The organism is Gordonia otitidis NBRC 100426, assembly GCF_000248075.1.
GTDB classification, from domain to species: Bacteria; Actinomycetota; Actinomycetes; order Mycobacteriales; family Mycobacteriaceae; genus Gordonia; species Gordonia otitidis.
Genome location: NZ_BAFB01000242.1, coordinates 1 through 57,671, shown reverse-complemented (window position 1 = coordinate 57,671; position 57,671 = coordinate 1). Strand labels below are relative to the sequence as shown.

The 57,671-nt window shown below is 66.3% G+C and carries 52 protein-coding genes; 34 read left to right on the top strand and 18 right to left on the bottom strand.

From position 1 onward, the window contains the following. Positions 1–105: 105 nt before the first annotated feature. Both GOOTI_RS23465 and GOOTI_RS23460 read left to right on the top strand, forming a co-directional pair. The gene (locus GOOTI_RS23465; RefSeq protein ID WP_007241094.1) at positions 106–2,010 is read left to right on the top strand and encodes an oleate hydratase; all 1,905 of its coding nucleotides are present in this window, start codon (positions 106–108) and stop codon (positions 2,008–2,010) included. Between the two features lie 57 nt (positions 2,011–2,067). Then, entirely contained in the window at positions 2,068–2,550 is a 483-nt protein-coding gene (locus GOOTI_RS23460; protein WP_007241093.1) for a PPOX class F420-dependent oxidoreductase, read from the top strand. A 7-nt stretch (positions 2,551–2,557) separates the two neighbouring features. Here GOOTI_RS23460 and GOOTI_RS23455 read toward each other — a convergent pair whose 3' ends face one another. Then, entirely contained in the window at positions 2,558–3,127 is a 570-nt protein-coding gene (locus tag GOOTI_RS23455) for a type 1 glutamine amidotransferase domain-containing protein (RefSeq protein ID WP_007241092.1), read from the bottom strand. 90 nt (positions 3,128–3,217) lie between these two features. Here GOOTI_RS23455 and GOOTI_RS23450 point away from each other — a divergent pair, with 90 nt between their 5' ends. Continuing rightward, positions 3,218–4,318, top strand: coding sequence for an NAD(P)/FAD-dependent oxidoreductase (locus GOOTI_RS23450; RefSeq protein ID WP_007241091.1), 1,101 nt, complete (start codon positions 3,218–3,220; stop codon positions 4,316–4,318). Between the two features lie 12 nt (positions 4,319–4,330). Here the strand turns inward: GOOTI_RS23450 and GOOTI_RS23445 are convergent, their stop codons facing one another. Beyond that, entirely contained in the window at positions 4,331–5,953 is a 1,623-nt protein-coding gene (locus GOOTI_RS23445) for an HNH endonuclease signature motif containing protein (protein WP_007241090.1), read from the bottom strand. Positions 5,954–6,140: 187 nt separating this feature from the next. Next, positions 6,141–6,974 carry a ribokinase gene (locus GOOTI_RS23440; RefSeq protein WP_007241089.1) on the bottom strand — a complete coding sequence of 278 codons (834 nt, stop codon included), beginning with the start codon at positions 6,972–6,974 and terminating at the stop codon, positions 6,141–6,143. A gap of 91 nt (positions 6,975–7,065) precedes the next feature. Here GOOTI_RS23440 and GOOTI_RS23435 point away from each other — a divergent pair, with 91 nt between their 5' ends. Further along, positions 7,066–8,145 carry a polyhydroxyalkanoate synthase family protein gene (locus tag GOOTI_RS23435; RefSeq protein WP_007241088.1) on the top strand — a complete coding sequence of 360 codons (1,080 nt, stop codon included), beginning with the start codon at positions 7,066–7,068 and terminating at the stop codon, positions 8,143–8,145. On the opposite strand, the gene GOOTI_RS23430 is transcribed toward GOOTI_RS23435, so the two are convergent. Continuing rightward, positions 8,142–9,848 (bottom strand): NAD(P)/FAD-dependent oxidoreductase, encoded by a 1,707-nt coding sequence (locus tag GOOTI_RS23430; protein WP_007241087.1) that lies wholly within the window; start codon positions 9,846–9,848, stop codon positions 8,142–8,144. The two genes, GOOTI_RS23435 and GOOTI_RS23430, sit on opposite strands and share 4 nt — an antisense overlap. An 82-nt stretch (positions 9,849–9,930) precedes the next feature. Here GOOTI_RS23430 and GOOTI_RS23425 point away from each other — a divergent pair, with 82 nt between their 5' ends. From GOOTI_RS23425 to GOOTI_RS23390, 8 genes are all read left to right on the top strand, one after another. Continuing rightward, positions 9,931–10,236, top strand: a complete 306-nt coding sequence (locus GOOTI_RS23425) for a hypothetical protein (RefSeq protein WP_007241086.1) — start codon at positions 9,931–9,933, stop codon at positions 10,234–10,236. A 1-nt stretch (position 10,237) separates the two neighbouring features. Further along, complete coding sequence (locus GOOTI_RS23420; protein ID WP_007241085.1) at positions 10,238–11,548, top strand: NAD(P)/FAD-dependent oxidoreductase; 1,311 nt, start codon at positions 10,238–10,240, stop codon at positions 11,546–11,548. 1 nt (position 11,549) lies between these two features. After that, entirely contained in the window at positions 11,550–12,452 is a 903-nt protein-coding gene (locus tag GOOTI_RS23415) for a DMT family transporter (RefSeq protein WP_007241084.1), read from the top strand. Beyond that, positions 12,449–12,865 (top strand): CoA-binding protein, encoded by a 417-nt coding sequence (locus tag GOOTI_RS23410; protein ID WP_039994622.1) that lies wholly within the window; start codon positions 12,449–12,451, stop codon positions 12,863–12,865. Before GOOTI_RS23415 ends, GOOTI_RS23410 begins: the two co-directional genes overlap by 4 nt. Continuing rightward, on the top strand, positions 12,862–13,602 hold the full coding sequence (locus GOOTI_RS23405; protein WP_007241082.1) for a hypothetical protein: 741 nt from the start codon (positions 12,862–12,864) through the stop codon (positions 13,600–13,602). The genes GOOTI_RS23410 and GOOTI_RS23405 overlap by 4 nt, the downstream gene beginning before the upstream one ends. A gap of 53 nt (positions 13,603–13,655) precedes the next feature. Then, positions 13,656–14,129 (top strand): MarR family winged helix-turn-helix transcriptional regulator, encoded by a 474-nt coding sequence (locus GOOTI_RS23400; protein ID WP_007241081.1) that lies wholly within the window; start codon positions 13,656–13,658, stop codon positions 14,127–14,129. A gap of 38 nt (positions 14,130–14,167) precedes the next feature. Further along, positions 14,168–15,169, top strand: a complete 1,002-nt coding sequence (locus GOOTI_RS23395) for an isopenicillin N synthase family dioxygenase (RefSeq protein WP_007241080.1) — start codon at positions 14,168–14,170, stop codon at positions 15,167–15,169. 122 nt (positions 15,170–15,291) lie between these two features. After that, the gene (locus GOOTI_RS23390; RefSeq protein ID WP_007241079.1) at positions 15,292–15,774 is read left to right on the top strand and encodes a hypothetical protein; all 483 of its coding nucleotides are present in this window, start codon (positions 15,292–15,294) and stop codon (positions 15,772–15,774) included. Positions 15,775–15,789: 15 nt separating this feature from the next. Here the strand turns inward: GOOTI_RS23390 and GOOTI_RS23385 are convergent, their stop codons facing one another. The 3 genes from GOOTI_RS23385 to GOOTI_RS23380 all read right to left on the bottom strand — a co-directional run bounded on the left by GOOTI_RS23385 (position 15,790) and on the right by GOOTI_RS23380 (position 17,881). Further along, positions 15,790–16,314: a DUF1697 domain-containing protein gene (locus tag GOOTI_RS23385; RefSeq protein WP_007241078.1), complete on the bottom strand. Its 525-nt coding sequence runs from the start codon at positions 16,312–16,314 to the stop codon at positions 15,790–15,792. A gap of 72 nt (positions 16,315–16,386) precedes the next feature. Further along, positions 16,387–16,647, bottom strand: coding sequence for a hypothetical protein (locus tag GOOTI_RS25890; protein ID WP_138985371.1), 261 nt, complete (start codon positions 16,645–16,647; stop codon positions 16,387–16,389). A gap of 100 nt (positions 16,648–16,747) precedes the next feature. Further along, on the bottom strand, positions 16,748–17,881 hold the full coding sequence (locus tag GOOTI_RS23380) for a citrate/2-methylcitrate synthase (protein ID WP_039994628.1): 1,134 nt from the start codon (positions 17,879–17,881) through the stop codon (positions 16,748–16,750). A gap of 54 nt (positions 17,882–17,935) precedes the next feature. On the opposite strand from GOOTI_RS23380, the gene GOOTI_RS23375 reads away from it, so the two are divergent. Beyond that, the gene (locus GOOTI_RS23375; protein ID WP_007241076.1) at positions 17,936–19,177 is read left to right on the top strand and encodes a citrate synthase; all 1,242 of its coding nucleotides are present in this window, start codon (positions 17,936–17,938) and stop codon (positions 19,175–19,177) included. A 15-nt stretch (positions 19,178–19,192) separates the two neighbouring features. On the opposite strand, the gene GOOTI_RS23370 is transcribed toward GOOTI_RS23375, so the two are convergent. Continuing rightward, a complete protein-coding gene (locus GOOTI_RS23370; RefSeq protein WP_007241075.1) occupies positions 19,193–19,969 on the bottom strand; it encodes a methyltransferase domain-containing protein in 777 nt (258 codons plus the stop codon). Positions 19,970–20,037: 68 nt separating this feature from the next. On the opposite strand from GOOTI_RS23370, the gene rnhA reads away from it, so the two are divergent. The 8 genes from rnhA to GOOTI_RS23330 all read left to right on the top strand — a co-directional run bounded on the left by rnhA (position 20,038) and on the right by GOOTI_RS23330 (position 26,130). Then, positions 20,038–20,526: a ribonuclease HI gene (gene rnhA / locus GOOTI_RS23365; RefSeq protein ID WP_007241074.1), complete on the top strand. Its 489-nt coding sequence runs from the start codon at positions 20,038–20,040 to the stop codon at positions 20,524–20,526. Continuing rightward, positions 20,526–21,461, top strand: a complete 936-nt coding sequence (locus GOOTI_RS23360; RefSeq protein ID WP_007241073.1) for a D-isomer specific 2-hydroxyacid dehydrogenase family protein — start codon at positions 20,526–20,528, stop codon at positions 21,459–21,461. The genes rnhA and GOOTI_RS23360 overlap by 1 nt, the downstream gene beginning before the upstream one ends. A 40-nt stretch (positions 21,462–21,501) precedes the next feature. Continuing rightward, entirely contained in the window at positions 21,502–21,972 is a 471-nt protein-coding gene (locus GOOTI_RS23355) for a gluconokinase (RefSeq protein WP_007241072.1), read from the top strand. Positions 21,973–22,001: 29 nt separating this feature from the next. Further along, a complete protein-coding gene (locus tag GOOTI_RS23350; RefSeq protein ID WP_007241071.1) occupies positions 22,002–22,469 on the top strand; it encodes a MerR family transcriptional regulator in 468 nt (155 codons plus the stop codon). Beyond that, positions 22,466–23,476 (top strand): aldo/keto reductase, encoded by a 1,011-nt coding sequence (locus GOOTI_RS23345; RefSeq protein ID WP_007241070.1) that lies wholly within the window; start codon positions 22,466–22,468, stop codon positions 23,474–23,476. The genes GOOTI_RS23350 and GOOTI_RS23345 overlap by 4 nt, the downstream gene beginning before the upstream one ends. A gap of 60 nt (positions 23,477–23,536) precedes the next feature. Beyond that, positions 23,537–24,328, top strand: a complete 792-nt coding sequence (locus tag GOOTI_RS23340) for an SDR family oxidoreductase (RefSeq protein WP_039994621.1) — start codon at positions 23,537–23,539, stop codon at positions 24,326–24,328. A 52-nt stretch (positions 24,329–24,380) separates the two neighbouring features. Continuing rightward, positions 24,381–25,049: a hypothetical protein gene (locus GOOTI_RS23335; protein WP_007241068.1), complete on the top strand. Its 669-nt coding sequence runs from the start codon at positions 24,381–24,383 to the stop codon at positions 25,047–25,049. Positions 25,050–25,191: 142 nt separating this feature from the next. Continuing rightward, the gene (locus GOOTI_RS23330) at positions 25,192–26,130 is read left to right on the top strand and encodes a type IV toxin-antitoxin system AbiEi family antitoxin domain-containing protein (RefSeq protein WP_007241067.1); all 939 of its coding nucleotides are present in this window, start codon (positions 25,192–25,194) and stop codon (positions 26,128–26,130) included. 84 nt (positions 26,131–26,214) lie between these two features. Here the strand turns inward: GOOTI_RS23330 and GOOTI_RS23325 are convergent, their stop codons facing one another. The 5 genes from GOOTI_RS23325 to GOOTI_RS23305 all read right to left on the bottom strand — a co-directional run bounded on the left by GOOTI_RS23325 (position 26,215) and on the right by GOOTI_RS23305 (position 33,681). Further along, positions 26,215–28,173 carry an ABC transporter ATP-binding protein gene (locus tag GOOTI_RS23325; RefSeq protein WP_007241066.1) on the bottom strand — a complete coding sequence of 653 codons (1,959 nt, stop codon included), beginning with the start codon at positions 28,171–28,173 and terminating at the stop codon, positions 26,215–26,217. Next, a complete protein-coding gene (locus GOOTI_RS23320; protein ID WP_007241065.1) occupies positions 28,170–29,903 on the bottom strand; it encodes an ABC transporter ATP-binding protein in 1,734 nt (577 codons plus the stop codon). The genes GOOTI_RS23325 and GOOTI_RS23320 overlap by 4 nt, the downstream gene beginning before the upstream one ends. An 89-nt stretch (positions 29,904–29,992) precedes the next feature. Beyond that, positions 29,993–30,793: a family 1 encapsulin nanocompartment shell protein gene (locus tag GOOTI_RS23315; RefSeq protein ID WP_007241064.1), complete on the bottom strand. Its 801-nt coding sequence runs from the start codon at positions 30,791–30,793 to the stop codon at positions 29,993–29,995. A 57-nt stretch (positions 30,794–30,850) separates the two neighbouring features. Next, positions 30,851–31,927, bottom strand: coding sequence for a Dyp-type peroxidase (locus tag GOOTI_RS23310; protein ID WP_007241063.1), 1,077 nt, complete (start codon positions 31,925–31,927; stop codon positions 30,851–30,853). A 92-nt stretch (positions 31,928–32,019) separates the two neighbouring features. Further along, positions 32,020–33,681, bottom strand: coding sequence for an FAD-binding dehydrogenase (locus tag GOOTI_RS23305; RefSeq protein ID WP_007241062.1), 1,662 nt, complete (start codon positions 33,679–33,681; stop codon positions 32,020–32,022). A 313-nt stretch (positions 33,682–33,994) separates the two neighbouring features. Here GOOTI_RS23305 and GOOTI_RS23300 point away from each other — a divergent pair, with 313 nt between their 5' ends. Next, a complete protein-coding gene (locus GOOTI_RS23300) occupies positions 33,995–34,954 on the top strand; it encodes an alpha/beta hydrolase (RefSeq protein WP_007241061.1) in 960 nt (319 codons plus the stop codon). A gap of 167 nt (positions 34,955–35,121) precedes the next feature. Here the strand turns inward: GOOTI_RS23300 and pgfA are convergent, their stop codons facing one another. The 4 genes from pgfA to GOOTI_RS23280 all read right to left on the bottom strand — a co-directional run bounded on the left by pgfA (position 35,122) and on the right by GOOTI_RS23280 (position 40,031). Next, the gene (pgfA, locus tag GOOTI_RS23295; RefSeq protein ID WP_007241060.1) at positions 35,122–36,708 is read right to left on the bottom strand and encodes a cell envelope lipid trafficking protein PgfA; all 1,587 of its coding nucleotides are present in this window, start codon (positions 36,706–36,708) and stop codon (positions 35,122–35,124) included. A 91-nt stretch (positions 36,709–36,799) separates the two neighbouring features. Beyond that, positions 36,800–38,170, bottom strand: a complete 1,371-nt coding sequence (locus GOOTI_RS23290; RefSeq protein ID WP_007241059.1) for an ABC1 kinase family protein — start codon at positions 38,168–38,170, stop codon at positions 36,800–36,802. A gap of 127 nt (positions 38,171–38,297) precedes the next feature. Then, on the bottom strand, positions 38,298–38,696 hold the full coding sequence (locus tag GOOTI_RS23285) for an ArsR/SmtB family transcription factor (RefSeq protein WP_007241058.1): 399 nt from the start codon (positions 38,694–38,696) through the stop codon (positions 38,298–38,300). Positions 38,697–38,705: 9 nt separating this feature from the next. Continuing rightward, complete coding sequence (locus GOOTI_RS23280) at positions 38,706–40,031, bottom strand: MFS transporter (protein ID WP_007241057.1); 1,326 nt, start codon at positions 40,029–40,031, stop codon at positions 38,706–38,708. Positions 40,032–40,120: 89 nt separating this feature from the next. On the opposite strand from GOOTI_RS23280, the gene GOOTI_RS23275 reads away from it, so the two are divergent. From GOOTI_RS23275 to GOOTI_RS23250, 6 genes are all read left to right on the top strand, one after another. Then, entirely contained in the window at positions 40,121–42,154 is a 2,034-nt protein-coding gene (locus GOOTI_RS23275) for a heavy metal translocating P-type ATPase (protein WP_373279051.1), read from the top strand. A 117-nt stretch (positions 42,155–42,271) separates the two neighbouring features. Continuing rightward, a complete protein-coding gene (gene nadB / locus GOOTI_RS23270; protein WP_007241055.1) occupies positions 42,272–43,978 on the top strand; it encodes an L-aspartate oxidase in 1,707 nt (568 codons plus the stop codon). A gap of 133 nt (positions 43,979–44,111) precedes the next feature. Continuing rightward, entirely contained in the window at positions 44,112–44,933 is an 822-nt protein-coding gene (locus tag GOOTI_RS23265; RefSeq protein ID WP_007241054.1) for a hypothetical protein, read from the top strand. Between the two features lie 112 nt (positions 44,934–45,045). Further along, positions 45,046–45,393: a metal-sensitive transcriptional regulator gene (locus GOOTI_RS23260; RefSeq protein ID WP_007241053.1), complete on the top strand. Its 348-nt coding sequence runs from the start codon at positions 45,046–45,048 to the stop codon at positions 45,391–45,393. A 63-nt stretch (positions 45,394–45,456) separates the two neighbouring features. Next, positions 45,457–45,660 carry a heavy-metal-associated domain-containing protein gene (locus GOOTI_RS23255; RefSeq protein WP_007241052.1) on the top strand — a complete coding sequence of 68 codons (204 nt, stop codon included), beginning with the start codon at positions 45,457–45,459 and terminating at the stop codon, positions 45,658–45,660. Between the two features lies 1 nt (position 45,661). After that, entirely contained in the window at positions 45,662–47,923 is a 2,262-nt protein-coding gene (locus GOOTI_RS23250) for a heavy metal translocating P-type ATPase (RefSeq protein ID WP_007241051.1), read from the top strand. 25 nt (positions 47,924–47,948) lie between these two features. On the opposite strand, the gene GOOTI_RS23245 is transcribed toward GOOTI_RS23250, so the two are convergent. Next, positions 47,949–49,421 (bottom strand): FAD-binding protein, encoded by a 1,473-nt coding sequence (locus GOOTI_RS23245; RefSeq protein ID WP_007241050.1) that lies wholly within the window; start codon positions 49,419–49,421, stop codon positions 47,949–47,951. A 72-nt stretch (positions 49,422–49,493) separates the two neighbouring features. On the opposite strand from GOOTI_RS23245, the gene GOOTI_RS23240 reads away from it, so the two are divergent. The 6 genes from GOOTI_RS23240 to GOOTI_RS23210 all read left to right on the top strand — a co-directional run. Beyond that, positions 49,494–51,068: a molybdopterin-dependent oxidoreductase gene (locus GOOTI_RS23240; RefSeq protein ID WP_007241049.1), complete on the top strand. Its 1,575-nt coding sequence runs from the start codon at positions 49,494–49,496 to the stop codon at positions 51,066–51,068. A gap of 80 nt (positions 51,069–51,148) precedes the next feature. Next, on the top strand, positions 51,149–52,690 hold the full coding sequence (locus GOOTI_RS23235) for an alpha/beta hydrolase family protein (RefSeq protein ID WP_007241048.1): 1,542 nt from the start codon (positions 51,149–51,151) through the stop codon (positions 52,688–52,690). Between the two features lie 281 nt (positions 52,691–52,971). Next, on the top strand, positions 52,972–54,069 hold the full coding sequence (locus GOOTI_RS23225; RefSeq protein WP_007241047.1) for a Re/Si-specific NAD(P)(+) transhydrogenase subunit alpha: 1,098 nt from the start codon (positions 52,972–52,974) through the stop codon (positions 54,067–54,069). Beyond that, positions 54,069–54,374, top strand: a complete 306-nt coding sequence (locus tag GOOTI_RS23220) for an NAD(P) transhydrogenase subunit alpha part 2 (protein WP_005177965.1) — start codon at positions 54,069–54,071, stop codon at positions 54,372–54,374. The genes GOOTI_RS23225 and GOOTI_RS23220 overlap by 1 nt, the downstream gene beginning before the upstream one ends. Continuing rightward, positions 54,371–55,888: an NAD(P)(+) transhydrogenase (Re/Si-specific) subunit beta gene (locus tag GOOTI_RS23215; RefSeq protein WP_007241046.1), complete on the top strand. Its 1,518-nt coding sequence runs from the start codon at positions 54,371–54,373 to the stop codon at positions 55,886–55,888. Before GOOTI_RS23220 ends, GOOTI_RS23215 begins: the two co-directional genes overlap by 4 nt. A 71-nt stretch (positions 55,889–55,959) precedes the next feature. Further along, positions 55,960–57,671: PI-PLC domain-containing protein (locus GOOTI_RS23210; protein WP_039994616.1), on the top strand; the 1,712-nt coding region annotated here is incomplete at its 3' end.

Here is a 57,671-nt window from a genome sequence, read left to right as displayed (position 1 = left end):
CCCGCGGCGAGGCGTACGGATTTCACTCAGGCATCACCGTGAGGTGGTAGGGCTGATGGTGGGAGATATCAACGGCGGGGGTCGATCGACCGAAAGGCAGTGTGCATGTACTACAGCAGCGGCAACTACGAGGCGTTCGCCCGGCCACGGAAACCCAAGGGAGTCGACGACAAGACGGCGTGGTTTGTCGGTGCGGGACTTGCCTCGCTGTCCGGGGCGGCATTCCTCATCCGCGACGGGCAGATGAAGGGTGACAAGATCACGGTGTTCGAGCGCCTGAAGTTGCCCGGTGGCGCGCTCGACGGCATCAAGGAACCCAAGAAGGGCTTCGTGATTCGCGGTGGCCGCGAGATGGAGAACCACTTCGAGTGTTTGTGGGACCTCTTCCACTCCATCCCGTCGATCGAGATCGAGGGAGCCAGCGTCCTCGACGAGTTCTACTGGCTCAACAAGGACGACCCCAACTATTCGTTGTGCCGCGCCACCATCAACCGCGGGCAGGACGCGCACACGGAGAACAAGTTCACTCTCAGTGACAAGGCGCAGAAGGACATCGCGCGTGTCTTCCTCGCGACGCGTGAGGAGATGGAAAACAAGCGCATCGACGAAGTCTTCAGCGACGAGTTCTTCGAGAGCAACTTCTGGCTCTACTGGACGACGATGTTCGCGTTCGAGCGCTGGCATTCGGCGCTGGAGATGAAGCTCTACATTCACCGCTTCATCCACCACATCGGTGGTCTGCCCGATTTCAGTGCGTTGAAGTTCACCAAGTACAACCAGTACGAGTCGCTCGTGCTGCCGCTCTACACCTGGCTGCTCGACCAGGGCGTGACATTCCACTTCGACACCGAGGTCACCGACGTCGATTTCGAGATCAGCGGAGATCGTAAGCAGGCCACGAAGATTCACTGGACCGCTGGCAAGGACAGCACGGTGCCGGACAGTGCGGGCAAGGACGGTGTCACCGAGCTGGGTGAGAACGACCTGCTGTTCATGACCATCGGGTCGCTGACCGAGAACTCCGACAACGGCGATCACGAGACGCCTGCGAAGCTCAACACCGGACCGGCGCCTGCCTGGGATCTGTGGCGGCGCATCGCGGTGAAGGACCCGTCGTTCGGACATCCCGACGTCTTCGGCGGCAACATCGACAAGACCAAGTGGGAGTCATGCACGGTGACCACGCTCGACCCGCGCATCCCGTCGTACATCCAGAAGATCACCAAGCGTGATCCGTTCTCGGGGCGCGTGGTGACCGGTGGCATCGTCACGGCCAAGGACTCCAACTGGCTGATGAGTTGGACGGTCAACCGGCAGCCGCACTTCAAGCAGCAGCCGTCCGACCAGATCGTGGTGTGGGTGTATGCACTGCTCGTCGACACCCCCGGCAACTACGTGAAGAAGGGCATGTCGGAGTGCACGGGTGAGGAGATCACGCAGGAGTGGCTGTACCACCTCGGAGTGCCGGAGGAACAGATCCCCGAGATGGCTGCGACCGGCGCGAAGGCGGTTCCGGTGATGATGCCGTACGTCACGTCGTTCTTCATGCCGCGGCAGGCGGGTGATCGTCCCGACGTCGTACCGAAGGGATCGGTGAACTTCGCGTTCATCGGACAGTTCGCGGAATCCAGCCGCGATTGCATCTTCACCACCGAGTACTCGGTGCGTACGCCGATGGAGGCCGCCTACACCTTGCTCGGCATCGAGCGCGCGGTGCCCGAGGTGTTCAACTCGACCTACGACGTTCGCAGCATGGTGGCGGCGACGAGTCGTCTCCGCGACGGCAAGATCGCCGACCTTCCCGGCCCCAGCAAGATCCGCGAAGCCATTCTCGGCAAGCTCGAGGGCAACGAGATCGGCCAGCTCCTCGCCGAGTACGAGTTGATTCCCGCGGCCGGCTCGAAGCGGACCATCCGCAACGATGCGATCGACCTGAACGGATCCATCGGTGATCACGCGCCTGCCGAGGCGCCCACGGGCAAGCATCCGGGGAGCAAGGAACTCGACTGAGCAGGTCGTCTGCCTCTGTGTGAGCGGCGGACGTGTCGGCGGTCGTAGTGTCGGGTCATGGCCCGAAACATTGCGACCGCCGACGCCGTCGATCACAGCGCACTCCTCGAGTTCCTCCGCCCCCGACACCGCATGTTGCTGGCGACCCAGCGACGTAACGGCTCACCTCAGCTCTCCCCGGTGACCGGTGGGGTCGACGACGAGGGACGGATAGTCATCGCGACGTACCCCGGGCGGGCGAAGACGTCGAATGCCAAGCGGCACCCCGACGTCAGTGTCTGCGTCGTCTCCGATGAATGGAACGGCCCGTGGGTGCAGGTCAACGGCACCGCCGAGGTGTTCGACATGCCTGAGGCAGAAAACGTCCTCGTCGACTACTTCCGCTCGATCTCCGGTGAGCACCCCGACTGGGAGGAGTACCGCGCCGCGATGCGGGTGCAGAAGAAGTCGCTGATCCGCATCACGCCGACGTCGTGGGGCCCGGTTGCCACCGGCGGCTTCCCTGCCGACATCGCTGCGGAGCTCGACGCTCAGGACTGACTGTGTCCTAGTTCGTCACCTTGCTCCGGCCGAACTCGGCGACCAGGGCAGCGTCGAAGACCGCGAGGTCGTCGGGCTTGCGGCTCGTGATGAGGGTGTTGGGGCCGTCGCGGTCGACGACCAACTCCTCGTCGACCCAGGTGGCGCCCGCGTTGCGGATGTCGGTCTGCAGGCTCGGCCACGAGGTGAGCGTGCGACCGCGTACGACGTCGGCTTCGACGAGCGTCCACGGGGCGTGGCAGATCGCCGCGACGGGCTTGCCCGCGTCGAAGAAACCCTTCGCGAAGGCCACCGCCGATGCGTCGGTGCGCAGGAAGTCCGGGTTGGCGACGCCGCCGGGCAACACGAGCGCGTCGAAGTCGGCTGCGCTGACCGAATCGGTTGTCGCGTCGACGCTGAACTTGTCGGCGGCGTCGAGGTGGTTGAATGCTTGCACCTCGCCGTCGCTGGTGGATACGAGTTTCGGTGTGCCGCCGGTCTCTTCGACGGCGCGCCACGGTTCGGTCAACTCGACCTGCTCGATTCCTTCCGGTGCAACCAGGAAGGCCACGGTGATTCCGTTGAGTTCGTCTGCCATGTGACACGGCTCCTCTCGTTTCGGTCCCCGCTTTCGACGGTACGCGCCGAGCGCGCGACGTCACGTGTCACGCGGACGTACGGTGGGCACATGGCACTGACGTCAGACGTTGCGGTGATCGGCGCTGGAATCATCGGGCTCTCCACCGCGTATCAACTCGCGCAGCAGGGATCGACCGTCACGGTGTACGAGACGGGCACACCGGGTTTCGGGCAGTCGGCGGGCCAGTCACGCATCTTCAGACATGCGCACGACGATCCGCGGATGGTCGAACTGGCCGTCCGTGCTCGCGCGCACTGGCGGCGATGGGAGGACGAGTTGGGGGCGCCGCTCGTCTCCGGTGACGGAGGTCTCGCGCTCGGCGACACCGCGGTGCGCAGACTTCCTGCAATGCAACAGTATTCGGAGATCGGTGCCCGCGAGATCGACTCCGGAGAACTGCGTACACTGCTGCCGCAGTTGGCCGACTACGACGGCCCTGCGGTGTTCGATCCCACCGCAGGCTCCATCCACACCCGCACCGCCATCGAGTTGCTTTCGGCTGCGCTGGGTGACCGGATCGTTCGTGAACAGGCCATTTCGGTGCGCATCGTCGACGACAGCGTGCAGGTGCGGTGTCCCACGCTTGTCGGCGATCACGGTGCGGCCGTGGTGTGTGCCGGTAGAGGCACGGCGGCGTTGGCCCGCTCGGTCGGCATCGAGATCCCGGTGCAACTCGGCGCACACGTGCGAGTGTCGTTCGCGGTGCGCGACACCAGTATCGGCCGTCTGCCGACGTTGCAGGACGGCAGCGGGGAGTTCGGCTTCAGTGGAATTTACGCGGCCGCATACCCGGATCGTTCGGCTTATGGTCTGGGACTCTCGGATACGGTCGATGCTGACCCTGACGGGACGATCGTCGACGGTGATACGCTCGCCCGCTACGCGCATGACGCTGGCGCGTACGTCTCCCGCGCGCTGCCGGGACTCGATCCGACGCCGACCGGAATCGTCCACTGCTGGGTGACCACTCTGCCGTGGGGCGACGACGGTGTCGCCATCTGGCAGAACGGACCGGTACTGGCAGTCGCCGGACACAACCTGTTCAAGCACGCACCGACGATTGGCGAAACGCTCGCGTTGTCGGTCGACGTCGGTTCGGTTCCGGACCCGTTCACTCCGGCCAGTCGGCTGGGATCGGCCGCGGACTGAGTTCAGGCGAACTCAGAAGGGCGGGGGATTTTCCGAGTTCCACTTCTCGACGACGCGCATGACCTGTGCGCGACGGGTGTCGTGGATGGAATCGATTGCGCGGCGCGCAGGGTGACCTGGGGGTTTGTCGGGGATGAGTCCTCGGAACAGGTCGAGTCCACTGAACGAGTTGCCGACGAAGGTGTGGCCGGTCGGCGAGACGAAGAGCGCGGTCTTGAGATCGGGCCGATAGTCGCGCCAACGGCCGAAGGTTTTGATGCGGTGGTGAAATCTGCAGACAGGCTTCAGATTTCGCCGTGTTGTCGCCCCACCGTCATGCGGGTTCCGGTGATTGAATGGTTCGCCGTGGTCGACATCGGCGGTCCACACCGGGTTGGTGCAGCCGGGGAACGTGCAGCACAATTCGCCCGACCGAACCAGCGCCAGGAGTTTCTTGCTGGGGACATAGCGCAGCGCGGCACGCGCGGCCGCCTCGTGGTCGGGGCTGCCGGGGTCGACGTCACCTGCGCTGCTGTCGAGATGATCGAAATGAGCGTCTGTCGCGAGTTCGCGGACCGTGTCGGCGTCGATGATCCCGTATCCGTCGAGGTAGCCGGGTGTGTCATCGTCGCCGTCGAGGGTGGACTGGTTAGCCACCACGTGGATGATCGCTCGAGAGCCACCGGGCAGCGGTGCCGGTGCCGCCGTGGTGCCGTCGGGGCCCGTGGGTTCTGGCCGAAAGGCTTCGCGGTCGCCCTCCTCGCGCCCCACACACGCCTCGCATCGGCAGTCGAGGGTGGTCTGCCCATCGGCGAACGCGGTGAGGGCGTCGGCTCGACGCTGCGCGCGGGTGCGCGGGTCGGCGTCGTGAACGCTGCCGGCGAGCATGTTCAGCCGCTGGTTGATCAGCGCGCCGGACGCCGCGGGGACGGTTCCGGTCAATCGTGACTGACCGGGAGTGAACCTGTCCGGTCGGACCTCAACATTGCGGTCGGCATCGACGCGGGCGCGGCGACGTTTGACGGCCTCTACATCGACCCGGGCGACAATTGAGTCGACGAGAGTAGCGAATCGCGTCGTCGACATGTGGTCGCGTGCGGAGAGTGCTGCCGCGAGTAGCGCGTCGACTTCGTCGATCGTCTCCGGACCGCAGAGGCTGGTGCGTGCGACGGCGATGTGGAAGCGCTGCAGATCGATTCGACCGGATGCGAGCAACGACGACGTGTACGGGAGCCGATAGCGCAGTGCATGAGCGTCGATGATCAGCTCACGCGCCCGGCCGGGCGGCACCGTCAGCACAGCGCCGACGTCGGCGATGGTGCGTTCGAGTCCGGTGGGTCCGTACTGTGCGCGTGGATTCTCTCCGGCCCGTCCGCGAAGCGTGAACTCGTCCAAAGCGTCTGCTGACCCTGCTTCACCGCTGGTGAGCTCGCCGAGCTCGGCGCCGTAGTCCTCCTCGTGCTCTTCGTGGATGAGACTGATGGCCTGCAGCATTCGAAACTGTGCGGTGGACACGGTCGATGCACAATGCGCGATGACCTCGACGAGGTCGGTCTTCGACAGCGCTTCGTCCTCGGCGACACGTGCGAGCACCGGCGGCGAGACGGGTGCACCCGCCGCGTCGCCGACCGGGCGAGAGTGGTTCTCTAAGGACATATCTCGAACATACAGGCGAGGTCTGACAGTTCTGATCCGTCCATCGGTCCGACAGGGTCGTGGTGTGGACAACACCGATCCGCCTTGTGGACAACGACGTTCGCAGCCAAAACGAGTAACCCGATCCCGACGACCGTACGCACTATCTGTCACGGTCTTCGTGCGCCCCGCACTCGACCACACCCCATCACTTCGCGGCGACGTGATCGGCCGACGCCCTGGTCGCTAACCGGGCGGCGTCGAGAAGTGTTGTCCCACCGGCGAGATGGGCGGCGAGAGTCCCCGCGAAGACGTCGCCTGCGCCGGTCGTGTCCACCACGTCGACCTTCGGCACGTCAAGGATGTCGATCGACTCACGAGTGGCCACGACCACGTCGTCGCCACCGCGCGTGATGATCGCGGATCGACTCATGCTCAACAGCGCTCGCGCCAGCTCCGTGGGTTCGGCGTCCTCCGACGCCTCGGCGTAGTACGCCGCCTCGATCTGATTGACGATCAGCGGGTCGGCGCCGGAGAGGATCGACGGGCCGAGGTGCGCTGTGGGGCTGGGATTGAGTAGGAACCGAATCCCATTGGCGTGGCACCACTTCGCAGTCGCTTCGGTGACCTCCCGGGGCGATTCGAGCTGGGTCATCACAACAGTCGGCCGGAGGGCATCGAGTGCCGATACGACGTCGTCGGCGGTCAGCCGGCCGTTGGCCCCGGAGATCACGATGATGCTGTTGTCGCCACTGTCGTCAACCTCGATCACGGCATGTCCGCTGGTATCAGACGCCCTGCGTACATACGTCACGTCGACACCCGCAGCGGCGAGGTCGGAGACCATCCGGTCGCCTGCGGCGTCGGTGCCCGTGGCGCCGACGAGTGCGGTGGTGCACACCGCGGCAGCCGCGCGCGCCTGGTTGGCGCCCTTGCCGCCCGGTCGTTCGGTGAGTGTTCGCCCGAGTACGGTCTCACCAACGGCCGGTCTGCGGGCGAGCGTGACCACCAGGTCGAGATTCAACGTTCCCACGACGGCCACGACGCCTGATTCTGTTGCCTCCACACCGACGAGTATGCCGTCAGCGCCGTCACGTAGATTGCTCTTCGATCATCGGAACGAAGGAGAGCAGATGGCCGCGTCGCGGTGGAAGCGGGTGCAGACACTGGCGCGCCTGTTGGCCGGGCATCAGGTCGCGCCCGACGTCCAGACACCACACGTCGTCCTCTTTGACGACCCGCAGCGCACGCTGCGCCGCTACGGGTCGCACGAACAGCTGCAGGCCGCGCGCGCCTCGGGAAAGCCCCCGATCTTGCTCGTCCCGCCACTGGCGGTGCCCGCACGCTGCTACGACCTCGGACCGGGACAGTCGGCCGTCGAGTACCTGCTCTCGATCGGACGTGTTCCGTACGTCGTCGATTTCGGCGACGTGGGTCAGCAACACAGGCACGTCGGCTTCGAGACCTACTTCGACGACATCGTCCCGCAGGCTCTCGACCGTGTGCTCGTCGATTACGCCCACTCGCAGGCGGACATCGCGGCGTGGAGTCTCGGCGGCACGGTCTCGTTGCTGATGGCGGCTGCGCACCCGGAACTCCCGATACGCTCGATCACCGCAATCGGCACGCCCCTCGACTACGACGCCGTGACGCCCTACCCCCTCGTCAAGCAGGTCATGAAACCTGTCGGCGGGGTACCGGTCACGGCTGCGCTGTCGGTGATGGGCGGTATCCCGGCACCTTTGGTGCGCGTCGCCTACCGTGCGTTGGCCGCCGACCGCGAGCTCAAGAAACCCGCGTACATCATGCGCAACGCCGACGACACCGAAGCGCTCGCCCGCATGCAGGTCATCGATCGCTTCCAGAACTCCATGCCCGGATACGCGGGCAAGGTGTCGATGCAGATGTGGCGCAACTTCGTCTACCGCGACGAATTGGCTTCGGGTGCGGTTGATTTCGACGGCCGCATCGTCGACATCACGACGATCGCGAAACCCGTTCAGCTCTTCGGTAGTCATCGCGACGCGATCGCGAGCTGGCAGTCGACGCACCACGGCGTCGAATTGCTCAGTGGCTCCGCCGATGTCCACTTCATGACCGTGGAGGCGAGTCACCTCGGTCTGATCGCGGGCGACGCCGCAGCCACGCAGACCTGGCCACGTGTCGCGGAGTTCCTGGACGACCTGGACGACAGCAACCAACGATCGGTTTAGTCGCCGGGGCCGGCTGCGGGCGTCCTCTTCGCTGCGAGCCATGCGTGCACCATCGGGACAGCACTCGCGCCTTCCCCGCTGGCCGCGGCGACGCGCTTCATCGACTGCGCTCGGATGTCACCCGCGGCGAAAACCCCTGGCGCGCTGGTCGCGAGGTTCGCGGGCGGCAGCTCACCGTGCCACCGGTCCCTGGGCACGTCACGACCGGTCAATACGAATCCGCGCTCGTCGCGTGCCACGGCGTCGGGCAGCCACTCGCAATGCGGCTCAGCCCCGATGAGCAGGAAGAGCCCACCTGCGCTGACTCGCTCTGTTGCGTGAGAAACGGTGTCGCACAACTCGAGCCATTCGAGTTGTCCGTCACCACCACCGTCGGCGACTTCGGTGGTACCGCGCACGCTGATGCGTGGATGGTAGGCGATCTCGCCGATCAGGTACTGCGACATCGTCTCTGAGAGGTTCGCGCGACGCACGATGATCGTGACCGAGCGTGCGTAGCGTGCGAGGTGAATCGCAGCTTGTCCAGCCGAGTTGCCGCCACCGACGACGAAGATGTCGCGTCCGTCCATCTCCCGAGCTGCCGACAGCGCAGCACCGTAGTTCACGCCCGCGCCGACCAGTTGCTCCAACGACTCGACCCCGAGTCGTCGATAGGCGACACCGCTTGCGACCAGGACGCTCCTGGCCAGCACGTCGCCACCCTCCGTGCGGATCCGGTGCGGGGCATCGTCGATGCCGAGTTCGAGCTTCTCGACCGGCCACCCGGAGTAGAACCGCGCCCCGAACCGGACCGCCTGCGTACGTGCGCGCTGCGCCAGTCGCATACCGGAGATCCCGCGTGGAAAGCCGAGGTAGTTCCGGATCATCGAGCTCGTACCAGCCTGTCCGCCAACGACATCCGACTCCACCACCACCGTCGACAGGCCTTCCGATGCGCCGTACACGGCGGCGGCCAGACCCGCGGGTCCGGCTCCGACGATCGCGAGGTCGACGATCTCGTCCTCGTCGACATCCGACGGCCGACCGAAGATCAAGCCCGAGACGTCGCGCACACCGGCCGGAGCGATGACACGATCATGGAGCTTCGGCGCCATCGAGTGGACGAGCGGGAACGGCGTCGGCTCATCGTGGGAGTCGTACAGCGCGATCGCCGCTCGCCCCTCCGGGCTGTCCGGCGAGTACATGCGGTTGGGCATGCCCATTCGGTCGAGAAGATCCCGGATACCGAGCGTCAGCGCCGACGGCGAGTCGGTGATGATCCGGATCGAGTCGACGACGGGCGTCGCGACCGTCGCGCCCCAATCCGAGAGCATCTCGGTGATCGCGTAGTGGAACTCCTCGTCGCGCGCACCGCGTGGCATGAGTAGAAATGTGTCGAATTTGCCCTTCTGCAGTGCCGGTCGCAGGCTCGCGGAGTGCGCACCGAAGTTCTCCCACGAGATGACCACGACTCGTTTTGCCGTCGGGACGATGCTGCGGAACGTGCCGAGCGCTTCCAACACCGACATGTCCGGCAACTCGGACTCGACGACGATCTGCGCGATCGGAACGCCGTCGCCGACCAGGCTTCCGAGCAGCACGATCGCACCGACCGCCGACTCTGCGCACTCGACGCGGTAGTCGCGGAGGTAGCGGCCGAACTCGCCACGTAACTGGTCGGTGTGGCCGGATGACACGAGGACGATTGCGGGTTGATCACCCATGCAATCCAGTGTGGCAGCAAATCGTGATGGGCGGCGTTTCGGCCGCACACGTTGCACGTCGTCGATTGGTACGCTGACCGGCATGCGTGTGGATCCCACGGTCGGTGTCGCAAGTGTCGGTTTGATCGGCGGGTATGCCACTGCTCGCTACACCGGACAGCGTCCACTCGGCGGGGTCGTGCTCGGCCTCGCGGGCGCGTGGTGCACGCAGCAGTGGCTTCGTAGGGGCCCTGGTCCCGCGGCGGGCCTGCTGGCGGGGTATCTCGCCGCGTTCGGCCTCTCGCACCCGCTGGCCAAGAAGATCGGGGCCTGGCGGTCGGTCTTCGCGGTGACCGGCGCGTTCGGCGCCGCGACCTACGCTGTCACCTCCCGGACATCGGAGAACTGAGATGGCGACCAAGCCCCGTGTGGTGATCGTCGGTGCGGGGTTCGCGGGGGTTCACGCGGCGCGTCGGCTCAAGAAGGAACCCGTCCAGGTGACCGTCGTCGACCGCGGTACAAGTCACCTTTTCCAACCGCTGCTCTACCAGTGCGCGACCGGCGTGCTGTCCGAAGGTGCCATCACCAGCCCCGTGCGTCACCTCCTGCGGCGCCAGCGCAACGTCAACGTTCTGCTCGGCGAGGCCGACGACATCGACGTCTCGGCAAAGGTTCTCACCGTGCTCGGAGCCGACGGCAACCCGATCCGCCTCGACTACGACTATCTCGTCGTAGGGACCGGGATGCGTACGGCCTACCACGGGTGCGACGACGCCATCGAGAACGCGATCGGGATGAAGACCCTCGACGACGCACTCGCGATTCGGCGACAGGTATTGGGGGCCTTCGAGATAGCGGAAGCGCTCGACGACCCGGAGGATCGCCGGGGCTGGCTCACCTTCGCTGTGGCCGGTGCGGGTCCGACCGGCGTCGAAATCGCCGGGCAGATACGCGAACTGGCGACCCTGGCGCTCGGCCGTGAGTTCGACTCGATCGACCCGACCGAAGCACGGGTGCTGTTGTTCCACGGTTCCGACAGGGTGCTGCCCTCGTTCAGTCCGTCACTGTCGCGTCGCGCGCAGCGCACTCTCGACAAGATCGGCGTCGAGACACATCTCGGCGTCCACGTCGTCGACGTCGGTGAGGACACCGTGCAGACCAAGGACAAGAAGTCGGGGGAGCTCACCACCTACGAGGCGCGCACGACCCTGTGGACCGCAGGTGTCGAGGCCGTTCCATTCGCTCGAACGCTCGCCAAGGCGCTCGGCGTGCAGCAGGACCACGGCGGTCGTATCCCCGTCCGCGACGACCTCTCGGTGGAAGGACATCCCGAGGTGTTCATCGCTGGCGACACCTCGTCGCTGCGCGACCTGCCCGGCGTCGCAGAGGTGGCGATGCAGGGTGGCCGCCACGTCGGGGCGGTGATCGCAGATCTCGTTGCAGGACAAACGGAACGCAAGCCGTTCAAGTACCACGATCTCGGCAACGCCGCCTACATCGCGCGGCGGAATGCGATCGTGCAGAGCGGACGACTGGAACTGTCGGGAACCCTCGGCTGGCTCGCGTGGGGAGTGATCCACGTGGCGTTCCTCGCCGGTGTGCGCAATCGTATGGGAGCTGTGGTGACATGGTCGGCCACACTGATCACCGGTACGCGTGGCGAGCGGGCCATCACCTACGGCGATCCGAGGAGAGCGCACCAGCCCTACCCCGATGAGTGACATGTTCGTCATCGGTATCGTCGCGGCCTGTCTCGCCGCGGTGGCATACGGGCTCTCGACCGTGCTGCGCGCCATGGGTGCACAGGACGCTGCCCGAGCATCCGGCAACAGCGGATCAGCGGGCGGTGCGCTCGCGGCCTTCGCCAATCCGACGTTCCTGCTCGGCACGCTCACCGTCATGCTCGGTTTCATCGGAGGCGCAGTGGCTGCGCGATTCCTGCCGTTGTTCCTCGCGCAGTCGATCGTCGCGGGCAACCTCATCGTGACAGCCCTCCTGGGCACCGTCATGCTGCACACGTCGCTGCGCGCGCGGGACTGGGCAGCGATGCTGCTGGTGATGTTCGCGCTCTGCGTGCTCGGGGCGTCGGCGTCCAAACAGGCGACAACGAACGCGGACAGGGGATTTCACTGGGCGCTCTTCCTCATCACGACGGCGGTGGCGGTTCTCGGGGTCGCCGTCATGCGCGCGCTCGGCACCCGCGGAGCCATCTTCGGTGGCGCCCTCGCAGGCATCATGTACGGGGCGCTCGCCGTCGCAGTGCGTGTGCTCGACGGCGTCAGCCCGTTCGACCTCGTCACGTTGCTGACTGACCCCGCGGCCTGGACCATCGCGATCGCCGGTGCGATCGCGTTCTATGTGCAGACCCTCGCGCTACAACTCGGCCCGGTCAACGCGGTGACGGCGGTGCTCGTCGTCGGCGAGACCGGACTGCCCGCCATCGTGGGTGTGGTGTTCCTCGGCGACAGAGCGGTCGACGGACTGCAGTGGCTCGCCGTCGTCGGCTTCGTGTGCGCGATCGTCGGAGCGTCGCTCGTGGCGTGGCTGACCAACGACGCGGGCAACGCGAATGCCGCCGACGGGCAAACCCCGCACACCGGGCATCCCTACACTGGACCGGCATGAGCACTGACGATGTGGCCGCCGAGATTCTGAGTACCTTCGACACGATCACGGTGGTCGGCGCGAGCGCGAACCCCGCGAAGCCCTCGAATGAGGTCCCGGCCATCATGAAGGCGTTGGGCTGGCGCATCATTCCCGTCAACCCGACCGCGACGACCATCGTCGACGAGACCGTCTACCCGAGCATCGCCGACGTGCCCGAGCAGGTCGGATTCGTCGACGTCTTCCGTCCGTCTGCCGACTGCCCGGAGATCGCCCGCCAGGCCGTCGCTGCGGGCGCCAGGGCACTCTGGCTGCAGTTGGGCATCACCTCGCCGGAAGCCCGCGCGATCGCCGAGGATGCGGGCCTGCTCTACGTCGAGGATCGCTGCCTCAAGATCGAGCAACGACGCACCGGGATCATCCCGAAGCGATGAGCCACGGTCCGGCGGGACTGCCACTTGCGTTGTTGTTCGTCGCGTTCCTGCTGACGTTCGTCATCACCCGCACGATCACGCGACTCATCCGCGCGGGCAAGGGCCCGTTTCGCAACAACGTCTCCGGCGGGGTGCACATCCATCACGCGGTCCCCGGCATCATCCTGCTGATCATCGGGGCGGTCACCTCCGTTGCGGCCGACGGCTCGTCACCCGCGGGTGAGATCGCGGCAATCCTGATCGGCATCGGGGCGTCGTTGGTGCTCGACGAGTTCGCGCTGATCCTGCACATGCAGGACGTCTACTGGTCCGCGGAGGGACAACTCTCGGTACAGGTGGTGTCGTTGACGGTTGCGGCGCTGGGACTCCTCGCGCTGGGATTGACTCCGCTCACCTCCGACGAGGGGGGTACGCGGATCGGCTTCGGACACGTCGCATTGCTCGCGATCCTCGTCGTCCACGTCTGGGCGTTGCTGATCTGCGTGGCGAAAGGCAAGTACTCGACCGCCGTGATCGGCGCCTACATCGCGCCCATCGCGTGGATCGGTGCTGTTCGCCTCGCACGGCCGGGATCGCGCTGGGCGCGCCGACACTACTCGAGCGACAAACAGCACCATGCCGAATACCGGGCCGCGCACTTCGACGCCCGATTCGGCAGATACGGTCTCGAACTCGCCGACCTGGTTGCCGGTAAACCGTCGAAACCCGACCCCGGTGGGGCCGCGGCCGCAGGCTGAGACAGCCGACCGACCAATCGATCGCGAACGATTGAATATGACACACTGGATGGGTGACGTCGCAGGACACAGACATCAATCCGCTACTCCTCGAGCGGCAGGTCTGTTTCGCGTTGGCTGTCGCCAATCGATCCGTGCTCCGTATCTATCGCAGACTCCTCGAGCCCCTCGGGCTCACCCATCCGCAGTATCTGGTGATGCTCGCGCTCTGGGAATCCGAGCCGATGGCGGTCAAGGACATCGGCGCCGCGCTGCAACTCGACTCCGCGACACTTTCTCCTCTGCTCAAAAGACTCGAGACCGCCGAGCTGATCGTGCGGTGTCGACGTGGAGACGATGAGCGCAACGTCGACGTCGCACTCACCGAGGCGGGGCGCGCCCTTCGGGAGAAGGCGCTGACGATTCCGGGCTCGGTCGTCGACGCACTGGGCGTCGAGGTGACCGATCTCGAGGAGCTACATCGTGCACTCACGCGCGTCAACTCTGCCGCGGTGGCGGCGGTCGGCGGACACAGCGCGAAGGGATAGCTTCCGGGGTCCGATTGTGCCAGGTAGATAATGGTGTGATGGGCCTTCCGATCATCGACCTCTCGACGGCAGCCTCCGATCCCGTCGAGTTCGAATCAGCACTTCTCGACGCGACACACCGGGTCGGCTTCTTCTACCTCGTCGGACACGGTGTGCCGCAGCAACAGATCGACGAGATCCTGGTCCTGGCACGACGGTTCTTCGCACTGCCGGCCGCTGCGAAGGACGAGATAAGCCAGCTGAAGAGTCCACAGTTCCGCGGTTACTCGCGACTCGGTGGCGAATTCACCAACTCCGAGATCGACTGGCGAGAGCAGATCGACATCGGACCCGAACGCGAGGTCATCGACGACGCCGAGGGCTATTGGAATCTGCAGGGTCCGAACCTGTGGCCATCGGCGCTGCCCGAACTGCGACCCGCATTCGAGAAGTGGGACGCGGCGCTGTCGGAGGTCGGACTGCGACTGTTGCGGCACTGGGCGCATGCCCTCACCGGTGCGCGCGACATCTTCGACGACGCGTTTGCCGCGGCGCCTGCCACCCTGATCAAGGTCGTGCGCTACCCCGGCACCGACACGACCGCGCAAGGTGTTGGTGCACACAAGGATTCGGGAGTGCTGACGCTCCTCCTCGTCGAGCCCGGTTCCGCAGGGCTGCAGGTGGAATCGGGACCGGACGAGTGGATCGATGCCCCGCCGCTCGACGGAGCGTTCATCGTGAACATCGGCGAGTTGCTCGAGGTGGCGACGGGCGGATTCCTCCGGGCCACACGGCACCGAGTCCTTGCGCCTGCACCGGGAACCGACAGGATCTCGATCCCCTACTTCCTCAACCCCGCACTCGACGCCACGGTCCCGACACTCGCGTTGCCGCCGGACCTCGCGCAGCTCGCGCGCGGCGTCGCAGACGATCCCGCCAACCCGCTGTACTCGACATACGGCGAGAACGCCTGGAAGTCGAGGACCCGCGCGCACCCCGACGTCGCCGCGCGGCATCACGGTATCGGTGTCGAGAGCGCAGGCCCGGGCTCCGCGTACTGACCTCGCGGTGCCCCGACGCCGGGTGCCACACTGGCAGCCGAAGGTGCCTGAGCGGAACCGTCGAGCGGCTACAGTCGAGGTATGTCCGTATCGGGTGAGATGTGGGTGCAGGGAGTGGGTTCATGAGCGCGGTCGCGTGGATAGTCATCATCGTGACCATCGCGGTGGCGCTGATCATTCTGGCGGGAGCCGCGTGGTTCGCGTTCGATTCCGACAAGCGGGTCCGACGCTTCGCCCGCTCCAACGACCTCATTCCCGGACAGCCGAGTCACGCTCCTGACGACTGGACGACGTCGACGTCGCGCGAGGCAAGGATGCATCGCCGAATCCGATATGCCATTGCCGATATCCACCAAAACCCATGGATCGCTGATGATTCCGGACTCGTCGCCGAACGCGATCGGTTGGACGCCGCGGTCTTCGATCTCGACGACAAATTGATCAAGGCGTCGACGTTGCCCGAGGAGGAGCGTGATCGTTCACTCGAGGCGATCGACGCCGCGATCGCCGAGCTCGAGGAGCTTCCCAAGAAGCTGTGGGAGACCCCTGCCGACCAGCAGCGCACCGACATCGACTCGATGATCAGCACCATCGGGAGGGTGTGAGCTGCCTGGCGTGAGCTACGCGGTCATCTCGATCAGCTTGCGCACCGTCCGCAGGTTGCGTCCTGTGCCCTGGACGCCGAGCCCTCGCGCGATCACGGGTGCGGTCAGCTTCGAGGTACCCGCACCCTCGGCGTAGCGGATGTGGAGATCGGAGCCGATGACCTGGCACACGTCGTCGCCGAAGGTTTTGTCCGAGAACGCTTTCAGTCGGTCGTCCGGTGGGGAGTCGACAAGGAAGTAGACATAGGAGAACTTGTCGTCGACGATGTCGAACGGGTGCCTGTCCAGTGCTTCGATCAACTCGGCACGGGAGCGACTGATCACTTCGCGGAAGAACCCGTAGCGCTGCTCGATCGCTGCTTCGAGTGCGCGGTCGAAATGGTGCGACGACGCCGGTGGCGTACAGATCAGGTTGCCCGAAGCGATGTACGTCGCCACGTCGGTGGCTCCGAGATCACGTGCGATGGAGCGCAACTCCTTCATCGGGACCTGCGCACCACCGACGTTGATGGCTCTGATCATCACTGCTCGGCGTGTCATCTCTTCAGTCTCGCACCGACTTTGACGCTCAGGTAAGCATCTTTGGTCCCGACTGAGCGGGTTCGAGTCGGGTCAGATGACCACGGGTCGTTCCGGAGGTTGCGGTGACGGCGGGGCCGGGCCGGGATCGGGGGCGGGCGGGGTCGGCGCAGGTCCCGGGAACGGGTCCGGCGTCGGATTCGGGAACGGATCCGGCGAGGGATCCGGGCCCGGCCCCGGCATCGGTTCGGGCTCAGGCACCGGAATCGGCGGTTCGGGTGGCGGCTCGGGAATCGGCTCGGGCGCAGGTGTCGGCGTCGGCGGTGTGGGCGGAGGTGTCACGGGCTGGCTCATGCTGCGATCCTTCCGCGGACCCGTGGGGAGTGGGCCCACTGTCTCTCGACGGTACGCGCTCGACGCTCACATGCGTGGAGCCCGGCTGCGCGCCGACGCGTCAGAGCGCAGCCGGCGGCGGCCCGACGTAGCGCGCGGCGGGGCGGATGAGCTTGCGGCTCTTGGCTTGCTCCAGAATGTTGGCGCACCAGCCGACCGTCCGGCTCACGGCGAAGGTCGGGGTGAACATCGAACGTGGGATGCCGCAGGCGTCCATCACCACACCCGCGTAGAACTCGACATTGGCATACCGGGGGTGGTCGGGATGTGCCTCGCGCAGCGCGTCGACGATGGCCTGCTCGGCGCCGATCGCTGCGTCGACAGTCGGTCCGCCGAGGCCCTGCGCGACCTCGCGCAACAGCAACGATCGGGGATCCTCGGTGCGGTAGACGGCGTGCCCGAACCCCATGATCCGACGACGCTGAGCCACCTGCTCACGGGCCCACTCGAGGGCATCGCCGTGCGCGACGATCTCGTCGAGGGAATCAAGCGCACGGTCGGGGGCGCCGCCGTGCAGCGGACCGGAGAATGCGCCGAGTGCTCCGCACAGCGCTGCGTGGACGTCGGCACCGGTGGACGCGATCACTCGCGCAGCGAAGGTCGAGGCGTTGAACCCGTGGTCCATCGTCAGGATCAGGTACTGCTCGACGGCCCGCGCGTGCGCGGCCGACGGTACCTCCCCGGTGATCATGAAGAGCCAGTTCGCGGCGACGCCGAGGTCGGCGCGTGGGGTAACCGGGGACTCGCCGGATCGCACGCGGTACAGCGCGGCGAGCAGCGTGGGGGTGAGCGCCGTCGCGCGCAACGTATCGGCGCGACGCGTCTCGTCGTCGGAATCCCACAGTGGCGCAACGCCCAATGCGGGCCCGAGTGCAGACATGACGGTACGCAGACCGATCAGCAGTTGCCGCTCGCCGCCGAGTACCGCCGACGTCTCGAGGATGCCCACGACCTCGTCCGGGATCGCCTGTAGTTGCCGGGTCCGGGCGACGAAGCGGTCGAGTTCGGCCCGGTCGGGGAGATGCCCGTGCACGAACAGGAACCACACCTCTTCGAAGGTGTGGGCCCGCGCGAGCTCGACGGCGGAGTACTCCCGGTAGTGGTAGAAACCCTCGTCACCCCGGACATCACCGATCTCGGTGTCGGCGACGACGACGTTCGCGAGGCCGGGCGGCGCGATCAACACAGCAGTCATGGCTGCAACGATCACCCCTTGATTGACCCTCGTCAATGTTGATTCAATCAATATGTGGAGCGCATCCATCGCCGCCGGTGGCCGACGCCGATCCAGCACGACGGCCGCGACTATCTGACCACCGAGCAGGTCGCAAAAGTGTTGGGAGTCAAGGTGTCCACCGTGTATGCCTATGTCAGTCGCGGTCGATTGCAGAGTGCACGTATCGACGGCGTCGCGGGAAGCGTCTTCGGGGTGGACGAGATCGAGAAGCTGCTCTCGACCGGCCGCGCGCGACCACCGGCGGGCGTCGTCGAACGGATCCGGACTCAACTCACGTACCTGCACGACGACCGCCTGTACTACCGCGGTCGTGACGTCGCCGAGCTCGCGCGCACCACGTCGTTCGAACGGGTCGCAGAACTGCTGTGGGAGCAGCCCTGGCGCACGGCATCACGCTCGCCGGAACCTGCCGACATCAAAGCACGTGTCGACGCCGCGCTGCCGCGGACGGCCCGGGGCGTCGACCGCATCCGGCTGACCGTCGACCTGCTCGGCGCACTTGACCCGCTCCGCCACCGGATCGACGCCGCGACGGTCGCGAGCACGACGTCGTCGATCCTCGAGGTCGTCGTCGGGGCACCCGCCGGGGAGCCCGACGACGTAGGGTTCGCCGAGCGGTTGTGGCCGACACTGACCGACGAACCGCCGACCCGAGAGCGGATCTCACTTCTCGACGCCGCTCTCGTGCTGCTCGCCGACCACGATCTGGCCGCCGGTACGGTCGCGGCGCGCGTGGCGGCGAGTGCGCGAGGCAGCATCTACGCCGTCATCGGCGCGGGGCTGGGCGCGTTCGACGGGCCGATGCACGGCGGCGCGACCACCCTCGCGCACCGGTTTCTCGCAGAGGCGCTCGACGACCCGAACACGGCGATCGCCGAACACCTACGCGCCGACGACACCGTGCCAGGTACGGGTCACGTGGTGTACCGGCACCGTGACCCCCGCGCCGCGACTCTGCTGGAGTTGATGTGCGAGCGTGACGCGCGCGATCCGGATGACGCCGCCGACGCGCGGGTGATGCCCGCCGTCGCCGCGTTGATCGAAGCGGTCGAACCCGGCACGTTTCTCAACTCCGACCTTGCACTGGCCGCCCTCGCACTGCGGTATCGCATGCGCCGAGACGCCGCAGAGACGATCTTCGCGCTTGCACGCATCGTCGGCTGGACCGCGCACGCACTCGAGGAATACGGCGAGAAACGGTTGAGGTTCCGGCCGGAGGGCGTCTACAGCGGCGTACGACCGACGAGCGGGTGACCGTGGGTCGCTCGATCAGCGGGGCAGGACGGCGACGGCGAAGGTGCGGCGGTAGGGCAGCACGGTGCCCCACTCGCGGGCGGGGTAGGCCGCGCGCAGACGACGCTTGAGCTCCTGACCGAATTCGTCGCGCAATTCATCGGGCAGGGCTTCGAGGAAGGGGCGGGCGCCGGTTCCGGAGATCCAGTCGAACACCGGGTCCTCGCCCTTGTCCTTGAGGACGTGCAGGTACGTCGATTCCCAGGCGTTGACCTCGTAGCCGCGCTCGGCGAAGAAATTGAGGTAGAAGTCGGGTGCGAGCCACGGCAACCGCCGGACGTCGCCGCAGTACTTCGCGTACGGCTCCTCCTCGGCGAGTTCGTTGAGGCTGCGGTAGGTGGCGGCACCGGTGTTGTTGGGGACCTGGATGGCGAACGCGCCACCGTCGTTGAGGTGGGGGAGCAGTCGCTCGATCGCGACCTCCTGGTCGGGAACCCACTGGAAAACCGCATTCGACAGGAACAGGTCGACGGGTTCTGGTGGTGTCCACTCGGTGAGGTCGGCGACGTCGTAATTGGCCAGCCCATCCATGTTCTCGCGGATCGCCTCGGCGATCATCTCGGTCGACGCGTCGATACCGAGGACCAGCGCTTCAGGCCATCGCTCGCGGAGATGCTTGGTGTGCTGCCCCGGGCCACACCCGAGGTCGACGATGGTCGACGGATTCGTTGGCACTTCGGCGATCAGATCGAGGAAGGGGCGGGCACGAGCGTCGGAGAATTGTAGGTATCGACTCGGATCCCAAACCGGCATACCTCAACTCTATGCAATTCACACCGATCATGGCAGTGGGTAACCTCAGAGGAGTGTCAGAGACTCTCGTGAACGACGGTGACAGTGCACTGGTGACGCCCACATCGCCCGCGGCGGAGGTCGTCGAGATCTCCACCGACGGCGCGTGCCTCGGCAACCCCGGGCCGGGTGGTTGGGGTGCTGTGCTGCGCTACCGCGGGCACGAGAAGCAGATCTCCGGCGCCGAGGCCGACACCACGAACAACAAGATGGAGCTGACCGCAGCCATCGAGGGGCTCGCCGCCCTCACGAAGCCATCGACAGTCGTGCTCTACACCGATTCGAGCTACGTCCGCAACGGGATCACCAAATGGGTGAGTGGCTGGCAGCGCAACGGATGGAAAACCGCAGACAAGAAACCCGTCAAGAATGCCGACCTGTGGCGCCGCCTGATCGAGGAGGAGAAGGTGCATCAGGTGACCTGGAAATGGGTGAAGGGCCATGCGGGAGACCACTACAACGAGATCGCGGACACGCTGGCGACATCTGCGGCGAAGAAGCTGGCTGGACGTGAGTGATGACTTCGACGCAGACACATGATGATTCGGCTCTTGCCGTTGCCGTCCTTCCCGAGCCGGATCGATACATCACCGACGCGCTCGAGGATGCGGGCGCAACGCTGACCGACCTGGACGACGCACGGGTGCTCGTCTGGCTCGGCGGTGCCGCTGGGTTTCCCGACCTCCCCGACGCCATCGAGTGGGTGGCGCTCAAGACCGCGGGGATCGAAGAGTTCGTGTCCGCGGGCGTTCTCGACGACAAGCGTGTGTGGACCAACGCCTCCGGCTTCTATGCGGAGAACGTCGCCGAGCACGCTCTTGCCCTGCTGCTCGCAGGACTGCGCCAGATCAACACCTCGGTGCGGTGGGGTTGGGACAAGGACCACATCGATCCCGCCGTGCGCACACTGCGTGGCTCCACCGTCGCCATCATCGGCGCGGGCGGTATCGGGCGATCACTGATTCCGCGCCTGAAGGCCTGCGGCGCTTCGGTTCTCGCGGTCAACCACTCGGGCCGCGAGGTCGACGGCGCCGAGCGTACGCTGCCGTCGAAGCGGATGGATGAGGTGTGGTCGGCGTGTGATCACGTGATCCTCGCCGCACCGTCGACGCCGGAGACCCATCACCTGATCAACGGGAAGGTGTTGGCGCAGTTGCCTTCTCATTCCTGGGTGGTCAATGTCGCGCGTGGGCCGCTCGTCGACCAGCAGGCGCTGTACTGGGCGCTGAAGGGGCATGAGATCGCAGGTGCGGCACTCGATGTGACCGATCCCGAACCGCCCGCTCGGAACGATCCGCTGTGGTCGCTCTCGAATGTGATCATCACGCCGCACATCGCCAACCCGGCGTCGGGCCTGACGCGTGAACTCGCACCGTGGATCGCGGAGAACATCCGCAGGTTCCGCGACGGGGACGAGCTCGTGTCGACCGTTGCGGCGGGTCGCGATTACTGAGCGGGACGCACCACCGCCGGGGCGTCGGACACCGATCGTCGTGTGCGGGGTGTCGGGGTGTGGCAAGAGTACGGTCGGCGCGGCACTCGCGGCACGTCTCGACGTTCCGTTCGTCGACGCCGACGACCTGCACCCGCCCGCGAACATCGCCAAGATGGCCGCGGGACATCCACTGACCGACAGCGATCGAATGCCCTGGCTCGACACGGTGGGTGTATGGCTCGAACACCACGAGGGCGGTGTGTGCGCGTGCTCTGCGCTGCGCCGCAGCTACCGGGACCGGTTGCGCGCCTTCGCTTCCGACGTCCGCTTCGTGATGCTATCCGTCGAGCACGACGTCGTCGCCGCCCGTGTACGGGCACGACACGGACACTTCATGCCTGCCACGCTCGTCGATTCGCAGTTCGCCGACCTCGAGCCGCTGGGACCGGACGAGCCGGGGATCACGGTCGACGCGACGATGCCGCTGGAGGCGATCGTCGAAGAGATCGTGGATCGGGTCTTGCGTTAGAGCGCGCTCGAAGGCCTAGCGTTGCTGGCATGAGTACCGATCACCTCATGGGCAAGGCGTTGGCTGCGCTCAACGAACTCGACGGACCGCTGTCGGTCGAGGTCATCCACCGACTTGTCGAGCTCGACGAGATCGATGAGCCGCTGACGGTGGCGCAGGCCGCAGACATGCTCGACGTCTCGGCCCACACGCTGCGCTACTACGAGCGGATAGGACTGGTCACGGTGCCGCGGGACGGCGCGGGCAACCGGGTCTACGACGACGAGACAATGCGCCGCCTTGTGTTCCTCACACGGATGCGACTGTCGGGCATGGCCATTCGAGATCTACAGCACTACGTTGCGTTGGTCGACGAAGGTGACGAGACCGTTCCCGAACGGCTCGAGATGCTCCTCGAGCACCGCGACACGATACGACGGCAGATCGCCGAGCTCACACTCTCCCTCGCAGCAACCGAGTACAAGATCGCCACCTACGGCGGAAGGACACAACCATGACTGCACCCACCGACCCCGTCATCACCGGCCATGCCGCTCGTCGACGAATCGGCTCGCTGGAGGTCTCGCCTCTCGGATTGGGCTGCATGGGGATGAGTTTCGCTTACGGCGAGGCAGACCAGGACGAGGCCACCGCGACGCTGCACCACGCACTCGACGTCGGGGTCAACCTGCTCGACACCGCCGACATCTACGGCAGCGGCGCGAACGAACGACTGCTGTCCACAGTGCTCGCCGATCGGCGCGACGAGATCGTGCTGGCCACCAAGTTCGGCATCGTCGTCGACCCCGAGACGGGTTATCCGACAGGGCGGGTCGACGGATCGCCGGAGTACGTCCGCGCAGCGGTTGACGCGTCGTTGCTGCGGCTGGGCGTCGACGTCATCGATCTCTACTACCTGCATCGAGTCGACCCGACGCGCCCGATCGAGGAGACCGTCGGTGCGATGGCCGAGTTGGTTGCGGCAGGAAAGGTGCGCGAGATCGGACTCAGTGAAGCCAACGCCGACACACTGCGGCGTGCTGCCGCAGTGCATCCGATCGCCGCATTGCAGTCGGAGTGGTCGCTGTTCAGCCGGGATGTCGAGGATTCCGACGTGCCCGCTGCGCGCGAGGTCGGAGCGGCCGTTGTGCCGTACAGTCCGCTCGGTCGCGGGATGCTGACAGGGTCTGCAGCAGCGGTCCGGGTAGGCGCTGACGATTTCCGTTCGACACTACCCCGCTGGCAGGCCGACAACCTCGAGCACAATCTGACACTCGTCGACGAGATCCGCTCAGTGGCAACCGAAGTCGATGCCAGTCCGGGGCAGGTGGCGCTGGCGTGGTTGCTGGCGCAAGGCGACGACGTGGTACCGATTCCCGGCACAAAGCGGGTCAGGTACCTCGACGAGAACCTGGGTGCGCTACAGATCGCACTCTCGGACGATCAACTCCGCCGGTTGTCCGCACTGCGACCCGCGGGTAACCGCTACCCGGACATGGACTGGGTCGCGGGCCGATCGTCGTGAGACGTCGGCTGCGGCGAAAACACTAGAACGTGTTGCAGTTCTGTGGCATCGTCTGCAGGCGTGATCCTGGACAGATTTCGTCTCGACGGTATGGTCGCCGTCATCACCGGTGCCGGACGCGGTCTCGGGGCTGCGACGGCGGTCGCGTTCGCTGAGGCCGGCGCCGACGTGGTGGTGTCGGCGCGCAGTGAGCCCGAACTCGAGAAGGTGGCCGCCGAGGTCGCGGACCGGGGGCGCCGCGCGCACGTCGTCGTCGCCGATCTGTCCGAGTCGTCGGCTGCTGCGTCGCTCGCGCAGACCGCCGTCGACACCTTCGGTCGACTCGACATCGTCGTGAACAACGTCGGCGGCGCCATGCCGCGACCGCTGCTCGACACGTCACCCGAGCAGCTGGCGGACGCATTCGCCTTCAACGTCGCGAACGCACACGCCCTGATCACGGCGTCCGTGCCACACATTCTCGGCACGTCCGGTACGGGCTCGATCATCAACGTGACCTCGGCGATGGGACGCCTGCCGGGCCGTGCGTACGCCGCATACGGGACGGCCAAGGCCGCGCTCGCGCACTACACGCGGCTCGCAGCGATGGACCTGAATCCGCGGATCCGCGTCAATGCGATCGCTCCCGGCGCGATCCTGACCTCGGCACTCGACATCGTCGCGTCCGACACCGGCATGCGCACCGCGATCGAGGAGGCGACACCGATGCGTCGGCTCGGCGAACCCGACGACATCGCCGCCGCGGCCGTCTACCTGGCATCACCTGCGAGTGGATACGTGACCGGCAAAGTCCTCGAGGTCGACGGCGGGATCATCGCACCGAACCTCGATCTCCCCATCCCGGATCTCTGAGAGTGTGCTGATCGGCGAGGGTGAATTGGTGACGCCTCGGTAGAGTTGTGACGTGGATCAGTTCCTGCATTTCGCGGGCGACTACTGGTGGCTGATTTTCCCGGTTGGCGGTGTCGTCGGCGGTTGGTTCGGTTCCCTCGCGCGCTACAACGAGAAGCGGCGTCGGGACAAGATCGAACTGGCGCGTGTGAAGGCGAGCGCGCAAACGGAACAGTTGCGACTCACCCAGGCCGACAAGGCAGCTGTGACCAAGGCGATGGGGAAACACGACGCCATCGACCAGCGCTGGTTCGGCTACGAACTCGATCTGGCCACACTCATCGAATTCCCCATGATGACCGACATGCGGGAACCGATGACACTGGCCTTCCACCGCGCGAAGATCCGTGCGGACGATCTGCGACCGACGTCGGCCGACCAGAAGCTCGACCCGCTCGAGTTCGAACGCTACCGCGACGCCGTCGGCGACTACGCGGCCGCCTTCGACGCCGCCGAACGAGAAGCGCGGCGTCGGAAGCAATCCGACTTCTCGCCCGTCGAGCGCGAGTCACTCGACCGTGCGCGCAAGTTGATCGGCATCGCCGCCGACGCCGCGGCCACACCCGCAGAGCGTCAGGCCGCCTACCGCAAGGCCCGCCAGGAGCTCGATGGTTTGATCGACGTGCCGAACGCCGCGGCTGCGCAGATCGAACAACGCATCGCGGGGGAGTTGGAGCGCTGAGCCGGACGTCGTGAAAACACGTGTTTCTGACAGAAGCGAGCGAAACATCGCGTGCAGGTGTCAGAAACACGTGTCCCTGCGCGGGGCCTGAGCCCGGTCACATCGGATGGATCTGAATCGACGTTGTCGACGTCCAACGAGGATGGTCACTTTCCCGGTCAACGAACACGGACTGATACTGCGTCGCGTCGCCCTCGATGCGGGCGCCACGGACAGGCAGCTCACGCGCGCCGTCGACGCGGGTGCGCTCGTGCGGGTGTGGCCCGGCGCCTATGCGCCGCCCGACGCGAGTCGCACGCCCGAGGAGCTGCACAGGCTGAAGTCGTTCGCAGCCATGCTGGTATCGGAGACCGACTCCCCGCTCAGTCATCAGTCGGCGGGCGTGCTGCACGGGATGTCACTGCTGTTTCCCGATCTCGCCCGCGTGCATCTGACGACAGGCCATAAGAACGGCGGCCGCATCGAAACCCAGCGACATCTGCACTCCGGTCGTCTGGAGCCAGCGGACATCACAGTGGTCGACGGGATCGCGGTGACGTCGCTGGAGGTCACCGCCGTCGACATCGCGTGCAGCGGCAACTTCTTCCAGGGGCTTGCGGTGTTCGATTCGGCGCTGCGACTCGGTGCTGACCGCGCGAAGATGTCGACGCTACTCGATCGTCGACGCCGCGGTGTTGCCGTCGCCCGCAAGGCCCTTGCGTTCGCGGACCCGCTCGCGGACAACGCGGGCGAATCGTGGGGACGTGGTCAGATGATCCTCGCCGAGCTCCCGATACCACGACTGCAGCGTGAGTACGTCGACGCCGACGGCGAGTTCGTCGCCAAGGTCGACTACGACTGGGAGGGAAAGCTCGTCGGTGAGTTCGACGGGATGCGGAAGTACACCAAGGACCTGCGCGACGGCGAAACAGCGTTCGCGGCAATGAAGCGCGAGAAGACCCGCGAAGACGGCGTCCGACGTCTCGGACCCATGATGATCCGGTGGGTGTGGGCCGACCTGCGGAAGAACCGCATGGTGCCGATGGTGCGAGAGTGGGTGGAGCGGTTGAAGATTCGCGGCGACGACAGCGCGGCGTCGTGAATACACGGGGTTCTGACAGAAGCGAGCGAAACTTCGCGTGCAGGTGTCAGAAACACGTGTATTTGCCAGTCGAGCCCCGAGCGCTCACGCCTCCGAGTCGACGGCCCCGGCGAACTGGCTGCGGTAGAGCCGACAGTAGGCGCCCTGCGCCGCGAGCAGTTCGTCGTGGTTGCCCTGCTCGACGATGTGTCCGTCCTCCATCACGACGATGACGTCGGCGTCGCGGATCGTCGACAGCCGGTGGGCGATGACAAAACTCGTGCGGTCGGTGCGCAGCGCAGCCATCGCCTTCTGGATGAGCAGCTCGGTGCGGGTGTCGACGGAGCTGGTCGCCTCGTCGAGGATCAGGATGGTGGGACGCGCGAGGAATGCGCGTGCGATCGTGATGAGTTGTCGCTCACCGGCACTCACGCCACCGCCCTCGTCGTCAAGCATCGTCTCGTAGCCGTCGGGCAGGATGCGGACGAAGTGGTCGACGTGGCTCAGTCGCGCGGCCTCGAGGACCTCCTCGCGCGAGGCCGTGGGGTCGCCGTAGGCGATGTTGTCGTAGATCGTCCCGCCGAACAGCCACGAGTCCTGCAGCACCATGCCGGTGCGCTCACGCAGGTCGTCTCGCGTCATCTTGCGCGACTCGACACCGTCGACAGTGATGGTGCCGGAGTCGACGTCGTAGAAACGCATGATCAGGTTGACCAGTGTGGTCTTACCCGCACCGGTTGGTCCGACGATGGCGACCATGTGGCCGGGACGTGCGACGAGTGAGAGGTGCTCGATCAGCGGTTTGTCCTCGACGTAGCGGAACGAGACGTCGTCGAATTCGATGAGTCCGTTGTCGTGCTCGGGCGTCTCGGGATGTGCGGGGTCGGGGGTCTGCTCGTCGGCATCGAGGATGTCGAAGATGCGCTCGGCCGACGCAACGCCGCTCTGCAGCAGATTGACCATCGAGCCGATCTGCGTGAGCGGCTGTGTGAACTGTCGCGAGTACTGGATGAACGCCTGCACCTCGCCGAGGCTCAGCGCGCCGGAGGCGACCCGCAGCCCGCCGACCACGGCGACCGCCACGTAGTTGAGGTTGCCGAGGAACATGATGGTCGGCATCACCGTGCTCGAGATGAACTGTGCGCGCCAACTCGACTGGTAGAGCTTCTCGTTGCGCTCGTCGAACTCGGCCTCGACGTCGGCCTGGCGGTTGAATGCCGTCACCAGCTCGTGTCCGGTGAAGGCCTCTTCGACCTGGGCGTTGAGCTTCCCGGTCGACGACCACTGCGCGAGGAAGTGCGGTTTGGAACGGCGGGCGATCAGAGCGGTCGCACCAGCGGCGAGCGGCACGGTGATGAGCGCGATGAGCGCCAGGAGCGGCGAGATCCACAGCATCATCACGAGGATCGCGATCACCATCAGGATCGAGTTCAGAAGCTGAGAGATGGTCTGCTGCAACGTCTGCGACAGATTGTCGAGGTCGTTGGTGACGCGACTGAGCAGATCGCCACGGGCAGTCGTGTCGTAGTAGCTCAGCGGCAGGCGGTGGATCTTGGCCTCGACCTCGCCGCGCAGATGTCGGACGGTGCCGACGACCACCTTGTTCAGCAGGTACGCACCGAGCCACGAGAGCACCGCCGAACCGACGTAGAGCGCCAGCACGATCAGCAGTACCCGCCCCACGTCGCCGAAATCGATGCCGACGCCCGGCGTCACATCCATCGAGTTCACCATGTCGGCGAAGGTGCCCTGACCGCGCTCACGCAGCCCCTCGACGGCTTGTGCCTTGGTCATCCCGGCGGGCAGCATCCTGCCGACGACGCCGTCGAAGATGATGTTGGTGGCGTCGCCGAGCACGCGCGGTGCGAGGGCGGTGAGAATGACCGAGCCGACGATCGACGCCACGACGACGCTCATGAAGGTGCGGTAGGAGAACAGCAACCCGATGAGCCGCTTGATCGACGGGCCGAACGAACGGGCCTTCGCGACCACGGGCCCGGCAGCCATCGGGCCGCGACCGGGGCCGGGCGATGCCGGAGCCGACGCCCCGCCGCCGCGTGTCATGCGTTCTCTCCGATGGCCAGCTGCGACTCCGCGATCTCGCGGTACGTCTCGCAGGTCGCGAGGAGTTCGTCGTGCCTGCCGATCCCGACGATCCGCCCCCGATCGAGCACGACGATCTGCTCGGCGTCGACGATCGTCGTGATGCGCTGCGCAACGATGATGACCGCGGCATCGGATGTCGCGGGTCTCAGCGCTGCGCGCAGGCGCGCGTCGGTCGCGACGTCGAGAGCCGAGAACGCGTCGTCGAAGAGGTAGACCGACGGCTTGCGGACCAGCGCGCGAGCGATTGCGAGGCGTTGCCTCTGACCACCGGAGACCGTCGTGCCACCCTGCGATATCGGGGTGTCGAGACCGTCGGGCATGCGTTCGACGAAGTCGGCTGCCTGTGCGATACGCAGCGCATCCCAGATCTCGTCGTCGGTCGCGTCGGGTTTGCCGTTGCGGATGTTCGACGCGACGGTGCCCGAGAACAGGTACGGCCGCTGCGGGACGAGTCCGATCGCGTCGCGCAGTGCTGCGGGGTCGAGGCGTCGAACGTCGGTGTCGCCGACGCGGACCTCGCCCGCGGTCACGTCGATGAGGCGCGGTACCAGCCCGACCAGCGTGGTCTTACCGGAACCGGTCGACCCGACGATGGCTGTCGTCGTGCCCGGCTCGACACGGAAGCTGATGTCGCACAGCACCGGATCATCGGCTCCGGGATAGCGGAACTGGGCGTCGCGGAACTCGACGCTCGACGGGTCGGAGGCGAACGGCATCGGGTCGTCGGGTGCGCCGACGGACGTCTCGGTGTCGAGTACCTCGCAGATCCGCTCGGCGCACACGGTCGCGCGTGGCGCCATCATCGCGATGAACGACGCCATCATCACCGACATCAGGATCTGCATGACATAGGTGATCATGGCCGTCAGCGCGCCGATCTCGATGCTGCCGTCGGAGACGAGATGACCGCCGAACCAGATGATCGCGACAATCGTGACGTTCGTGATCAGCATGACGGTCGGGAACATCAGCGCCTGCATGCGGCCGACCCGCAGGGTCGCCTCCGCCAGTCGGTCGTTCGCGCCGGAGAAACGGTCGATCTCGTAGCGCTCACGGACAAAGGCGCGCACCACTCGGATGCCGGTGATCTGTTCGCGCAGAACCCGATTGACCGCGTCGATGCGCTCCTGCATGGCGCGGAAGCCGGGGATCATCTTCGCGATCAGAAAACCCATCGCCACTGCGAGCACCGGCACGGCGACGACGAGCACCCACGACAACTGTGCGCCCACCTTGATGCCCATGATGATGCCGCCGACGCACATGATCGGGGCCATGATGAGGATCGTGGTGCTCATGACGATCAGCAACTGCACCTGCTGGACGTCGTTGGTGGTGCGCGTGATCAGCGACGGCGCACCGAAGGTGCCCATCTCTTTCGCGGAGTAGGTGTTGATCCGGTGCAGCAGATCGTGCCGGATGTCGCGGCCGGTCGCCAGGGCGGCGCGTGCACCGAAGTACTGGGCGCAGATCGTGCATATGACCTGCGCGATCGTGATCGCGAGCATTACCCCGCCGATACGCAGGATGTATGCGGTGTCGCCCTTGGCCACGCCGTTGTCGATGATGTCGGCGTTGAGCGTGGGCAGGTACAACATGGCGACCGTCGCGACGAGCTGCAGTATCACGACGGCGAGCATGTGCCAGGGATACCGCGAGAGGTATGTCCTGATCAGACGGATCAGCATGTGGCGCTCACTCACACGACGCTAGCAAGCCGTGCCGACACCGTGCGAGGCGTTTTCGGGCCGACCCGCCAGACGGTGGGCGCAACCCGTCAGACGGTCGTCAGGGCGATGGCGGCCTCACCGGTGTAGGTGAGGTAGGTGAAGGACTCCTGGAAGTAGAGGTTCACCACGTCGGCGTCGTGTGAGTCGTAACCGATCGAGACGTCCTGTCCGATAGTCAGTTCGAAATCTCCGCCGCGCGTGGACAACACGAACGCCCCGGAGATCGCGGGCGCCCAGACGATCTCGCCGTCGATGAGTCGCTGGATGTGCTGGCGGACCGGATAACCGTGATTCGACGTCTCGTTGACGAGGTTGTAGACCTCGGCGGAGAGCGCTATCGAGTACGGGCCGTCGATCGACGCCAGCTTCAGCGTGGACAGTGCCTGACTGAACGCCTCGGGGTAGTCGCGCACATCTTCGGGAAGCGGAATGGGCGTGGCCGTTGTCTCTGCTCGGATACCGGTGATGCCCGCGGCGGAGTAGCCCTCGAAGATCGCGCGGTCCTCGGCGAGGGCGAGCTGACGGGCGGCGTCGACAACCGGATCCCAATCGGAATCCTCGGCGCCACGATCGACGTCGTCGATGGCCTCACGCGTGACCGTGAACGGCACCTTCAGCTCGATGAGTGGCTGCACGCTGCGCTTGTACGCCTGGATGCCGTCTGCCGGTGAGTCGATCTTGGTGCGGTGGCCGCGCGTGACCGACGACGCCTCGAGCCCGAGCGGACCCTTGACGTCGACGAGTCGACGGCCCGCGATGTTGCGCTTGAACGAGCGTGCGGCCTCCTCCTCGATGGCCTCCCAGGCCGACGCGGAGATGGGGGCGAGTTCGCGATGCAGATTGTTCATGGTGCGTCTCCTGGTGTCGTCGGGGGTGTGGGGCCGGGTGTGTGGTCAGGGGGATCGTCAGCGGAGCGAGCCGATACCGAGTGATCCGTCGCCCGGGTCGGTCGGCTCGGGGGGCGGCACCGGCGACGCGGCGTCGAGTGTGACCGGTGCCGGTGTCGGGGTGTCATGCGGCGCGTCGTCGTCGGAATCCGCGTGCGACGGCGCAGGCGCGTCGGGAAGGTCGTCGAAGAAGTCGACGGTCGGGGTGAAGAACTGCGCACCGGTCACGGCGGTGGTGAAGTCGAGAAGCCTGTCGTAGTTGCCCGGCGGGTCGCCGATGAACATCTTGCGCAGCATCTCCTCGGTCACATCGGGTGCCGACGAGTATGCGATGTAGAACGTCCCGGAGTCGCCGAGACCCGACGCCTCGCCGTAGGGCATGTTGTCGCGGACGACGTCGATCTGCTCACCGTTGACGTCGTTGACCACGTTCAGTGCGATGTGTGAATTGACGGGTTTCACGTCGTCGGACATCTCGATGTTGTCGAGCTTGGTCCGTCCGATCGCAGCCTCCTGGTCTTCGACCGAGATGGAGTCCCATTCCTTCAGATCGGTGACGTAACGCTGGATGGCGACGTAGCTACCGCCCGCGTACGCGGGGTCCTCGTCGCCGACGGTGATCGCGTCGATAGCGGCCTGGCCCACGGGATTCTCGGTGCCGTCGACGAAGCCGATGAGATCGCGCAGGTCGAAGTATCGGAAGCCGTGGACCTCGTCGACGACCGTCACGGCGTCGCCGAGTTCGTTCATGAGCATGCGGCCGAGTTCATAGCAGAGGTCCATCGCGTCGGCCTTGATGTGCAGCAGCAGATCGCCGGGGGTGGCCGGCGCGGTGTGGACGTCGCCCGCGTACTCGACGAAGGGCCGCAGCGACTTGGGACGATTACCCGCGAACAGGCGGTCCCATGCGTCCGAGCCGATGGACACGATGCCCGCGAGCGCTTGTTCCGGCGCGCGCGAGGACACCGAGTTGATGCGCGAGCCGAGGACGTCGAACATGTCCCGGACAGCGTCTTCTCCACCTTCGTTGATCGTCAGGACGAGGAACAACGCATGCTTGGTCTTGCGTGTCAGAATCGTCTGCGGCACCGGCACGGTTTCACTCTAGTGCAGAGGAGGAACCGTCTAGGGCAAAGTGTGTCCTCACCTGGCGCCTGCCGGTACAGGTTCTCGACGACGCGCTCGGGTCAACCTCGCGCGACGGCCCGCCCGGCAACCCTGCCGGAGAAGATGCAGCCGCCGAGGAACGTACCCTCGAGCGCGTTGTACCCGTGTACGCCGCCGCCACCGAAGCCCGCCACCTCGCCCGCTGCGTAGAGGCCGTCGAAAACCGAACCGTCGGGACGCATCACAGCCGAATCGAGGTTGGTTTCCAAGCCGCCCAATGTCTTCCGGGTCAGGATGTTCAGGCGTACGCCGATCAGCGGTCCGTGGGCGGGATCGAGGAGCTTGTGAGGCTTGGCGACCCGGACGATCTTGTCGCCGAGGAACTGCCGCGCGTTGGTGATGGCCATCAACTGCGCGTCCTTGGAGAACTTGTTGTCGATCTCGTTGTCGCGGGCCGAGACGATCCGTTCGGTCTGCTGCAGGTCGAGCTTCGGGCCGCGGCTGATCTCGTTCATGCCCGCGACGAGATCGGCGAGGTTGTCGGCTACGACGAAGTCGCTGCCGTTGCGGAGGAACGCCTCGACAGGGCCGGGCGCGCCCTTCGCGAAGCGACTCTTCGCCGCGAACTTGAGGTCTTTGTCGGTGATGTCGGGATTCTGCTCGGAACCCGACAGTGCGAACTCCTTCTCGACGATCGACTGCGTGAGGATGAACCACGAGTAGTCGTAGCCGGTCGCGAGGATCTCGCGCATCGTCGAATTGGTGTCGAAACCCGGAAAGTTCGGCGGTGCCAGGCGGTTGCCGTTGGCGTCGAGCCACAACGACGACGGGCCCGGGATGATGCGGATGGCGTGGTCGGGCCAGATCGGATCCCAGTTGTGGATGCCCTCGGTGTAGTGCCACATGCGGTCGCGGTTGACCAGGCTGGCGCCCGCATCCTCGGCGATGCCGAGCATGCGGCCGTCGACGTAGGCCGGCACTCCCGAGATCATCGTCTTCGGCGCGGGTCCGAGACGCTCCGTCGGCCAGTTCTTGCGGATCAGTTCGTGGTTGTGGCCGATGCCGCCGGTCGTCACGATGACCGCACCCCCGCGGATCTCGAACTCGCCGACCACGTCGCGGTTCGATGCTTCGCCACGCCCGACCGCCGTCGGCGCCAGCTTCGCTCCCCGCACACCGACGGCCGTGCCGTCCTCGACGACGATCTCGTCGACGCGGTGCCGGAACCGGAACTCGACGAGTCCGCGTCGCTCGGCGTCGAGCACAGGCTCGGCGAAGACCCGGACCACTTCGGGGCCGGTGCCCCAGGTCAGGTGGAAACGCGGCACGGAGTTTCCGTGGCCGTCGGCGAAGCCGCCGCCGCGTTCGGCCCATCCGACGACCGGGGTGATGCGTAGACCGAGGTCGTGGAGGTACTGCCGCTTCTCCGTCGCGGCGAAGTCGACGTAGGCGCGTGCCCACTGCCGCGGCCAGTAGTCCTCGTCGTCGCGGTCGAAGCCCGCAGAACCCATCCAGTCCTGCAGTGCGAGCTCTGCGGAGTCGTGGATGCCGAGTCGACGCTGCTCTGGGGTGTCGACGAGGAAGAGTCCGCCGAGCGACCAGAACGCCTGGCCGCCGAGATTGTTGCGGTTCTCCTGATCGACGACGATCACCCGACGGCCCGCCTTGGTGAGCTCGTAGGTGGCGACGAGCCCGGCAAGCCCGGACCCGACGACTATGGCGTCGGCGTGTTGCTGCGACAACTGGCATCCTCCTGCGCGAATCGACTTCGACAGTAGCGCTCGTGCTTCGGCGTGGGAATGACAACGGCATGGCCGGCTCCTGTGACCGACTTGACGCCGCCCCGATATCGACCACGCCGAGCGCGGTAGGCGATGATCGTCAGGATGTTGTCTCAAGTCGTGGTCGAGAGTGAATCCTGCTTTTGCCGGTGTGTTATCGAGCCGTTACACTCTGTCGCGTTGGGGACCAACTCAGTCGGCGTCGCCGCTGACCCCATTTCCTGCCCGTATGAACGAGGCCCGTCCGGGTCAAGATCGTAAGGACTCTTCACATATGTTGACTCGTGCGCGCAAGCGCCTCGTTGCCGCTGTGGGCGCCATGGCGGCGCTCGGCGGCCTGACCATGGCTGTCGCTCCTGAAGCCCATGCAGCCGGCCAGACCGAATACGTGTACTCCGCGTCGATGCACAAGAACATCCCGGTGCGCATCGTCGACGGAGGCGGCGGTGGCCCCAAGCCCACGCTGTACCTGCTCGACGGTCTGCGTGCCCCGAACAACACCAGCGGCTGGCTGCAGAACAACACCGGCGCCGACCGGTTCATGGTCGGCAAGGGCACCAACCTTGTGATCCCCTTCGGTGGAGGCGGCAGCTTCTACACCGACTGGGAGCGAACAGATCCCAAACTCGGCGTGAACAAGTGGGAAACCTTCCTCACCCGCGAACTGCCCGCGTACATGAAGAGCAAGCACAACTCCGACAATCGCCGCAACGGCATCGCCGGACTGTCGATGTCGGGAACCTCGGCGCTCAACCTCGCGTCGCGCCATCCGGGCTTCTACAAGGCTGTCGCTTCCTACAGCGGCTACCCGACCGTCACGTTCCCCGGCTTCACGCAGGGCATCCAGGCGTCGGTCGCGACGATGGGCGGCGACCCCAACAACATGTGGGGCTTCTACCCGGCCGGTGAGTGGTTCCAGAACGATCCGTTCCTGAGCGCGAACAACCTCGCCAACCACCACGTGTACCTGTCCGCCGGCAGTGGCCTCGGCAGCAAGTTCGACAGCTCGGTGAACCCGACCAGCGGAAACTTCAACCCGGTCAAGTTCTCGCAGATGGTTCCGCTCGAGGTGGCCGCATCGGTCAGCACGCAGCTCTACATCCCGCGCGTCGCCGTGGTTCCGGGCGTCAAGCTCACCACCCACATCACCCCCGACGGTGACCACTGGTGGGACTACTGGCAGGAGAACTTCCGCCAGTCGTGGGACACCACCTTCCGCCCCGCGTTCTTCTGAGCGCTCGGGCCGGAGACGGTCCACAACTGAACAGCTGAACACGACGAGGGCCGGCGATCTACGCAGATCGCCGGCCCTCGTCGTCGTGCTGGGGTGGTGGTCTAAAGGACGCGGCGTCGGCGTCCAGCGCCGGGGCCCGAGACCGACCGCTCAGCAACGGCGGGTGATCACTCGCCTGTGTCGTCGTGCGTACCGCGGCGGCGGAAAGCGCGGGCCTCGTCGAGCGCAGAGCGCGGGGAGCCGTCAGATGCGGAGCCGTCAGATGCGGTGTCGTCGTCGACTGCGGGCACCTGGCGGGTCGGTTGATCGTCGCCGTCCGGGGTGTCGGAGGCGGCAGGGCCCTCGACACGCGGAATGCGCTGGGTGGGACGGTCCCACATGTAGGCGTTGTCGTGCTCGGCGTCGTATGCGGCCGCCGTGGGCACCTCGTCGATTGTCGTCGTCTCGGCGTCGTCGCCCTCGACCGCGGCATGGCGATTACGACCCGCGACGCCTGCTCCCACCGCGGTACCGGCGAGCGCCGTCGTGGTCGCGGTGTCCGGGTCACTTCCGGATTCGTGCTCGTCGAGGTACCGCGGATCGCTGTCGTAGAGGTCAGGATCGTCCTGTGGCTTGTCGGTCTTGCGCGTGCGCCACACGATCAGAGCCCACGCCAACAGGAGCAGCGCTCCCACGACACCGAGGATGATGGGCAGCCAGAAGCCGCCCATCTTGAGCAGATTCATGTAGTGCTGGGCACGATCGGCCTGTGCGGTGACCGTGCTGTCGGACCACTGGAAGGTGCCCTTGAGAGCATCCAGTCTGAAATCCCGCACGGGGGCAGGTGTTCCGTCGCTCTGGTCGGGGGACTTGAAGTACTGGTGCTGATCCTCCCGGCCGTTGACGATCGTTCCGGTCTCGGGTTCGACGAAGACGTGCCGGGTCGCCGACGCGTAGCGATGCATCGTGATCTTGTCGTCGGCCTTGACCCCACGGCCCGAGATGCCCCACCACTTGGCGGGCATCGTCAGCATCGTGCCCAGTGCCGCTTCGCCCTGTGCGTTCGGCAGCGACGACAGATCGGTCTCGGGAACCTCCGAGACGAATTCGTAGGTCTTGACCCCGTTGAAGGTCTTCTCGCCGACGTACTTGGCCGGCTCGTCCTGGCGGGTGTTGAGGTCGTAGTAGAGGTAGTCGCGCTTCTTGACGTTGAAGCCGAACTTGTACTGGAAGCCCTTGCGATCGGGCAGCTGCACCGACACGTCCTTGACGTTGACACCCTCGGGAGCTGCTTCGAGCTGCAGCGAGCTCACGGTCCCGTTGGGCACCGACGTCTTCCGGTTGACCGAGACGCGGTCGATGGTTGCGGTGAGCAGTCCGTCGTCGCATTTGAGGTCGCCGTCCGAGCGCGGGGCAGGTGGCTGTGTCTCCTTGCCGTCTGCGTCGCGGAATCGATCGATCTGCACGGTCTGCGCCGACTGCACCGTCGCCTGCCGCCTGTCCGATGGGTTGACGATCACGCTGCGTCGCTGCTGCGTCAGGTGTGCGTCGAGCGTGCGTGCCTTGTCCTGAGAGACAGAGCAGCGGTCGAAGATCACCGCGGGGAAGCGTTCACCCGCAGAGCCGTCGGCGGGCACCGTTGTCGCATCCGACGTGATGTCGAGGTCCAACGGGACGACGCGCAACTGGGGCACGAGGAACGCCGGGATGGCGATGGCCGCGGTGATGCAGGCAACACCGAGGAATGCCAGCAACGCCAGCCAAACTCGTCTCATTCTCGACTCCTGGTCGGTTCGGGCCCGGCGCATGGTCAAAGTCGAGCGGGCCGCAGTCAACGCTCTCACCCTAATGGGCGGTGCGTGGGTATCAGCTCATGCCGGCACGATCGGCACGCCGATCCCGTTCGGTTTCCTTCATGATCCCGGCCATGTAGCCGTAGATCTCCCGGTCCGACATCGCCTTCCAGCGGGGTGCCAGCAGTTTCATGTACTTCTCGACGTAGAGCAGCTGTTTGCCGACGAGCACCAGTTCGCGGGGGAGTCGGGCGTCGTGGGCGCGTGCGACCGCCGCGAGTTGGCGTCCGAGATCGGTGTAGCTCATGTCGCCGAGATCGGTGCTCGACAGCGGGGTCGTCACCTTCTGGATGTCGGCGCCGCCCTGTGCGGATGAACCCGGTTTGCGTACCGCCCCGAGCAGGAAGATGGCACGGCCGGCGGATTCGTAGTCGTTACGGACGATCAAGTCGACGACGAGTTGGCGCAGAATGCGCCGGGTGCGCGGTGTGAAGCGTCCGACGATGCCGAAATCGAGCAGGACCAGGCGGCCCTGAGCGTCGACGAGCACGTTGCCCGCATGCAGGTCGCCGTGGAACAGCCCGCCGTGGAACGCCGACTCGAGCAGCGACAACAGCAGGGTGCGGCACAGCGCTACGCCGTCGTGACCTGCGGCGCGCACGGCCGCGGCGTCGTCGATCCGTGTGGCGTAGATGCGCTCCATCGTCATGACGCGTGCGGTGGTGAGGTCGTCGTGGACCCGCGGCACTCGCACGCGATCACCGAACGGTCCCGGCCGTAGACACTCGTACCACTCGCGCATGGCGGCGGCCTCGTTGCGGAAGTCGAGTTCTGCATCGAGTCCGTCGGCGAAATCCTCGACGACGTGCCGGGCCGACAACATCCGTCCGTACTCCGAGATCTCGGCGAGCCCCGCGAGCCGTTCGAGGATCGCGACGTCGGGCGCGAGTCGTTCGGCGATCCCCGGACGTTGGATCTTCACGACGACCTCCTCCCCGTCGTGCAGCGTCGCAGTGTGAACCTGCGCGATGGAGGCCGATGCGATCGGCGTCGGGTCGAACTTCGCGAACACGTCTTCTGGCGGACTACCGATCTCGTCGACGAAGACCCGTCGGATCGCGGCCGGATCGGCAGGCGGGACACGGTCGAGCAGCGATTCGAACTCGGCGGCCAGCGTCTCGGTGAATACGCCGGGACTCGACGCGATGAGCTGCCCGAGCTTCACGTACGTGGGTCCGAGATGCTCGAACGTCGCACGCACCTCGGCTGCCGCACGTTTGCCGCTCGGGGCACGCAGATGCGCAGCGTCGACTGCGGTGTGCAGGAGGAATCTTCCGACGCCCAGCGTCGCGTGGGCCGTGGTCGTGCCGAGACGCGCGATCTCGGCAATGGACGACGCCGGGCGCAGACGCGCGCGGCGGCCGTCGTCGACCGTGCTGTCCATCGTCGGCCTGTTCGTCATCGCTGCGGCCTGTTCGTCGTCGTTGCAAGCTGTCGCATCGCGCCCAGTGTAGGAGGTCGGCCGTCGAATCAGGCAAAGCGTGCGTCCGCCGGTGAGCAGGCGGGCCGGCTCAGCCGTGCGTCGGCTCGCCGGACATCTGATGGTCGGCGTGATTGAGCGCCTCTGCGATGACCCTGCCGACGTGGCCGTCACGCAGCCGGTAGATGATTCGACGTCCCTCGCGTCTCGTGTCGACGAGACCGGTGAAGCGCAGTTTCGCGAGGTGCTGACTGACCGCGGTCCGCGACGCTCCGACAGCGTCGGTGAGCGCTCCGACGTCGAGCTCCTCCTCGCGCAACGACCACAGGATGTGCAGCCTGGTCGGGTCCGAGAGCATCGTGAACAGGGCCGTCGCTGTGCCGAGAAGTGCGGGGTCGGGGCTGACGCGGTGCTCGAGGCTCGGGACGGATGCCGTGACGGCCGACGATCGCTTGCCGCCGGTGCGCTCGTGCTCGGCTGCCTGTTTCATCCGCTGTGGTCACCGTTCGTTCGCTGTGGCGGTCGCTCGGTTCATCGTAAGGGAGAGAGCAGGGCGTATTCGCCTGATCACGGGTGAGCTGCGCCAACTGAGCGTCGCGCCGAGCAGTCCGACGAGTGCGAGCACGGCCAGCCCGGCGGTGCATGCGGCCCGGCCATCCGTCGACGCGGCGAGACCTGCCAGCGGATAGGTGACGAGAAACGCGGCGTGGGACAGCGAGAACTGCGCGGTGAACACATCGTCGCGGTCGGCGTCGGTGGTGTCATCGCGCAGGAGACGCGCGGTGCCGGTCGAGATGGTCGACGTCGCGGCGCCGAGCGCCGACCACAGGGCGAGCAACGGAATGAGCAGTAACGGGACCGACGATGACGCCGCCAACCATGCCGCGACGACGGCGACGCCGAACACGCAGGTCGACGCGCCGATCACCATCGGTACGAACGTTCCGAATCGACGGAAGACCGCCGGTCCCACGACCGCCGCGACGATCGATCCCGCGCCGAATGCGCCGAGCGCCACGGCGACCCAGGATGCCGAGCGTCCGAGGTCGCCACGCACGATCACGACCGTGCCGACCATGACGAGCGCAGTCGCCGCGGCAACCGCCACGTTGATCCACAGGACTCCGCGCAACGGTCGGCGTATCAGCATGATTCGTGCACCCGACGAGGTCCGGCGGACGAAGGTGTCGCGGCTGCGCGTACCTGTGTTGTCGACACCGCGGAGCCGATGCAAGCCGCAGGACACCACGAGCAGCGCCGACGCCGCGAAGCCCACCGCGGTGCCGACGAACAGCGTCGAATACGAGACGACGGTCAGTAGTGCGGCGGCAATCAGCGGCGAGCCGATGGATTCGAGGTCGTAGGCGACGCGCGACGCGGCCACGGCCGACGAGTAGTCGTCCCGGTCGTCGACCACGCGTGCGATGGTCGACGAAAATGTCGGCGTGAACGTCGCCGACGCGGTCTGCAGAGCGAACACGAGGAGATAGACCTGCCACACGTGACCGACCCAGGGCAGACAGCAGGCCATGGCGAATCGCACGAGATCGGCGCCGACGAGTACGCGGGCCGCGGGTAGTCCTGCGACCAGCGTGCGCATCACCGGGGCCATGACCACGTACGCGACCATCTTCACCGCGAGCGCCGTGCCGAGTACGCGTCCGGCGTCGGGGCCTGCGAGATCGTAGGCGAGCAGACCCAACGCGACGGTGAGCAGACCGGTGCCGAGAAGCGACGCCACCTGCGCACCGAACAGCCGACGGAACGTCGGATAGGTGAGTGCACGCACGGAAATATTGTAAGTCACATGTGCGCATCTGCGCACATGTGCGTTGGTCCTTTATACCCTAGGGGGGTATAAAGGGACGCATGGACCACAAAGCTATGGATCACGGGAGTGCGGATCACGCAGCCATGGGTCACGGATCTATGGACCACGGCAGCATGGGTCACGGATCTATGGACCACGGCGGACACGGGCACATGGATCACGTGGCCATGTTCCGTCGCCTCTTCTGGATCATGTGTGTGATCGCGATCCCGGTGGTGCTGGCGTCGCCCATGTTCGGGTCCATCGTGGGCTACACCGTCCCCGACAACTGGGTGCGCTGGATCTCGCCGGTGCTCGGCACGGTGATGTACGTGTGGGGTGGACGTCCGTTCCTGACCGGAGCGGTCAGCGAATTGCGTTTGCGCGCACCGGGAATGATGACACTCATCGCGCTCGCGATCACCGTCGCGTTCGTGTCGTCATGGGGTGCGTCTGTGCATCTGCTGCCCCACGACCTCGAATTCTGGTGGGAGCTGGCACTTCTCATCGTGATCATGCTTCTCGGGCATTGGATCGAGATGAAATCCATCGCGCAGACGACGTCGGCGCTCGATTCGCTCGCCTCGCTCATGCCCGACGAGGCCGAGCGCGTCGTCGACGAGGACGGTGGTGAGCGTATCGAATCGGTGACGCCTTCCGACCTCGCCAGGGGTGACGTGGTGATCGTCCGTCCAGGTGGTCGGGTCCCCGCTGACGGCGTGATCGTCGACGGCACGGCAGAACTCGACGAATCGATGATCACCGGAGAATCGGATCTGGTCAGTCACACCGTCGGCGACAAGGTCGTCGCGGGAACCGTCACCGCCGACTCCGCGATCAGGGTGCGCGTCAGCGCTGTCGGCGACGACACGACGCTTGCGGGCATTCAACGCCTGGTTGCCGAGGCACAGAACTCGACCTCGCGTGCCCAGCGGCTCGCCGACCGCGCCGCGGGATGGCTCTTCTGGTTCGCGCTCGGTGCCGCGGTGCTCACCGCCGTCATCTGGACGGCCATCGGACGACCCGAGGACGCGGTCGTCCGCACGATCACCGTCCTGGTGATCGCATGTCCGCACGCGCTGGGTCTGGCGATTCCGCTCGTCGTGTCGATCGCGACCGAGCGTGCGGCCAAGATGGGTGTGTTGGTGACCAACAGACTCGCACTGGAGAAGCTCCGTCAGGTCGACGTGGTCTGCTTCGACAAGACCGGCACGCTCACGCGGGGACGCCCCGAGGTGACCGAGGTCGTCGTGCGGGAGGGTTCGACGCAGAACGACGTCCTCCGACTTGCGGCCTCGGCCGAGATGCCCAGTGAGCACCCGCTCGCCAGAGCCATCGTTCGCGCCGCCCGCGACCGTGACCTCGACGTCGCGTCGCCGACGGACTTCACCACGCACGCGGCGACGGGTGTCACAGCCCGGGTCGACGGCCACTCGGTGTCGGTCGGCGGTCCACGGCTCGTGGAGAATGTCGCCGTTCCCGAGCGTCTCGCATCGGCAGCGAACGACCTACGCGGGAACACCGTCCTGTACGTGATCTCCGGCGAAGAGGTCGTCGGCGTGATCGCACTCGCCGACGAGCCGCGTCCGGAGTCCGCGCAAGCGGTCGCCGACCTGCGGGACCGTGGCATCGAATCGGTCATGATCACCGGCGATGCACCCGACGTCGCCGAGCGTGTGGCCAAGGCCGTCGGCATCACCGAGGTGCATGCGCAGGTGCGCCCCGAGGACAAGGAGCGGATCGTCTCCGACCTGCAGCAGAAGGGCCACGTCGTCGCCTTCGTCGGTGACGGTGTCAACGACGCGCCCGCCCTTGCGCGTGCCGATGTCGGTATCGCGATCGGTGCGGGCACGGACGTCGCGATCGGTTCGGCGGGAGTGGTGCTCGCGGGCGACGATCCGAGGACCGTGGTGTCGGCCATCGAGTTGTCGCGCAAGGCCTACCGCAAGATGACACAGAACCTCTGGTGGGCTGCCGGGTACAACCTGATCTCGGTCCCGTTGGCGGCGGGGATCCTGGCGCCGATCGGCTTCGTGCTGCCGATGGCTGTCGGAGCGCTGTTGATGTCGTTGTCGACGATCATCGTCGCGCTCAACGCCCAACTGCTGCGTCGCGCCGATCTCCACGAACCGCGCTGATCCTCCGCTCCGACACAGCAGACGCCGCGCACTGGTCAGAGTCACAGAAGTCGGCGTACTCTCCGAGGAGAGGTTTTCGACTGATGGTCGAAAACAGTGCTCGGGTGAGGAAAGGGCATGCGTATGGGGCTCGATCAGGTCCACGCCGACCTCGTGGTGGTCGGCGCGGGCGTCGCCGGACTGACCGCGGCGCTCTCCGCTGTCGAGCAGGGACTGCGCGTCCTGGTCTGCAGCAAAGGGATCGTCCGTGAACCCGGTGGAGTGGGCGGTCCGGAACCGAGTACGTCGACGTACTACGCCCAGGGCGGCGTCGCGGTCGTGGCGCCCGACAGCGCCGACGACACCGTCGACCTCCACGTGCGCGACACCCTGGCCGCCGGAGCGGGGCTCAGCGACCCTGACATCACCCGGGAGATCGTGGCTGACGGATGGTCGGCGGTCTCGCGGCTGCTCGGCTGGGGCGCCCGGTTCGACCGGGACGCGACCGGGCGATTGATCCGGACACGCGAGGGCGGTCACAGCGTGCGACGGATCATCCACGCGGGTGGGGACGCGACGGGTGCGCAGATACAACAGACGCTGTCCACGGCAGTCGGCGCTGCGAGCCGACACGGCCATCTGCGCGTCGTGGACGACTGCACGGTCACCCGGGTGTTGACGGCCGATGGACGAGCGGTCGGTGTCGCCTATCGGTCAGCGGACGGATTGGGGGTCGCCCACGCCCCGACGGTGCTGCTGGCGACCGGCGGCAGCGGCCACCTGTACGCCGCCACGACCAACCCGTCCGGCGCCACAGCCGACGGCCTGGCCCTGGCGCTGCGCGCGGGTGCGGAAGTCGCCGACCTCGAGTTCGTCCAGTTCCATCCGACGATGCTGTACACGCCGGGAGCACGAGGTCGGCGAACGCTGATCACGGAGGCGATCCGCGGAGAAGGCGGATGTCTCGTCGACGTCGCCGGGCGGTCGGTGACCGCTGACGTCCATCCGCTCGGCGATCTCGCGCCGCGCGACGTCGTCGCCAACGCGGTGACCAAGGCCATCGACCGTACCGGCCATCCGTGTGTCTACCTCGACGTCGCGGCGATCGACCACTTCGACACCCGGTTCCCCACCGTCACCGCGGGGCTACACGCCGCCGGTCTCGATCCCGCTGACGGTCGCATTCCGGTCGTGCCGGGCGCGCACTATCAGTGTGGTGGCGTCGTCACGGATGCCGACGGGCGGACCACCGTGCCGGGCTTGCTCGCCGCGGGAGAGGTCGCGCGTACCGGACTGCACGGCGGCAACAGGCTCGCATCGAACTCGCTGCTCGAGGGCCTGGTGATGGGCGTGCGTGCCGCGCGGGTCGCGCACTCGCAGAGGACTCACGTCGTCGACGACGCGCTCGCCGTCGGCTCCGTGGCCGACGCGAACGACCAGGTCGCGCAGGCGTTGGACCGAACGACCCTCCAGGACGCGATGTCGCGATTCGTGGGATTGCGCCGTGACTCTGCCGGCCTCGCACACGTCGCCGCCATGCTCGATGCTGCCGCTCCGCGTGTCCTCACCACGCGAGCAGATGTCGAGGATGCCGCATTGACGCTCACCGCACGGTTCGTCGTCGCGGCAGCCGCCGCGCGACGTCGGTCGCGTGGATGCCACGTCCGCACCGACGAGTCGGCGACCACCGACCCGGCGACCATCGACACGGCGACCATCGACACGGCGACCATCGGCTCGGGGTATCGCAGCTTCGACGACGACACGACCCGACGCTTCCGGATGGAGGGCAACGAGATCTGCGTGGCGGGGGTAGAAGTGCCAGTACTCACTTCCGTAGACTGACGCCCGGGGAGTGGGATGATCGACGCACCGGTCGCCGAGGCGGCAGCCGATCGGGCTGTGACGAGCCGTGACATCGCGGGTAGCGTCGTCGTCATATGACAGCGTGCTCGTATCGGGCCGATGGGAGGACCGTATGGACGGCCAGGGTTGCTGGTCAACGGTTGTGTGCTCCGCGGAGGAACGTCGCGCACTCGGCTTGAGTGGGTCGTCGGAGTGGTTGTTGCAGTGCAGGCTGGCGGCAGGCCACGCGGGGAATCACGCCACGGATGCAAGTACTCGACCGCGCAGCGACAGGCGCCTCTGGCTCGAATGGAATGACTTCGACGACCGCGCGCAATCGCTGATCGAACGCAATCCGTGCCCGGTGCTGTCTCCCGAGGGCGCACGCTGTGTCTTCTTCAACGGGCACGGCGGACCACACTTCTATGCGCGGACAAACGGGCACGTCCCCGCGGTGAACAACGGCGCCAGACGTCCAGCGGCCTCCGGCCGGATGCCCGTACAGGGCAACACACCGCCGCCCCCGCAGGCCCGTCGCCCCGAACGGAGTGGTCCCTCGACCGGCGATCTGCCGGTCGCGGCAGCCAACGCGGGATCGCACCGACTCGACGAGCCCCGCGGGCAGTCGGTTCGGGAGGTCCCGCCTGCGCAGCATTCCCTCGCGTCCCAGCCGACACCGTCGCATGCGTACCGGGGTGGTCGTCGGTCGACCAATGCCGAACCGCCGGCCACGCCGATGCCCATCGTCAACAGGCACCAGGCCGTCGACACCGAGAGCGCACAGGTCGTCGGTCAACCACCGGTACCGCCGTCGCCGCCACGTGCCGACCCATTGTCAGGTCCGGTGAGCGCACCTCCTGTGAACCCCCGCACCGATGAGGTGAGCGAAGCCCTGCGCGACGTCGCGGCGGCGTTGGCAAAACTCGCGGACGCGCTCGAGCGCCCGCGTTCCTGATCACGCACGACTGTTCGTCGTCGGCACAACATGCCGTGTCCCATACCCTAGGGGGGTACCGTTTCCGGACTCATTCTGGTATACCGGTAAGGGGTATATGAGGAGAGTGACCATGGGGATCGACGCGACTGTCGAGCACGAGCCGAGTGGGGCCGGGCGCACCGACATCGAGCATGCCGAGCACGGCTACATCACACGCAAGGACGACTATCTCAAGCGGTTGCGCCGTATCGAGGGTCAAGCGCGTGGGCTGCAACGCATGGTCGACGACGAGGAGTACTGCATCGACATCCTCACTCAGTTGTCGGCGATGACCAAGGCGCTGCAGGCCGTCGGACTCGGTTTGCTCGAAGACCACATGAACCACTGCGTGGTGCACGCCGCGCAGGAGAGTGACGCCGCTGGTCAGGCCAAGGTCGACGAGGCGATGGCCGCGATCACACGGCTCGTCAAGTCCTGACACGCCGCCGTCTCGCCGGCGTACCCGGCCCCTGAGGCCGCCCAACAGAAAGGTTGACAGCACATGAGCACGAGCACCTACACCGTCACAGGCATGACCTGCGGCCACTGCGTCGCGTCGGTACGCGAGGAGATCGGCGAGATCCCGGGCGTGAACACTGTCGACGTGACCCTCGAGACCGGCGTCGTCGAGATCGAAAGTGATCGCGAACTCGGTCGCGACGAGGTCTCCGAGGCCGTGTCCGAAGCCGGTTACGAGCTGGTCTGAGATGTCCACGACGTTCACGACGCACGGTGAGGGGTCGACCGCCGTCGTCGACCTCGACATCACCGGCATGACGTGTGCGTCGTGTGCGAACCGGATCGAGCGCAAACTCAACAAGATCGACGGCGTGCAGGCGTCGGTGAACTTTGCGACCGAGCGGGCGACCGTTGGCGGCACGGCAGATGTCGACACGCTCGTCGCAGCAGTCCGCGACGCCGGGTACTCGGCCACTCCGGTGCGCCCGAGAGACCCCGTCGAATCCACTGATCCGGGGTCGGCGGCCGACGCCGTCGCGACTCCGGCAACACTCGAGCTCCGAGGTCTACGTCAGCGTCTCGTCATCTCGGCATTGCTGTCGATCCCGGTCATCATCCTGGCGATGGTGCCCGCCGCCCAGTTCACCAACTGGCAGTGGTTGTCGCTGACACTCGCTGCGCCGGTGATCATCTGGGGCGGTTATCCATTCCATCTCGCCGCGTGGCGCAATCTGCGTCACGGCGCGCTGACCATGGACACGCTGGTGTCGATCGGAACGCTCGCCGCGTTCGGATGGTCACTGTATGCGCTGTTCTTCGGCATGGCCGGGATGCCGGGAATGACACACGGATTCGATCTGCTTCCCGCTCGTGGTGCCGGGGCGTCGTATATCTATCTGGAGGCCGCAGCCGGGGTCACGACCTTCATCCTGGCCGGACGATACGCGGAGAAGCGCGCGAAAATCCGTGCCGGAGATGCACTTCGGGCGCTGATGGATCTCGGCGCGAAGGACGTCGTGATCCGACGGGCCGGCAGCGAAGTGAGGGTCCCGATCGGCGAGCTCGGCGTCGGTGACGAGTTCGTCGTCCGACCAGGTGAGAAGATTGCCACCGACGGGGTGGTCGTCGACGGCGCCTCTGCGGTCGACATGTCCATGCTCACAGGTGAATCCGTGCCCATCGAAGTGACGGTCGACGACGACGTCGTGGGTGCGACGATCAACACCAGCGGTCGCCTCGTGGTGCGTGCGACGCATGTCGGCGCCGATACGGCACTCGCACAGATGGCGCGTCTGGTCGAGGCGGCGCAGGCTGGTAAGGCCCGTGTGCAGCGACTCGCCGACAGGATTTCGGGTGTGTTCGTCCCCGTCGTGATGCTGATCGCCGTTGCCGCGCTGATCTTCTGGTGGGTCGACGGCTCCGTGCTCACCGCGTTCACCGCAGCGGTGTCGGTCCTCATCATCGCCTGCCCGTGCGCGCTCGGGCTCGCGACCCCAACCGCGCTCATGGTCGGCACCGGACGCGGCGCACAGCTCGGAATCCTTTTGTCCGGACGGGAGGTGCTGGAGAAGACGCGACGTGTCGACACCGTCGTGTTGGACAAGACCGGCACGGTCACCACCGGTGAGATGCGCGTCGACGTCGTGTACGGCGCCTCCGGTGTGACACGTGACGACGTTCTGACCCTGGCCGCCGCCGTCGAGACGGGCTCGGAACATCCGATCGGGCGGGCGATCGTCGTTGCCGCACATGATCTCACCGTTCCCGAGGCGGACGAGTTCGACGCCGATCACGGTGTCGGGGTATCCGGAAACGTCGGGTCGAGCAGGATCGTCGTCAGTGGACCGGCCCGACTCGACGTCGAGCTCGACCCGGGTCTGCGCGTCGCCGTCGACGAGGCTCAGGCCGCTGGTGCGACTCCCGTCGTCGTGCTCCGCGACGGCGAACCGATCGGCGTGATCGTGGTGTCAGACACTGTGAAACCCGCTGCTGCCGAAGCGGTCTCGCGCATGAAGAAGGCTGGATTGCGCCCGATTCTGCTGACCGGCGACAACGCGGGTGCCGCGCGGCACGTCGCCGACGCCGTCGGTATCGACACGGTGATCTCGGACGTGCGGCCGCAGGACAAGGTCGCCGAGGTGGTGCGGTTGCAGCAGGCGGGCGCGACCGTGGCCATGGTCGGCGACGGAATCAACGACGCACCGGCACTCGCGCAGGCCGACCTCGGCATCGCCATGGGCACCGGCACCGACGTCGCAATCGCTGCGAGCGACGTGACCATCGTCGACGGCGACGTCAACAAGGTGCTCGACGCGATCGAGTTGTCGCGCGCGACCTTACGGACGATCAAGCAGAACCTGTTCTGGGCGTTCGGCTACAACGTCGCCGCGATTCCGCTCGCGGCAGCGGCGCTGCTCAACCCGATGATCGCGGGAGCTGCCATGGCGTTCTCGTCGGTGTTCGTGGTGCTGAACAGCTTGCGACTGCGCCGGTTCTCACCGCGGCGGTAGATCGCGAGGTCGTGCCGCGGGGGCTCTACTCGGCGGCAGCGCGGCGAGCCGCATGGCGTCCCGCGCGCCGCCCGAAATACGACCCCTCGCCGAGTTGTGTGCCGCTGGAGTAGCCCTTGCTGTCCTGGGCGATGTTCGCGGCACATGCGCCCGCCGCGTACAGCCCGGCGATCGCCGAGCCGGAGGTATCGAGCACCTCACCGTCGACCGATGTCGCCATTCCGCCGAGCGTGAATCCCGCGTACATCGCCTTGCCGAGGCTCATGTCGAAGGCCGCCCACGGGCCTTTGTCCTGCGGCGCAAGGTATTCGGGGGCTTTGTGGAAGTCGGGATCCTCGCCGCGGGCTGCGTTCTCGTTGTAGCGGTCGAGACTCGCCTGCAATCGGCCCGCCGGTATGCCCAGGGCCTCCTCCGCCTCCGCGATCGTCTCGTATCCGTCGACGAACGGCACGAGCGGCATGCGCGGCCGCTTCATGTGCGCTTCGTCGACGATGAGGTATGCGGTCGAATCCGGTTGATCGAGAACGAAACTCGAGGTCCGGGAGTGGTAGGAGTCCTCCGCGACGAACCGGTCGCCGTTGTTGTTCACCGCGATCCCGGTGAGCAGGATGGCGGGCGGATACACGGGTGCGGTGCAGAACGCCTGGTCCATGTGCTTGAGCGCTGCGCCGACGGAGACGCCCATCCGGAGTCCGAGACCGTCGTCGTAGGTGTTGCCGAGAACGTAGGGTTTCTCGGCGAGCCACGGAACGTTTTCGGCGACCATCTCGGAGTTCATCACGAATCCGCCGGCAGCGATGACCACGCTCGATGCGCTGATGACGCCGTCTCCGTTGCCCGGGCTGCGCCAGGCGACTCCGGCGACGGCACCGTCCTCGTCGACGACGAGTCGTCGTGCTCCGGTTTCGTAGCGGACCTCGACTCCCAGGTCGGCGAGACGTTTGACGAGTAGTTCGACGATCATCGCAGCTCCGCCCGTGTCGCCGGGGACGGGAACCTTGTGGCCGCGGGGCGCGGGCGTGGCGATCGTGTTGAACGGCCACACCTTCTCGTTGCCGGTGTACATCAGGCCCTGCGTCTCGGGTTGGACGACGGCCTTCTCCGGGTAGTAGCTGCGCTCGAACTGGAACCCGAGCGCTTCGAGCCAGTCGAAGTGCTCGACGCTGTCGACGCAATAGGCGTGGATCTTGTCGGGCTCGGGGTCGCTGGAGACCGCGGTGATGTAGCGCTCCATCTCCTCGGCCGAATCCTCGTGTCCCGTCGCCTTCTGGACCGCGGTTCCGCCACCGAGATAAAAGTGTCCACCCGCCAGCGCGGTCGTGCCGCCGGCCGCTGCGGCGCGTTCGAGCACCAAAACTCGCGCCCCGTTCGTCGCCGCCTCGACCGCTGCGCAACCGCCCGCGATGCCCAATCCGATCACGACGACGTCGACCTCGTCGCTGAACTCCGTCACCGAGCCCAGCGCAAGGGGATCGGGAATCTGTGTGCCGTCAGCCATGCGGACAAGAGTAGACGACAAACTAGAACGTGTTCTAGTGGTTGGTGGTCTCGACCCGAGGTATCAAGGAGTGTGTCCTCAGGACGAACCCTCACCAGACCTCGCGCCGACGACGAGCAAGCTCCGGCGTCGCATGACGGACCTGCCGCACTTGCGGGAGTGATCGCCGTCGGCGCAGGTCTCGCGGTGGGCGAATTGTGCGCAGTGCCGATATCGGAGAACAGTTCACCCTTCTTCGCGGTCGGTTCGACAGTGGTCGACCACACACCGCAGGCCGTTCGGGAGTGGGCGATCAGCACGTTCGGTACGTCGGACAAGACGGCATTGTTCACGGGGATGGCCCTGGTGATCGTGCTCCTCGCGGCAGCAACCGGGATTGTCGAGCGTCGTCGCGGAGGCTTCGGCTGCGCGGTCATCGGGGTGTTCGCGGTGCTGGGCGTGGTCGCGGCGCTGAACAGGTCGGGGGCCGGCGGTACCTATGCCATCCCCTCGCTGCTCGCGGGAGTCGTCGGCATCGCGGTCCTGCGCATCCTGATGCACCAACTGGACGCCGGCGCGGCATCGACCGACGACGGGCGAGCCGGGGTGTCGCGACGATTCGTACTCACGGCGGCGGGGATCGCGGTGGCCGCGGTCGCGGTCGGAGCGGTCGGCCGCAAACTCCTCGCCGACGCCGCACGTACCGTCGCAGACCGCGCGGGCATCCGGCTACCGGTGCCCGCCTCTCCCACACCGCCGATCCCGGCCGGCGTCGACATCGGTGTGCCGGGCGCGACGTCGTACATCACCGACTCCGCGTCGTTCTACCGCATCGACACCGCGCTCCAAGTACCCCAGCTGACCACAACCGACTGGTCACTTCGGGTGCACGGGCTCGTCGACGAGGAGTTCACGATCACCTGGGACGAGCTCCTCGCGATGCCGATGACGGAACGGGTCGTGACACTGACCTGCGTGTCCAACGAGATCGGCGGAGACCTGATCGGCAACGCGCGGTGGCTCGGCGTACCGATGAAGACCATCCTCGACCGTGCCGGTGTGCGTCCCGGCGCCGACATGCTGCTCTCGACGAGCTCGGATGGCTGGACCGCGGGCACCCCGGTGTCGGCGATCACCGACAAGCGCGACGCACTGTTGGTCGTCGCCATGAATGGTGAGCCGCTACCCATCGAACACGGCTTTCCCGTCCGACAGGTGATCCCGGGACTCTACGGCTATGTGTCGGCGACCAAGTGGGTGACCGACTGGGAGCTCACGCGCTTCTCCGACGCCCAGGCGTACTGGACGACGCGAGGATGGTCGGCACTCGGACCGATCAAGCTCGCGTCGCGGATCGATCGTCCGGCGAGCGGCTCGGTCTCGGCGGGGACCGTGATCGTGGCGGGTACCGCATGGGCGCAGCACACCGGTGTCTCCGCGGTACAGGTGCGTGTCGACGGCGGGCGCTGGCAGGACGCCCAACTGGCGACCGAGTACAGCATCGACACCTGGCGTCAGTGGAAGTTCACCTGGCAGGCCACCCGTGGGGAGCACACCGTCGAGTGCCGCGCCATCGACAAGAACGGGACAGCGCAGGTGGAAGCTCTGGCCGACCCCGTTCCCGACGGTGCAACCGGTCTCGATTCGCGGACCTACACCGTCAACTGACCTCGGCTGCCGGGGTGGCGCCCGCGCGCGTCGCCGGGGGTGGCGCTACCCTTCGACGCAGCACGCGTGGAGGGGGTCGAATGCACAAGGTCGTCACGTCCGGGCTCGCGATGTGCGCCGCGGCCACTCTGCTCCTGAACCCTGCCACGGCGGACGCGGCGTCGACTTCCGGATCGAGTTCGGTGCAGTTCCCGTCCTCCTGGTACGAGCCGACCCCCGTCCGCGAGAAGCCCACCTGGCTACCGGACAGCCTGGGCGAGAACGCGACGGTGATCCTCGTTCCCGGCACCAGCGACTTCACCCCCATCAGTGCATCGGACATCGGCGGGTCGGGTTCGCCGATGGGCGGCGACCAATACGGACGAACTGTCGATGTGGGGTTCTACGACGCACCAGGCGGCGGGGCGTCGTTCGGACCGAAAGTCGTTGTCGTGCAATACCCTGCGGCGTTCGGGATCATCGTCGGCGGTAAAGAGTACGACCTGAGTGGAACGGGTACCTACAACAGCTCGGTCGATATCGGTACCGCAGAAGGTGTTGCCGACGCCGAGCAGGCCTGGGCCGACCGCGGCGGATCGGGCACGATCATTCTCAACGGCTACTCGCAGAGCGGCCCGATCGCGATGAACGTGGCGTATCTGCTGCACCAGAAGTACGCGTCCGGCGACCCCGACGCGATTCCGGACTCCGACATCGTGGTGGTCGTCGGCGCCGACTCCCGGTTCCCGAACACGGGCATCGAGACGATCATCCCCAGCTTCGTCCCCGGCGCGTACACCAACGGCGCGCGCGACGAGTCCGACACCGGCGACATTCACGTGATCTCCTACTGCGTGCGTGGAGATTCCGTGTGCGGCATGGGAAATCCACTCGCCCATCCTCTCGCCACCGCGTTCTACTTCCTGCCCGGTGCCACCATCCACGGGCAGAAGGGCAACCTGGTGAACCAGTACGAGGTGGCGTCGACCAGGGAGGTCGGCAACACCACCTACGTCGTCCTCGACGGCGGTAACCCGTGGGGAATCTTCCTGCGCAGCTTGGGAATCGCCGTCCCACCGGAATTCGACGACGCGCTCGACGCCCTGGTGCCGGTGCCCGAACCCGGCGAGGCGTCGACCATCGCGGGAGTTCGGGTTCCGACGCCGCGCGACATCCAGGTCGCGCTCGCAGACGCTCTGGGACTGCAGGTTCCGGTCACCGACCCCGACGCGCTCGCCGCGCAGGGGAGAACATGGCAGGCGCCGGATGCTGCCGGTGAATCGAACAGCGAGTCCGTCTCGAACGAATCCCTTCCACGCGCGGCCACGACGAGTGGTGCCCACGAGACCTTCGAGAACTACCTCGCGGGGGCAGAAGCAGGGAACGGCGTGAGCAAGGCCGCCCCGGAGAGCGACGCGACGTCGCCGCGAGCACACGACGGCTCGACGGGCGGCACGACTGGGTCCACCACGGGCACGCCGACCTCGACTCCCCAGACCTCGACGACCCAGATCCCGACGACCCAGACCGCGACGGCCCCGAGCACTTCCGCCGCTCCCGTCGCCGAGCCCTCCGTGTCCTCCGCCCCCGAGGGCGACGGTGCACCCACCACGTCGTCGACCGGGCCGACAAGCGCCCGATAGTCGGACACCAGCCTAGACACCTGTCCACCCGTGTGGTTTCATGGCGAAGTCAAGGAAAAGTGAGCAATTCAACGGCGTGATCTGCGTCTGTTGAGGTCATGCTATGTTCGTCGCACCGAATTTCGAGCGGGCGCGACGTGCGGATGACCACCTCATTGACGATCTGCGCCCCGACGTGGCGCAGAACGACAGTGGCCGGAGGAGTAAACCCGCGGATCATCGTGCGCCCGTACCCGTACAAGTTCCAGTACCCGTAGAAGACAGAGAAGAAACAAACAATCATGAGCGTGGGAGTCGTGCGCGAAACGGCCGAGGGTGAGCGTCGTGTGGCGCTCGTCCCGAAGGTCGTTGCGACGCTGGTAGGTAAGGGAGTGCCGGTCACCGTCGAATCGGGGGCAGGCGTCGAGGCATTGATCCCCGACGACGCATACGTCGAGGCGGGCGCGACGATCGGGGATCCGTACGCCGCCGACGTCGTGCTTCGGGTGTCACCGCCCAGCGATGCCGAGATCGCGAGACTGCGCAGGGGGCAGAAGCTGATCGGTTTCCTGGCGCCGCGCAACGCCGACACCAAGATCGGTGCGCTCAAGGATGCGGGCGTCGAGGCCTACGCGGTCGAGGCCATTCCGCGCATCTCGCGTGCGCAGGTCATGGACGCGTTGAGTTCGCAGGCCAACGTGAGCGGGTACAAGTCGGTCATCGTGGCGGCCGACAAGTCGACTCGCTTCTTCCCGATGCTCACCACGGCGGCGGGCACTGTGAAGCCCGCAACGGTATTGGTGCTGGGAGTGGGTGTCGCCGGTCTGCAGGCGCTGGCCACGGCCAAGCGTCTCGGCGCCCGCACCACCGGATACGACGTGCGACCCGAGGTCGCCGAGCAGGTCCGTTCGGTCGGCGCGCAATGGCTCGATCTCGGGATCGACGCAGCGGGCGAGGGCGGATATGCCCGTGAGCTGACCGACGAGGAGCGCGCCAAGCAGCAGCAGGCACTCGAGGATGCGATCAAGGGTTTCGACATCGTCATCACCACGGCGCTGGTGCCGGGACGCCCGGCGCCGCGCCTGGTCACCGCCGCAGCCGTCGAGGGCATGAAGCCCGGCAGCGTCGTCGTCGACCTGGCGGGCGAGACCGGTGGCAACTGCGAGCTGACCGAACCGGGTCAGACCGTCGTCAAGCACGACGTCACCATCACGTCCCCGTTGAACCTGCCCGCGACGATGCCGGAGCATGCCAGCGAGTTGTACTCGAAGAATTTGCAGGCGCTGATCGAGTTGATGCTCGACGAGAACGGCGCGATCGCACCCGATTTCGACGACGAGGTCATCGCAGCAGCCTGCGTGACGGGGTCGCCGACCACCAACTCGGAGGTGAAGGCCTGATGTACACCGGTCTCATGGCGAACATCGCCATCCTGGTCCTCGCGGGATTCGTCGGCTTCGCGGTCATCTCGAAGGTGCCCAACACGCTGCACACCCCGCTCATGTCCGGTACCAACGCCATTCACGGCATCGTCGTGCTGGGTGCGCTGGTGGTGCTGGGTTCTCTTCCGGCCGATGCCAATTGGGGCACCCGGATCATCGCGTTCGTCGCACTGATCTTCGGCACGCTCAACGTGGTCGGCGGCTTCCTGGTCACCGATCGCATGCTCGGAATGTTCAAGGGTAAGAAGGAGTCTGCCAAGTGAGCGCCATCCTCGCCCCGACGGTGTTGGCGAGCGAGTCGACCGGACAGGTCTCCGAAGGCCTCGGTTACGGCGTCACGGCTCTCTACATCGTCTCCTTCTCGCTGTTCATCTACGGCTTGATGGGACTGACCGGACCCAAGACCGCGGTCCGCGGAAACTGGATCGCCGCAACCGGTATGGGCATCGCGATCATCGCGACACTGCTCAGCGTCTACAACAACGCAGGCGATACGGGCGTCCCGACTGTCAACTGGGTGCTGATCGCCATCGGTCTGCTCATCGGTGTCGTACTCGGTATCCCGCCGGCGCTGAAGACCAAGATGACGGCGATGCCGCAGTTGGTCGCGCTGTTCAACGGCGTCGGCGGCGGGACCGTCGCCCTCATCGCGTGGGCTGAGTACATCGAGTACGACGGCTTCACCCGGGTGCCGCACGAGCCGAACGTCGCGGTGATCGTCGGATCGCTCTTCGCCGCGATCATCGGGTCGATCTCCTTCTGGGGATCACTGGTGGCGTTCGCCAAGCTGCAGGAGCTGCTCAACAAGAATCTCGAGAAGAAGCTGGTCGCCGCGGCCAAGCTGTTCCAACTCGCCAACGTCGTACTCGCGATCGTCGCGGTCGCGGTCGCGGTGGTCATCGGGGTCAAGGCGAGTTCGACCAACGCGACCCCGTGGTACTGGATCGTCATCCTGCTGGTGGTCGCGGGTCTGATGGGACTGTTCGTGGTGTTCCCCATCGGCGGCGCCGACATGCCGGTGGTCATCTCGTTGCTCAATGCGCTCACCGGATTGTCCGCAGCCGCTGCGGGTCTCGCCCTCAACAATCAGGCGATGATCGTGGCGGGCATGATCGTCGGTGCGTCGGGTTCGATCCTGACGATGCTGATGGCCAAGGCGATGAACCGCTCGATCCCGGCGATCGTGTTCGGCTCCTTCGGTGGCGGAGATGCCGGGGCCGCAGGTGTTGCGGGCGCCGCGGGTGGCACGGTGAAGGCGACGTCGGCATCCGATGCCGCGATCCAAATGGCGTATGCCAACCAGGTCGTCGTCGTGCCCGGCTACGGTCTGGCCGTCGCGCAGGCACAGCACACGGTCAAGGAGATGGCAGATCTTCTCGAAGACAAGGGCGTCGAGGTCAAGTACGCGATCCACCCGGTCGCGGGACGTATGCCCGGCCATATGAACGTGCTGCTCGCCGAGGCCGACGTGCCGTATGACTCGATGAAGGAGATGGACGACATCAACGGCGAGTTCTCGCGCACCGACGTCACCATCGTCATCGGCGCCAACGACGTGACCAATCCGGCTGCGCGCAACGATCCGTCGTCGCCGATCCACGGCATGCCGATCCTCAACGTCGACCAATCACGTTCGGTCATCGTGCTCAAGCGCTCGATGAGTTCGGGCTACGCGGGCATCGACAACCCACTGTTCACCGCCGAGCAGACGTCGATGCTGTTCGGCGATGCCAAGAAGTCGGTCAGCGAGGTCATCGAGGAGCTCAAGGCGCTGTAGGCGAGCATCGAGCACTTTCCGATTCTGTAGCAGCGGGCGACACGACGGTCGTCCGCTGCTACATCTATGTGGTGGCTGCCGAACACTCGCGGGCGCGCGTCGTCGTCTCGCGTGTCCTGCTGATCGTGGGCGTGCTGTGCCTCACTGCAGGCCTCGTCGCAGGCCTGGTCAATCGAGAGGCCGTGAACAGTGACCGGTTCGCCGGGCACGTCGACTCGGTGCGGCAGAATCAGGCGGTCGCACGACAACTCGGGCTGCTCGTGTCTCAGAAGATCCTCTCGGCGTCACCGGAGTTGATCGCACTGAGGCCGCTGGTGGAGTCCGTCTCGATCTCTGCGGTGTCGAGCCCCGCGGCCACTCCGGCGGTCCGTTCGTTGACGGCGACGCTGCACAGGTCTCTCACCACCGACGACGGACGGGCCGTGGTGCTGCGCCTCGCCGATCTGGGCGCGGTCACCGTGGCAGCACTGCGCACCGTTGCGCCGAACGCGGCAGCGAGGCTCCCCGACGACATGGACGTCACGCTGTCGCAGGTCGGCGCCGGTGAATGGGGCCGGGGCATCATCGGTTACGTCCACTGGGTGCGCGTGCTCTCGTGGCTCCTGCCGTTGCTCGCGCTGCTCCTGATCCTGGCCGCGGCCTTCATCCGACCTCCGCCTGCACGCGGTCGCGGTGTCGGCAGAATCTCCGTGGTCGCAGACACTGTCGGCGACGCGTTGATCTGGTTCGCCATCGTGCTCGCGGCAATCGTGCTCGCGTGCACGATCATTGCCGCGTTCACCGCCACCGACACGCTGGGCGGTGCGCTCACGGTCGCGGTCTGGAACGAGGTCGACGGCAGGTTGTGGATCGTCGCAGCGGTGGCGGCGTTGATCGGCGTGGCCGTGCGAGTGGCGTCGAGTCTTGCGGCGCCGGGCGGTCTCGGCGTCGCCTGTGTCGACTCAACGGGCGAACGTGTGCGCGCGTGGTCGCCGCTGCGCCCGTCGACGCCCCTGGGGATCGCGGCCCGCGGTGGGGTTCTGGTGCTCGCCGGTGTCCTGGGTGTCCTACGGCCGCAGACTCTGGTCACGATCATCGCGGTGCTGGCGGGGACGTGCGCGATCATCATCGGTGTCGCCGAGATGCTCAGGGCGGCACACCGCGCATCGGGAGGTACGGCTCGCCGGATGCTCGGACGACTGGTCCTGCCTGTTGTCGCGGTCGTGGGGATCGTCGTCGTTGTGGTCACGGTCGTCGTACTGGCCCTGCCGCAGCCGACGCCGACGCTGAGTTCGTTGACGGCGAGCAGGGACCCGAACGCCTGCAATGGTCATGTCGAACTGTGCGACAGGCCTTACAACGAGATCGCCTACCCCGCGACCCACAACTCCATGTCGGCACAGGACGGCGACCGGTGGTTCATCGCCGAGCAGCAGACCGGCGTCATGGGTCAACTCGACGACGGCATCCGGGTGTTCCTCGTCGACAGCTGGTACGGCCAGATGTCCAACAAGCCGCCGATCATCGCCAACACCCAGGAGAGTCGCGCACAGGCTCTCGCCGCTGCGGAGAATCTGTACGGCGTGCAGACAGTACAGAGTGCGCTGCGCGTCCGTGACGCGCTCAACCTGACGCCGGTGGGACCGGTGAAACCGTATCTGTGCCACGAACTCTGCGAATTGGGCTCGACGGAGTGGCTTCCGCTCATGGTCAAGGTCCGTGAATGGATGGACCGCCACCCGCGCGAGGTCGTCACGTTCTTCGTGCAGGACATGGTGGCACCCGCCGACGTCGAGACACTTCT

Bases quoted from the DNA above. Each gene is read 5' to 3' on its own strand.
- GOOTI_RS23465 (WP_007241094.1), top strand. From the start codon at position 106: ATGTACTACAGCAGCGGCAACTACGAGGCGTTCGCCCGGCCACGGAAA.
- GOOTI_RS23460 (WP_007241093.1), top strand. From the start codon at position 2,068: ATGGCCCGAAACATTGCGACCGCCGACGCCGTCGATCACAGCGCACTC.
- GOOTI_RS23455 (WP_007241092.1), bottom strand. From the start codon at position 3,127: ATGGCAGACGAACTCAACGGAATCACCGTGGCCTTCCTGGTTGCACCG.
- GOOTI_RS23450 (WP_007241091.1), top strand. From the start codon at position 3,218: ATGGCACTGACGTCAGACGTTGCGGTGATCGGCGCTGGAATCATCGGG.
- GOOTI_RS23445 (WP_007241090.1), bottom strand. From the start codon at position 5,953: ATGTCCTTAGAGAACCACTCTCGCCCGGTCGGCGACGCGGCGGGTGCA.
- GOOTI_RS23435 (WP_007241088.1), top strand. From the start codon at position 7,066: ATGGCCGCGTCGCGGTGGAAGCGGGTGCAGACACTGGCGCGCCTGTTG.
- GOOTI_RS23430 (WP_007241087.1), bottom strand. From the start codon at position 9,848: ATGGGTGATCAACCCGCAATCGTCCTCGTGTCATCCGGCCACACCGAC.
- GOOTI_RS23425 (WP_007241086.1), top strand. From the start codon at position 9,931: ATGCGTGTGGATCCCACGGTCGGTGTCGCAAGTGTCGGTTTGATCGGC.
- GOOTI_RS23420 (WP_007241085.1), top strand. From the start codon at position 10,238: ATGGCGACCAAGCCCCGTGTGGTGATCGTCGGTGCGGGGTTCGCGGGG.
- GOOTI_RS23415 (WP_007241084.1), top strand. From the start codon at position 11,550: ATGTTCGTCATCGGTATCGTCGCGGCCTGTCTCGCCGCGGTGGCATAC.
- GOOTI_RS23410 (WP_039994622.1), top strand. From the start codon at position 12,449: ATGAGCACTGACGATGTGGCCGCCGAGATTCTGAGTACCTTCGACACG.
- GOOTI_RS23405 (WP_007241082.1), top strand. From the start codon at position 12,862: ATGAGCCACGGTCCGGCGGGACTGCCACTTGCGTTGTTGTTCGTCGCG.
- GOOTI_RS23395 (WP_007241080.1), top strand. From the start codon at position 14,168: ATGGGCCTTCCGATCATCGACCTCTCGACGGCAGCCTCCGATCCCGTC.
- GOOTI_RS23390 (WP_007241079.1), top strand. From the start codon at position 15,292: ATGAGCGCGGTCGCGTGGATAGTCATCATCGTGACCATCGCGGTGGCG.
- GOOTI_RS23385 (WP_007241078.1), bottom strand. From the start codon at position 16,314: ATGACACGCCGAGCAGTGATGATCAGAGCCATCAACGTCGGTGGTGCG.
- GOOTI_RS25890 (WP_138985371.1), bottom strand. From the start codon at position 16,647: ATGAGCCAGCCCGTGACACCTCCGCCCACACCGCCGACGCCGACACCT.
- GOOTI_RS23380 (WP_039994628.1), bottom strand. From the start codon at position 17,881: ATGACTGCTGTGTTGATCGCGCCGCCCGGCCTCGCGAACGTCGTCGTC.
- GOOTI_RS23370 (WP_007241075.1), bottom strand. From the start codon at position 19,969: ATGCCGGTTTGGGATCCGAGTCGATACCTACAATTCTCCGACGCTCGT.
- GOOTI_RS23360 (WP_007241073.1), top strand. From the start codon at position 20,526: ATGACTTCGACGCAGACACATGATGATTCGGCTCTTGCCGTTGCCGTC.
- GOOTI_RS23350 (WP_007241071.1), top strand. From the start codon at position 22,002: ATGAGTACCGATCACCTCATGGGCAAGGCGTTGGCTGCGCTCAACGAA.
- GOOTI_RS23345 (WP_007241070.1), top strand. From the start codon at position 22,466: ATGACTGCACCCACCGACCCCGTCATCACCGGCCATGCCGCTCGTCGA.
- GOOTI_RS23330 (WP_007241067.1), top strand. From the start codon at position 25,192: ATGGTCACTTTCCCGGTCAACGAACACGGACTGATACTGCGTCGCGTC.
- GOOTI_RS23325 (WP_007241066.1), bottom strand. From the start codon at position 28,173: ATGACACGCGGCGGCGGGGCGTCGGCTCCGGCATCGCCCGGCCCCGGT.
- GOOTI_RS23320 (WP_007241065.1), bottom strand. From the start codon at position 29,903: ATGCTGATCCGTCTGATCAGGACATACCTCTCGCGGTATCCCTGGCAC.
- GOOTI_RS23315 (WP_007241064.1), bottom strand. From the start codon at position 30,793: ATGAACAATCTGCATCGCGAACTCGCCCCCATCTCCGCGTCGGCCTGG.
- GOOTI_RS23300 (WP_007241061.1), top strand. From the start codon at position 33,995: ATGTTGACTCGTGCGCGCAAGCGCCTCGTTGCCGCTGTGGGCGCCATG.
- pgfA (WP_007241060.1), bottom strand. From the start codon at position 36,708: ATGAGACGAGTTTGGCTGGCGTTGCTGGCATTCCTCGGTGTTGCCTGC.
- GOOTI_RS23290 (WP_007241059.1), bottom strand. From the start codon at position 38,170: ATGGACAGCACGGTCGACGACGGCCGCCGCGCGCGTCTGCGCCCGGCG.
- GOOTI_RS23285 (WP_007241058.1), bottom strand. From the start codon at position 38,696: ATGAAACAGGCAGCCGAGCACGAGCGCACCGGCGGCAAGCGATCGTCG.
- GOOTI_RS23275 (WP_373279051.1), top strand. From the start codon at position 40,121: ATGGGTCACGGATCTATGGACCACGGCAGCATGGGTCACGGATCTATG.
- nadB (WP_007241055.1), top strand. From the start codon at position 42,272: ATGCGTATGGGGCTCGATCAGGTCCACGCCGACCTCGTGGTGGTCGGC.
- GOOTI_RS23265 (WP_007241054.1), top strand. From the start codon at position 44,112: ATGGACGGCCAGGGTTGCTGGTCAACGGTTGTGTGCTCCGCGGAGGAA.
- GOOTI_RS23260 (WP_007241053.1), top strand. From the start codon at position 45,046: ATGGGGATCGACGCGACTGTCGAGCACGAGCCGAGTGGGGCCGGGCGC.
- GOOTI_RS23255 (WP_007241052.1), top strand. From the start codon at position 45,457: ATGAGCACGAGCACCTACACCGTCACAGGCATGACCTGCGGCCACTGC.
- GOOTI_RS23250 (WP_007241051.1), top strand. From the start codon at position 45,662: ATGTCCACGACGTTCACGACGCACGGTGAGGGGTCGACCGCCGTCGTC.
- GOOTI_RS23245 (WP_007241050.1), bottom strand. From the start codon at position 49,421: ATGGCTGACGGCACACAGATTCCCGATCCCCTTGCGCTGGGCTCGGTG.
- GOOTI_RS23235 (WP_007241048.1), top strand. From the start codon at position 51,149: ATGCACAAGGTCGTCACGTCCGGGCTCGCGATGTGCGCCGCGGCCACT.
- GOOTI_RS23225 (WP_007241047.1), top strand. From the start codon at position 52,972: ATGAGCGTGGGAGTCGTGCGCGAAACGGCCGAGGGTGAGCGTCGTGTG.
- GOOTI_RS23220 (WP_005177965.1), top strand. From the start codon at position 54,069: ATGTACACCGGTCTCATGGCGAACATCGCCATCCTGGTCCTCGCGGGA.